The sequence below is a fragment of the Methylobacterium sp. 142-1Y genome (assembly GCF_057747795.1).
Map to the genome: position 1 here is coordinate 2,719,232 of NZ_CM173224.1, position 56,322 is coordinate 2,775,553.

Here is a 56,322-nt window from a genome sequence, read left to right on the forward strand (position 1 = left end):
GATCTTCTTGATCCGCGGCAGCGGCTTCACCTCGGTCGGGCCGAACTTCGAGAAGTCGACCGCCGGGATCTCCGGGATGCCCATGCTGCCGGTGGCCACCGCGCCGGCGGGAGCCGCGGCGGGGGCGGCGGAGCGGACCAGCGAGCCCTTCACGTCCTCCTTGGTGATCCGTCCCTTCTCGCCGGAGCCCTTGATGCCATTGAGATCGACGCCGAGCTCACGGGCGAGCCGCCGCACGGCGGGGCTGGCATGGACGTTCGAGAAATCCGGGGCCGAGGAAGCCGGGGCGGCGACCGGGGGAGCGGCGGGCTTGGCCGGATCCGGCTCCTGCTTGGGCATCAGGGCGGCGGTGTCGGCGGACGGGGCCGCGCCGGCGCTCGGGGTCGCGGCAGCGGCGGCGGCCGGCGCCTTCTCCTCGGACTCGCCCTTCAGGAGCAGGACCGGGCTGCCCTCGCTCACCGTGTCGCCGACCTTGACCAGGATCTTCTCGATCACGCCGGCCGACGGGGAGGGCACCTCCATCGTCGCCTTGTCGGATTCGAGCGACACGATCGGGTCCTCGGCCCCGATGGTGTCGCCTTCCTTCACCAGGATCTCGATGATCGGGATGTTCTTGAAATCACCGATATCCGGGATCTTGACTTCGATCGACACTGCGCACTCTCCCGATTGATTTGCTTAATACGTCTTTACGAAGATGGAATTCCCGACGCGCGAGGCAGCCCTCGCCAGGGCATCCGCTATCGCATCTCCACAACTCGGTCTGATTGCTCTCTTCCCCTGGAAGGCGCGCACCTCTCCTCCCCCCTGTGGGGAGGAGTTGGAGGTGGGGGTGGTGCAGGAGGCACCGCATAGCTTTACGCGGAACCACCCCCACCCCTGACCCCTCCCCACAGGGGGGAGGGGAAGGCGCACGAATTTACAGGGGGTTAGCTCTCAGAGGAGACGTGTGAAACCGAACGGACATCCGGGAGAGGGGACCTCGCACGTCTTGACCAATCACACCGTCCAGGGGGCCGGCTTCTCCGGGTTCAGCCCGTACTTGGCGATCGCCTCGGCGACCTTGGCCGCCGGCACGGCGCCCTCCTCGGCCAGGCTCTTGAGCGCCGCGACGACGACCCAGTAGCGGTTGACCTCGAAGAACTCGCGCAGGCGCACCCGGTAATCCGAGCGGCCGAAGCCGTCGGTGCCGAGCACCTTGTAGCGGCCCGGCACGTAGGGGCGGATCTGGTCGGCGAAGAGGCGCATGTAGTCGGTCGCCGCGATGACCGGGCCCTGACGGCTCGACAGGCAGGTCTCGACGTAGCTCGTCTTCTGCGGCTCGGTCGGGTGGAGCATGTTCCAGCGCTCCACCGCCATCGCCTCGCGGCGCAGCTCGGTGAAGCTCGGGCAGGACCAGATGTCGGCGGCGATGCCGAAATCCTGCTCCAGGAGCTCGGCCCCGGCGATGACCTCGCGCAGGATCGTGCCCGAGCCCATCAGCTGCACCCGGTTCGCAGCACCCGCCTTGCCTTCGCGGAACAGGTACATCCCCTTGAGGATCCCGGCCTCGGCCCCTTCGGGCATGCCGGGATGCTCGTAGTTCTCGTTCATCACCGTGATGTAGTAGAACAGGTCCTCCTGCTCGGCATACATCCGGCGCAGGCCGTCCTGCACGATCACCGCCACCTCGTAGGAGAAGGTCGGGTCGTAGGAGACGCAGTTCGGGATGGTGGCCGAGATCAGGTGGCTGTGGCCGTCCTCGTGCTGGAGGCCCTCGCCGTTCAGCGTCGTGCGGCCGGCGGTGCCGCCGATCATGAAGCCGCGGGCGCGCATGTCGCCGGCGGCCCAGGCGAGGTCGCCGATGCGCTGGAACCCGAACATCGAGTAGTAGATGTAGAACGGGATCGTCGGCGCGTCGGAATGCGAGTACGAGGTCGCGGCCGCGATCCAGGACGACATCGCGCCGGCCTCATTGATGCCCTCCTGGAGCATCTGGCCCTTCTCGTCCTCGCGGTAGTACATCAGCTGGTTGGCGTCTTCCGGCCGGTAGAGCTGGCCGACCTGGCTGAAGATGCCGAACTGCCGGAACATGCCCTCCATGCCGAAGGTCCGGCTCTCGTCGGGCACGATCGGCACGATGCGGTTGCCGATGTTCTTGTCGCGAAGCAGGGTGTTGAGCACCCGCACGAACGCCATGGTGGTGGAGATCTCGCGGCCCGCGGTCTCCTTCAGCTGGGCCGAGAAGGCCTCCAGCGGCGGGATCTGCAGGGCCTGAGACTTGCCGCGGCGGGCCGGCAGCGGGCCGCCGAGCGCCTTGCGGCGCTCCATCAGGTAGGTGTGCTCCGGCGACCCCTCGGGGAAGCGGATGAACGGGATCTCGGCGATCTGGTCGTCGTTGAGGTCGATGCCGAAACGGTCGCGGAACTGCTTGAGCACCGCCTCGCCCATCTTCTTCTGCTGATGGGTGATGTTCTGCGCCTCACCGGCCTCGCCCATGCCGTAGCCCTTGACGGTCTTGGCGAGGATGAGGGTCGGCTGGCCCTTGTGCTTCACGGCCGCGGAATAGGCCGCGAACACCTTGCTCGGATCGTGGCCGCCGCGGGTGAGCCGCCAGATGTCCTCGTCGCTCCAGTCCTTCACCAGGGCGGCGGTCTCCGGGTACTTGCCGAAGAAGTGCTCGCGGATATAGGCGCCGTTCTTCGACTTGAAGTCCTGGTACTCGCCGTCGACGCATTCCTCCATCAGGCGCGCCAGCATGCCGGTGGTGTCGCGGGCGAGCAGCTGGTCCCAGCCCGAGCCCCACAGCACCTTGATGACGTTCCAGCCGGCACCGCGGAAGTTGGCCTCCAGCTCCTGGACGATCTTGCCGTTGCCGCGCACCGGGCCGTCGAGGCGCTGCAGGTTGCAGTTGATGACGAAGACCAGGTTGTCGAGCTTCTCGCGCGAGGCGAGCGAGATCGCGCCGAGCGACTCCGGCTCGTCCATCTCGCCGTCGCCCATGAACGCCCAGACCTTGCGGCCGTCGGTATTGGCGAGCCCGCGATGGTGCAGGTAGCGCAGGTAGCGGGCCTGGTAGATCGCCATCAGGGGCCCGAGGCCCATCGAGACGGTCGGGAACTGCCAGAAATCCGGCATCAGCCAGGGATGCGGATAGGACGAGAGACCCTTGCCGCCGACTTCCTGGCGGAAGCTCAGCAGTTGCTCCTCGGTCAGGCGGCCTTCCAGGTAGGCGCGGGCATAGATGCCCGGCGAGGAATGGCCCTGGACGTAAATCAGGTCGCCACCACGGTCGCCCTCGGCGCCGTGCCAGAAATGCATGAAGCCGGTGTCGTACAGGGTCGCGGCGGACTGGAAGCTGGCGATGTGGCCGCCCAGCTCCGACGAGTCCTTGTTGTTGCGCAGGATGATCGCGATCGCATTCCAGCGGATCGCCGAGCGGATCCGGTGTTCGATCGCGCGGTCACCCGGATGGGGGGGCTGCTTGTCGGCCGGGATCGTGTTCACATAGGCGGTGTTCGCCGAGTAGGGGACCGGCGCGCCCTTCTTGCGGGCCCCCTCGATGACCTGCTCGATGAGGAAGTGTGCCCGGTCCGGGCCCTCGACCTCCAGCACGCCGTCGAGCGAATCGAGCCACTCCTGGGTCTCGACCGGGTCGAGATCGCGACTGCGTTCCACGTTGTCCTCCCTTAGGTCATACTCGATCGGCGAGTCGAGCTGCCACAGGCGTCAGCATTGTTCGTGCCACCGCTATGCTTTCGCAACCCGACTGATATTGCAAGGGTTTAGCTCATCCGGCGGCGATCGGCGTTCTGAGCATCCGCACACTTCGTCTTGCTGCAGTGCGGAAGCCCGGAACCGGCTCCGAGCCGGTGAGGAGTGGACGTTCCGACTTGGATCAGGGCTTGGCAAGGCTCGGATCTTGGCACGGCCCGGATCAAGACTCGGACTTGGCCGGCGGCGGCGGGGACGCACCGAAGCCCTGCTGGAACATCTTGAGGAACATATTCTGCATCTGGTCCGCTCCCTGGGGAAAAACGGTGAACCAGCTGCGCATGATCGCGTCGGGCGAGAAGCGGTCCATCTCGGCCATCATGCGCCGCTCGACCTCGGCCATCACCGCCGCTTGCAGCGGCTCGACGTTGGGAAGACCCACGAACTGGCGTGCCTCGACCGGGGTGCAATCGACCTCGACGCGGAACTTCATCGCATTCTTTCCTCTCGGCCCCCGCACCGAGCTTAGAGCACCTTTTGGCCCGTGGGGGAACCCAAGCGGGATGCAAAAAATGCGGTGATTTCAACGACCTAGTCTAACAGACCGGAGAGCGGGCGCGCGTCGTGCGCCCGCTCTCCGGTCTACGACGAAGGTCGTATGCGCCCCCTCGGCCATTCCGGCGCCGTTGTAAAGCCGCATTGTTACGTCGCGTCGATTTTATTGCCTGCGGGGACGGCCCGAGGCTCCGATCCCCAGGATTCCAGTCTCCCATTCGCCGTCGCCCAAGGCGCCGCCGCGAGCCGGCGCTCCAGGAACGCCACCAGGGCGGTGACCCGGGCCGGCCGGGCGGCGCCCGGCGGCATCAGGAGGTTGAGCCCGACCGGCGGCGGCGACCAGTCCGGCATCACCCGCTCCAGCCGCCCGGCGCGCAGGTCGTCCCAGACCAGGAAATCCGGCTGCACCGCGAGGCCGAGACCCGCCTTGAGCGCCGGCGTCAAGGCGTCGGCGTTGTTCGCCCTGAGGCGCCCGGTGGGCGTCACGGCGACTTCGGCGCCGGTCGCATCGTGAAAATGCCAGCGCTCCGGGTTCGGCAGGTAGGCGTAGCCGAGGCAGGCGTGGCTGCCGAGGTCGCGCGGGTGCTCCGGCCGCCCGGCGCGGTCGAGATAGGCGGGAGCCGCCACCAGCGAGCGGCCGACGGCGCAGAGGCGGCGCAGGCGCAGGCTCGAATCGGCGAGCGCCGCGATGCGCAGGCCCAGGTCGAAGCCGTCGCCGACGAGGTCGACCTGCGCGTCGCTCAAGTGCAGGTCGACGGCGACCTCCGGATGCGCGGCGAGGAAGTCGGGCAGGAGCGGCGCCACGTGGGCGAGGCCGAACGACATCGGGGCGGCGAAGCGAACCAGCCCCCGCGGCGTCGCCGATTGCGCCAGGGCCTCGGCCTCCGCCGCCTCGCCGGCCGCCAGGATGCGGGCGGCACCGTCGAGGGCGAGGCGCCCGGCTTCCGTCAGCGCGAGGCGCCGCGACGTGCGGTGCAGGAGGGAGGCACCCAGGCGCCGTTCGAGCCGGCTCACCGCCTTCGACACGGTGGCCTTCGACAGGCCGAGCTCGGTCGCGGCGCGGGAGAACGAGGCGGTCTGCGCCACCCGGGCGAAGATCGCCCAGGCCTCGAAATCGGGCAGCGGCATGGTCCGTGTCCGGAAACGATGGGTTTCGATTGTTTCTATTTCTGGCCGCCGGGGCAAGTCCTAGATTGTCTCCATCGCGGCGACCCCGGCGGCTTTCCCCGCCGGCCCGCCCACCGGGAGTTCCCGACCATGACCATGACCATGACCACCGCCTCCGCCGGAATCGTCTCTGCCGGCTTGCACCACGTCACCGCCATCTCGGGGCCGGCCCGCCGGAACGTCGATTTCTATACCCGCGTCCTCGGGCTGCGGCTCGTCAAGAAGACCGTGAACTTCGACGATCCCGGCACCTACCACCTGTATTACGGTGACGCGGACGGCGCGCCCGGCACGATCCTGACCTTCTTCCCCTGGGAGCACGTCGCCCCCGGCCGGGTCGGGATCGGGCAGACCGAGGAGACGGCGTTCCGGGTTCCCGCCGGCTCGATCGGCTACTGGACGCATCGGCTGGTTGCGGCCGGCATCGCCTTCGAGGCGCCGGCCAAGGTCTTCGGCGAGACGGTGCTGCCGTTCCGCGATCCCGACGGGATGCGGCTCGCGCTCGTCGGCGTCGCCGGCGCGGAGGCCGAGCCGGCCTGGGCCGGGTCCGAGGTGCCGGCCGAGCACGCGGTGCGGGGCTTCCACGGCGTGACCCTGATGCTGCGCCAGGCTGCGCCCACCGCCCGGGTGCTGACCGAGGTGTTCGGCTGGGCCGAGACGGGACGGGAGGGATCGCTCACCCGCTACGCCGGTACGGCCGGGCTCGGCGGTCACGTTACCCTTCGGGAGGTCGGCGACTTCCTGCCCGGGCGCTCCGGCGGCGGCTCGGTCCACCACATCGCCTTCCGGGCCGCCGACGACGCAGGCCAAGCGGAGATGGCGGAGCGGGCGGAGGCGCTGGGCCTGCAGGTGACGGAGCAGCGCGACCGCAACTACTTCCGCTCGGTCTATTTCCGCGAGCCGGGCGGCGTGCTGTTCGAGATCGCCACCGACGCGCCCGGCTTTTCCGCCGACGAGCCGGCGGAGGCCTTGGGCGAGGCCTTGAAGCTCCCGGCCTTCCTCGAGCCGCACCGGGCCGAAATCGAGCGGGTGCTGCCGGTGCTGGCGTAAGCGGTAGAGGCGGCCCGGGCCAGCGCGGCCCGGGCCGCCCCACGTGCCGCCCGAGCGCGGTAACCAATGGTTAAGCAAACATGGTTACCCAATCCTTCCTGGATTTCTGGGAAGCTCGGGTCATGGTGGATCAGGACGACGTTGCCGGCGCGCCGGCTCCGGCCGGTGCGGCGGCTGCCCCGGACGACGTGGCACCCAACTCGGCCAAGGTCGAGACGGCGAAGATCGCAACGGGCAAGATCGCGACGGGCAAGAGCCGTTTCGCGGGCTTGTCCGGGTGGCCGAAGCTGACGACGACGACGCTTGCGGGGTTTCTCTGCGCCGGATGCGTCGGTGCGCTGGCGGGCGGCGCCACGGTGGCACTGATGGGGGCTGTCCAGGGTGGCGGGGCCGGCATCCCGCAGGCCGCGTGGACGCGGCTCGGCAGCCAGATCGAGGCCGGCACCGCCGAATCCGCGCGGCTCGCCACCGACCTGTCGCTCCTGCGCGACCGCACGATCCAGGCCCACGATTCCGCCGACAAGGGCCGCGCCGAGGCCGGTGCCCGTCTCGGCCAGATCTCCGAGCGCCTGGAGCGGCTGCAGCGCCAGGACGGCGACCTCGCCGGCAAGGTCGCGGCCCTGGCCGAGCGCCTGACCGCCATGGCCGAGCGCCAGGACCATGCCGACCGCGAGCAGGCCGGCCGCCTCGCGGCGCTCGTCGAGAAGCTGGAGAAGCGCCAGGGCTCCGTCGTACCAGGTCCCACCGCGCAAGCTCCCGTCTCGGCCGCGCCGGTTGCCGCCGCTCCCGTGCCCGCCCCGACGAAGCACGTCGCCGCGGCGGAACCGGTCCTGACCGGCAGCCTGCCCGACAAGCCGGCCAGCGCCGCCAAGCCCGCCGCCATCGAGGGCTGGGTGCTGCGTGACGTCTATGACGGGATGGCGATGATCGAGAACCGCAACCGCCGGCTCGTGGAGGTCGGCCCGGGCGACACGCTGCCGGGTGCCGGTCGGGTCGAGGCGATCGAGCGCCGCGGCCGATCCTGGGTCGTCGTGACCAGCAAGGGCGTGATCACCCCGCAGGCTTGGTAGACGGCAAGCTCGGGCGGTCGTGAATCAGGCGTCCTGCAGCACCGAGACCGGTTGCCCGCTCTGGGCGGGGCCCTGCTCGGGCAGGAAGCCGGCCGCGGCGCGACGGCGCCCGCGGGCCTTGGCCTCGGCCCGGGCGATCTTGGTGGGATGAAGAAGCTCGGCGAGGCGGGCGAGGCTCTCGGCGTCGTCGAGGTTTCGTGACTCGAAATCGGGCATGGTGGTCCCCCGGGCGCGCGGCCCGTGGTTGGCGGGGGGTACGCATACTCACGCTAGAGAACCAGTAACGGTGAAGAACTTGTACAGTTCCGTACCGCGCGTCACCGTGCAAGAAAAAGTTTCGGCCTACCACCCAAAGACGGTGGCACCACACGGCGACAGTGCCCAGTGTTCTAGCAGCACGCGCATGGGGTCAGGGTGCGCCAACGCACCCCGGGTATGATGCGGCGCATGACAATCTTGCGTGCATTGCAGCGAAGACGCGCGGCGGCGGATTCCGGGAGCCGGTCAAAACCGAAACGCCCGTGAGACGCCAGGCACGAAACCTTGTTCGAGTGCTTACCTCCGGGCCGGGTTCGGTGCGGTCGTCAATGACCGCCGACGCGAACCGGGGCGGCTCTCGAATACAGTCCTGCCGGATCGTTCCGCTCCCCAACCCGCATCGATGCGTGCCGGTTCCGCCGGTCCATGCCGCGCCGCTCAGGACACGATGGAGGAAGCGACGGGGAGCGGGAGCCCCTACCCACACGGGAGGAGGTGATCCTCGCCCCGCCTCGGTCATCCGACACGGAGCTGCAAACCACCGTTCGGCATTCGCAGGACCGAGGCCGCGCCGGCGTCAGCCCCGCGGTTCGGTCGCAGCACGGGCGGACTGGGCCATGCGGATCAGGTCCCGCACGGTGAGCTCGTGGTACTCGGGCGGTTCGGACTCAGCCTGTCGAATCGTGGCCTCGCGGGCCAGGATCGTGCGCTGCGTGCGCCGGGTGAATCCGGCCCGCCATGCCTGCGCCAACGCTATCATGGGTGCCCTCCCGTGATCGTCCAATAAAGGCTAACAAACCTTCACCGTACGATAAAGTCTTGACAGGAGGATTGTCGGCTCATCCGGGTCCGCGAGGGGCGCCGCCCGGACCGTCAAGCGCTTGCTGCTGCCGCGTTATTGGCGCTGAGGCGGCACGGCGCGAATCGGAAGAATTTTGTCCTGGCCTATGCTGATCCGCGCGCGACGGCCGAATCGGCGGCCGAATCAGCGTGTGTCCTCGCGCAGCAACTCGGTGTTGATGGCAAACGCCGCCATTGCCCCCTCGGCGGCCGCCACGATGGCGAGCTGGACCCGCCGTGACGCATCGCCCGCCACGTAGAGACCCGGCACGTTCGTCTCCTCGTAGTCGCCGGTCGGCACCGTGCCCTTGCGCGACAGGTCGCAGCCGAGCCGCGCGACGAGCGGGGAGGGGATGCACGGGCCGGTGGTGAAGAACAGGGCGGCGCATTCGAGCGCCGTGCCGTCGCGCAGGCGCACCGTCGAGAACCGCCCGTCCTCGCCCTCGAGCCGGGCGACCGCGCGCTCCTCGATCCGGATACCGTTCCGGGCGAGGCGGTCCCGCTCCGGTTCGTCGAGGCCGCAGGGGCCGTCGGTGAGCAGCGTCAGATCGCGGCTCCAGGCGGTGAGTTCGAGGGCGAGACCCATGCCCGCTCCCTTGGCCGTCTCGCCCGGGCCGTAGACCGCGAGCGGCCGGTCGCGGTTCTCGTAGCCGTCGCAATAGGGGCAGTGGTGGACGCCGTGGCCCCAGAACTCCGAAAACCCCTCGATGGCCGGCAGGTCGGTGCGCAGGCCGGTGGCGAGGATGATCCGGCGGGCATCGGCCCGGCGCTGGTCCTCCATCACCACCCGGAAGCCGTTCGGCGCCCGCACCGCGTCGACGGCGCGCCCGTCCCAGATCTCGACCGTGTCGTAGCCGGCGAGTTCGCGCCGTCCCTCGTCACGGAGGTCACCCGGCGCGCGGCCGTCGCGGCCGAGGAAGCCGTGCATGCGCGGCGTCACCGCGTTGCGCGGATGGCCCGCATCGATCAGCAGCACCCGGCGCCGGCAGCGCCCGAGGATGAGCGCCGCCGACAGCCCCGCCGGACCGCCGCCCACGATGATCACGTCCCGCATGTCGCCGTCCCGAAAGCCGTCACCTGCGAGGTAGACGCATCGGCGGCTCGCCGGGTTCGCCGCAGGCCCAACGAAAAAGGGCGCTTGCGCGCCCTTCCTCGTCCGTCCGTGGGCCTTGAGATCAGGCCGCGGCGGTGCTGGTGGCGATGCCCTTCTCGGTGAGCAGCTGCTGCAGCTCGCCGGACTGGAACATCTCGCGGGTGATGTCGCAGCCGCCGACGAACTCGCCCTTGACGTAGACCTGCGGGATGGTCGGCCACTGCGAGAAGGCCTTGATGCCCTCGCGGATCTCCATGTCCTCGAGCACGTTCACGCCCTTGAACGGCACGCCGAGGTAATTGAGGATCTGGGCCACCTGGCCCGAGAAGCCGCACATCGGGAATTGCGGCGTGCCCTTCATGAACACGACCACGTCCTGGGACTTGATCTCGGTCTCGATGCGGCTGGTGACGTCGGTCATGGTTCTACCCCTGTGTGGGCTCTAGCTAGTGATGGTCGTTCGGGTTTTGCAAGATGGAGGCGAGGCGCAGGAGCGCCCAATCGAGGGTGAAGTCCTCGGCCACGAGTTCCTCGGGCGTGAACGGGCTGCGGTCGGGCAGGCCGACCGCCAGTTTGTCGCCCCACACCGCCAGATCGCCGGCGGCCACCGTCTTCGCGTCGCGCCAGAGGCCGTCCCAGTCGATCCGCTGCCGCATCGATCGCGTGTAGCGGCGCCTCGCCGTCGCGTGGGATGCGACGATCTCGGCCCGCCACGGGCGCGTCGACTGCGCACTCGGAGCCGACAGGTACTTGAGGACGTGAACCAGCATCACCCGCAGGGTGCCCTCGAAAGCCCTGATCTCCGACAGCCCCACCGACTCGACCTCCTCGATGATGTTGTCCCAGTCGAGGGTGTTCGAGAGGTCCGGGCGCGCCCCGAGGGCGCGCAGAGCCGCCGCCTGCTGCTCCGCCCAGGCGACGACGTCCTCGTCGTAGAGGCTCGGCCGATCCGTGCGGATCTCGTCCATGCGGCGGCTCTCCGAGGGCATCGATCCTTGAGGTATCAATCCTGCGGCACGCCCGTGGTCAGGGCAAGGGCGTGCAGCACGCCGCCCATGCGCCCCTGCAGCGCGCCATAGACCATCTGGTGCTGCTGCACCCGCGACTTGCCCTTGAACGCCGCCGACACGACGGTGGCGGCGTAGTGGTCGCCGTCGCCGGCGAGGTCGCGGATCTCGACCGTCGCGTCGGGCAGGGCCTCCTTGATCATCGTCTCGATCTCGCGGGCATCCATCGGCATCGGGGTCGTCTCCTACTCGGAATCGGGTTGCTTCGAAGATATCAGGAGCGTGTGAACCCGTTCATTCCTGCCCGCAACCTCATCCTGAGGTGTGGGCGATCGAAGATCGCTGAGCCTCGAAGGAGGGCTCCAGTTAGCTCGGAGACTTCTGGAGCCCTCCTTCGAGGTCAGTCCATCTTCGATGGACTGACACCTCAGGATGAGGTCGTGGGTGGGACAGGTTGGACGAAGCGCTCGAACGAACCCTCAGGCCGCATCGGCCGCGGGACCCGCCATGAAGCCCGGCAGCCAGCCCTCATGCGCCTTGCGCAAGGTCTCGAGGTCGACGATCTCGTCGCCCGGCAGGGTCAGCGAATCGGCGCCGGTGACGCCGATCACCGCCGCGTCGATGCCTTGAGCGCTGGCGCTGTAGAGCAGGTCGGCGACCGCGTCGGGCTCCACCGCCAGGAGGTAGCGGCCCTGGTCCTCGCCGAACAGGTAGGCGTGGCAGGCCACCGGCAGCGGGCATTCGGGGAGCACCGCGCCGATGTTGCCGGCGAGCGCCATCTCGGCCACCGCCACCGCGAGGCCGCCGTCGGAGAGGTCGTGGACGGTGTCGACGATCCCCGAGGTGATGAGCCCGCGCACGAAATCGCCGTTGCGCTTCTCGGCGGCGAGGTCGACCGGGGGCGGCGCGCCTTCCTCGCGGCCGCAGATCGTGGCGAGATACGCCGACTGGCCGAGCCAGCCCTTGGTGGCGCCGATCAGCACCAGGGCGTCGCCGTCGCGCTTGAACGCCACCGTGGCGATCTTCTCGACATTGTCGACCACCCCGACGCCGCCGATCGACGGGGTCGGCAGGATGCCCACGCCCTCGGTCTCGTTGTAGAGCGAGACGTTGCCGGACACGACCGGGAAGTCGAGGGCGCGGCAGGCCTCGCCGATGCCCTGGATGCAGCCGACGAACTGGCCCATCACCTCCGGCTTCTCCGGGTTGCCGAAGTTGAGGTTGTCGGTGATGGCGAGCGGGCGGCCGCCGACCGCGGTGATGTTGCGCCAGGCCTCCGCCACCGCCTGCTTGCCGCCCTCGACGGGGTCGGCCTCGCAGTAGCGCGGGGTTACGTCGGTGGTGAGCGCCAGGCCCTTCGGCCCGTCCTCGACCCGCACCACCGCGGCGTCGCCGCCGGGCTTCTCGACGGTGTTGCCGAGGATGAAGTGGTCGTACTGCTCGTAGACCCAGCGCTTCGAGCACAGGTCCGGCGAGCCGACGAGCCTCGTGAGCGCATCGACGTTGCGCATCGGCGCCGCCACGTCCTCCGCCTTGATCTCCGGCTGGTGGGCGTTCTGGCGGTGCGGCCGGTCGTAGAGCGGCGCCTCGTCGCCGAGCTCCTTGATCGGCAGGTCGGCGACGGTCTCGCCGCCGTGCTTGATGACGAAGCGGAGCGTGTCGGTGGTGTGGCCGATGATCGCGAAGTCGAGGCCCCACTTCACGAAGATGGCCTGCGCCTCCGCCTCCATGCCGGGCTTGAGCACCATGAGCATGCGCTCCTGGCTCTCCGACAGCATCATCTCGTAGGCGGTCATGCCCGGCTCGCGGGTCGGCACCGCGTCGAGGTTCAGCTCCACCCCGAGATTGCCCTTGGCGCCCATCTCGACCGCCGAGCAGGTCAGGCCCGCCGCACCCATGTCCTGGATCGCGATCACGGCGCCGGATGCCATCAGCTCGAGACAGGCCTCGAGCAGGAGCTTCTCCGCGAAGGGGTCGCCGACCTGCACGGTCGGGCGCTTCTCCTCCGAGGAGGCGTCGAAGGCCGCCGACGCCATGGTGGCGCCGTGGATGCCGTCGCGGCCGGTCTTCGAGCCGAGATAGACGATCGGGTTACCGACGCCCGTGGCGGCGGCGTAGAAGATCGCGTCGGTCCTGGCGAGGCCGACCGCCATGGCGTTGACCAGGATGTTGCCGTCGTAGCGGGTGTGGAAGCCCACCGCCCCGCCGACCGTCGGCACGCCGAAGGAATTGCCGTAGCCGCCGATGCCCGCGACCACGCCCGAGACGAGGTGGGGCGTGCGCGGATGGTCCGGCGAGCCGAAGCGCAGCGCGTTCAACGCTGCGATCGGCCGGGCGCCCATGGTGAAGACGTCGCGCAGGATGCCGCCGACCCCGGTGCCCGCGCCCTGATAGGGCTCGATGAAGCTCGGGTGGTTGTGGCTCTCCATCTTGAACACGCAGGCGAGCCCGTCGCCGATGTCGATGACGCCGGCATTCTCGCCCGGGCCCTGGATCACCCACGGCGCCTTGGTCGGCAGCGTCTTCAGGTGGAGGCGCGAGGACTTGTACGAGCAATGCTCGTTCCACATCGCCGAGACGATGCCGAGTTCGGTGATGGTCGGCTCGCGCCCGATCAGCCCGACGAAGCGCTGGTACTCGTCCTCGGTCAGGCCGTGCTGGCGCACGAGCTCGGGCGTGATGGAGACGTCGTTGCGGATCATGCGGCATCCTCTCGCCGGTCGGGCGGCCCTGCTGCCCGTGCGCTTACTGCCTGACGGGGCCGAAAGGCAACTCGCGCCAGCGAGACTCAGGCCGTCTGGACCGCCGCGGCCGCATGGCGTCGCCGGCTGCGTCGCCGGCCGAGATAGAGCAGGAGCCCCGTCACCCCGAAGAGCGGCATCGCGAGCGCCGCCAGCATGAAGGCGATCCAGCCGACCGGGCCGAAGAATTTTCCCTCGTGCAGGGCGAGCATGCTGCCGGTGAGCCGCGCGCCCAAGGCCCGCTCGGCGTAGAGGTCGCGGGAGACGAGGCTGCCGTCGGTGTGGAAGCGCCACTCGTCGCGGGCCTGGAAATGGGAGGCGTCGGCTGCCACCGCCCGGATGCGGATCGTCTCGCCTTCGCGGGCCGGGGCGAGGGAGGCGGTGGCGTAGGGGCCGGCCGCCGCCGCGAAGGCCGTGAAGGCGGGATCGAGGGGGACCGGCGCGCCGTCCTTCTTCGTCATGCCCCGAGCCTGCGCCGTCGCGGGCGGGCGGCCGGTGAGCAAGTAGGTCGCCCCGTCGCGGTACCAGCCATATGACCACCACAGGCCGGTCAGCGCCATCATCAGGTAGAGCACCAGCATCCAGGTGCCGACGACCGCGTGTAGCGACCAGTACAAAGCCCGGCCGCGGCGGTTGAGCGCCGGCTTCAGCCAGATCCGCCAGTCGCGTCGGCCCTTCGGCCAGCGCAAGTAGAGGCCCGACAGCGCGAGATAGACCAACGCCAGTGCCGAGGCGCCGGTGAGGGTGCGGCCCCAGCCGTCGCCGTTGCCGGGAAGCAGCAGCCAGCGATGCAGCCGCCGCACGGTGTCGAAGAACTCCTCGCCCCGCGCCGGCCCGAGGACCCGCCCGTCGTAAGGATCGACATAGGTCTCGGTGCCGCGCCCGGGACCGTCGGCAAGGCGCACCCGCGCCGCCCGGTCGGGCGCGCCGTTCAGGACCATCAGCGTGACGCGCCGCCCCGGCGCCTCGTCCTTGAGGCGGGCGATCAGCGCGTCCGGTGTCAGCCGCGGGGCTTCCCGGGCCGAAACGGTGACGATGCCGGGGCTCATGAGGCCCGTGACCTCGTCCTCGACGCTGAGGATGCCCCCGGTCACCCCGACCAGCATCAGCACGAGGCCGGCGGTCAGGCCGAGGAACCAGTGGAGCTGGAACAGGGCGTTTCTCACCGGCACGGCCCCGCCTCAGGCAGCAGGGGAACGTGTACGAGCGCGGCGCCGGGTCGACTCATGATTCGTATTCCCGTGCCGCGCACCGGGCCGACCGATCGCTGCCGCAAGATCGCCGGCCGATATTCCTCGTCATGCCGACGCTTATGGCCCGAACGACGAGGGTGTCAACGATTCCGCCGCAGGTCGCAGGCGAAACATCATTATAACGATTCCAGCTTGGGCGTGAGCCCAAGATCATCGGGGCTCGTTTACTTCGATCGTGAGTGCTGCTCACATGTGAAACGCGGACAGGGGCGAGCCGCCGCAGTTTCTCCTTGACGAGTCTCTCGCCTCCGCCGGACTCTCCCATCCGGCAACGCGACGCCGGCCTCCAGCCAGAGACGATCGCGGCCGAGAGGAGAGGAAGCATGACGTCCATCCGCGAGGCGCTGCGTGGCGCCGTCATCGCCGTGTCCCTGTGCGGCCCGTCCGCGATCCTGATGCTCTCCGGCCCGGCCGCCGCACAAGAGGCGGCCAAGCAGGAGGTCGTGAAGATCGCCTTCATCGATCCGCTCTCGGGCGGCGGCGCGCCGACCGGCGAGGCGGGTCTGCGCCACTTCCAGTACATGGCGGAGGTGCTGAACGCGCGCCAGAAGCAGTTCCGCTTCGAGGTGCTGGCCTACGACAACAAGGTCAACCCGCAGGAGACTCTGATCGCCGCCCAGAAGGGCATCGACGCCGGCGCCCGGGTGCTGGTGCAGGGCAACGGTTCCTCGGCGGCCGCCGCGCTCACCGATTTCGTCGCCAAGCACAACGAGCGCAACCCGAGCCGCCAGGTCATCTACATCAACTACTCGGCCGTCGATCCATCGCTGACCAACGAGAAATGCAACTACTGGCACTTCCGCTTCGATGCCAATTCGGACATCAAGATGGAGGCGCTAACGAACTTTATGAAGGCGCGGCCCGAGATCAAGAAGGTGTATCTGATCAACCAGGATTACTCGTTCGGACAGTCGGTGCGCCAGCAGGCCCGCGCCATGCTGAAGGCCAAGCGGCCCGATATCGAGATCGTCGGCGACGAGGTGACGCCGTTGCAGAAGGTCAACGACTTCGCGCCCTACATCACCAAGATCCGCGCCTCGGGGGCGGATGCGGTCATCACCGGCAACTGGGCCCAGGACATCAACCTGCTGCTGAAGGCCGCGGCGGAAGCCGGGCTCCAGGCGGGCTTCTACACCTACTATGCCGGGGGCACCGGCGGCCCGACGGTGGTGCGCCAGACCGGGCTCGCACACCGGGTGTTCGAAGTCTCGCAGGGCGCCGCCAATGAGGGCGATGCCGCCGCGCAGGAGTTCGAGGCGGCGTTCCGGGCCCGCACCGGCATCGGCTCGACCTACCCGCGCGCCTTCAACGCGATGAACGCGCTCCTGACCGCGATGCAGGAGGCCGGCTCGTCCGAGGCGCGCAAGGTGGCGCCGAGGCTCGAACAGGCCCACCTCAAGCCGCATGTCGGCAGCGACGGCTTCGTGCGCCCCGACGACCACCAGTATTTCCAGACGATGTTCGTCCACTCCTTCGGCCCGATGGAGCCCGGGATGCGCTTCGACGAGGAGGGGACCGGCTGGGGCTGGAAGATGGTCGGCCGGGTCGAGACCAAGGACACGCTGCTGCCGACCACCTGCAAGATGGACCGGCCGAGCTGACACGGGGAGCGCGGGACCCTTACGGGGCCCGGTCCGCCTCCGTCAGGGCATCCAAGAAGGCGTCGAGCATGGCGGCCGCGAAAGCCTCCATGTTGGCGGCGCGGTCGCTGGCGCCGGTCTCCAGGGTGTGGCGGCGGGCGACCGGGCCGGCGACGGCGAGGCAGGTATGGCCGGCGGCATCGCCGTAGCGGTTGCCGCCCGGCCCCGCGGCACCGGTCTCGCACAGGCCCCAGACTGCGCCGTGGCGCTCGCTCACGAGGGCGGCCACGCGCTCGGCATAAGGTTCGCTGGCGCTGCGCAGGCCCGCCATCCCGGCCGCGTCGAGACCGATCAGGGCCTCGCGCGCCTGGGCGGTGTAGACCACCGCGCCGCCGAGAAAATAGGCCGAGGCGCCCGGCACCGCGAGCAGAGCCGCGGAGACGAGGCCGCCGGCGGAGGATTCGGCCACCGCGACGGTCTCCCGCCGGGCCGTCAGCCGGGCGGCGATGCGGCCGGCCCTGTCCATCAGCGCTTGCAAGCGGCGTCCTCCTGCCTCGAAGGGCGGAAGCGTAGCCGGTCGGGCCCTACTCCGCCAGCGCGCCGTCGTCGTCGGCGCCGTTCGGTGCCAGCCGCACCCAGGCGTCGAGAGCCTTGCCGATCCCGAGGCCGACGAGGCCCACGAAGCTCAGCGACAGCGCGATATGGAGGAAAAGGGACGCATCAGACATCATACTCACCCGACATGAAAGGTTTCGAGGAGAACCGCGGAGGCTACGCGCCCCCCGGTCCCGGTTCATGGGCTCCCTGTGGCTGGGAATGCGGCCGGAGGGCTCCGACCTAAGAGGGTCGGCGGCGCCGGCTTTCGGGACGACGTCATCCCGGTTGGACGGGGTGTCGCACCGCCTTTGGGCGGAACGATGGTCCCGGTGTGGCGGGACGCTACTCTTGGTGGAGACTGCCCCGGTCGCGCCGGCCGGGCGGTGCGCTCCCGCACCTCGGCCGGGGTTCGGGCCTGGATTCGGGCTGGAGCCTGGGAGGCCGTCCGGGTCGTCATGCCGCCTCCGCGAGCACGCGCTCGGCCAGCGCCAGGCCGCTCAGATAGGCGAATTCCACCCGGGGCCCGAGGCAGCCGTCGCCGGCAAAGCCGAGGCCGGTCCCCGGCGCGAACAGGCAGGGTTCGCCGACCGCCCGCTCGACCGCGGCGTAGCGCCAGCGATGGGCGGCGCAGTGGCGGATCCCGCCGAGCGGGACGATATCCCGGAGGGCCCCGACCAGCCGCTCGGCGACATCGTCCGCCGCGCATTCGAGATGGACCCGCGACCAAGCCGGTGAGGCATGCGCGACGATCGTCCCGTCGCCGGCGCGCCCCGGCTTGCCGCCGTTCTCGGCGATCCAGGCGATCGTGGCACTGGAATCCCGGTCCTCCCGGACCGGCCCGCCGGGCAGGGGAGGGCCGTCATGGGCCAGCATCAGGGTCCAGCACGGCGCGTAGGCCACCTCCGCCACGCCAGGGAGAGCTCGGCCCGCGCTTTCGAGAAGTGCGAGGGTCTGGGGCGACGGGCAGGTCAGGAGCACGGCCGAGAACGCCGCGCCGTCCGCGAGCGCGGTGCCGTCGGCCTCCGCCAGGCGCCAGGCGCGCACGTCCCGCGCCAGGCGGCCGACGGCGCGGCCGCATTGCACGTCGAGGCCGTCGAGGAGGTCGCGTACCGGCGCGGCCATGCCGGGGGTGCCGACATGCCGGTCCGGTCCGCCCCAGGGGGCCGCGACGCCTCGCGTCGTCCAGTCCTCCACCCGGGCGATGAAGCGCGGGTCGCGGGCGGTGAAATACTGTGCGCCGTGATCGAAGCGCAGACCGTCCGGGCCGCGTCGCGTCGCCATCCGGCCGCCGGGCGCACGGCCCTTGTCGAGCACGACGACCCGTCGGCCCGCCCCGTGCAACCGGCGCGCCGCCGCGGCACCGGCAATGCCCGCCCCGATGATCGCGATGGTCCCGTCCGGGCTCAATCCTGCCGCTCCCGCATTCCGGCCGCGTCCTTGGCGGTCGCAGCGTCAACGCGCGACAATTCGCGGTGGTGCCAATCAATCGCGCGAAATCTCTCACGTCAGGCGCGGAACTTTTCGTCGCCGGCTTGAGGCCTCGAACTTGCAGGCTTAAGGCCGCGCTTCGTCTTCAAGTCCGGGATTGCCGATCCGTGCCGAACCTCGAAACCGTCGTCAGCGAGATCGTCGACGAGATGCGCCAGCGGACCGATCGCGGCGAGGTGGCGCGCTACATCCCGGAACTCGCCCGGGTCGATCCCGGCCATTTCGGCCTCGCGGTGATCGGCGCCGACGGAACGGTCGCGGCGGCGGGCGATTGCGACGTGCCGTTCTCGATCCAGAGCATCTCGAAGGTCTTCACCCTGACGCTGGCGCTCGGCATGGTCGGCGACAAGCTGTGGCGGCGGGTCGGGCGCGAGCCGTCGGGCAGCCCGTTCAACTCGGTCGTGCAGCTCGAATACGAGCGCGGCATCCCCCGCAACCCGTTCATCAATGCCGGCGCCATCGCCGTCACCGACCTGATCCTGTCGGGCCACCAGCCGCGCGAGGCCTTGGGCGAGATCCTGCGCTTCATGCAGTACCTCGCGCAGGATGCGAGCATCACCATCGACGAGGCGGTGGCGGCCTCCGAGCAGCGCACGGGATTCCGCAACGTGGCGCTCGCCAACTACATGAAGTCGTTCGGGGTGATCGACAATCCGGTCGAGTACACGCTCGGCGTCTATTTCCACCACTGCGCCATCAGCATGACCTGCCGGCAGCTCGCGGTGGCGGGCCGGTTCCTCGCCCATTCCGGGCGCGATCCCAGCACCGGCCTGTCGGTGGTGCAGGCCGAGCGGGCCAAGCGCATCAACGCCGTCATGCTGACCTGCGGCCATTACGACGGCTCGGGCGAGTTCGCCTACCGGGTCGGCCTGCCGGGCAAGAGCGGCGTCGGCGGCGGCATCCTGGCGGTGGCGCCGGGGCGTGCCTCGATCGCCGTCTGGGCGCCGGGGCTGGATGCTGCCGGCAATTCCCATCTCGGGCGCATCGCCCTGGAGCGGCTGACGAAGCGCCTCGGCTGGTCGATCTTCGGGGAGTAGGGGCTCAGCCCCGGTCAGGGCTTGCGCGCGCGCTCCTCGCGGATCGCCTCGTCGTGGTAGCCGCCGCTCGCCGGCATGATCTCCGGCCCGCGCTCCCGCGCCGCCGCCCCGGGGGCCGTCCAGTCGTTGCGGCCGCCGCGGCTGCGGCCGCCGGCCGGGAAGGCGTAGATCTTGGCGGTGATGCGCGGTCCGGTGTTGCTCATCGAGGGGTCTCCCGTGAGGGCCGTCGCGTCGCCGCCGCGGCCTCTGAGATCGTAACGAAGTGTGCCCGGGGAATGCGCGGTTTGACCACGGAAAAATCAGTGGTTGGCTACAATTCGTGCATGCCTGCGCTTGCGCCGTCGCTCGACTTGGCGGGTGTGGCGCGTGCTTGGGCGTCCTGGCGCCGTGGCGCGCAACCGGGCAGTGCGGCGCGTGATCGACGACGGCGGGTGTCGTAAGGGCGCCCTCTCCGGCCCGAGCCGTCGAAAACGCCTCGTCCCGACGATCGTTCCGCCCCCGCAGGAGGGTTGGCACGGGACCTGCTAGCACGGGGATGCCGCTGGCGGGTGATGGGCGCCACGAGAAATCACGGGCTCCATCGGAACCTGATAGAGAGACGCGAGATGACCAAATACAAGCTCGAGTATATTTGGCTCGATGGTTACACCCCGACCCCGAACCTTCGCGGCAAGACCCAGATCAAGGCCTTCGACAGCTTCCCGACCCTCGAGCAGCTCCCGCTCTGGGGCTTCGACGGCAGCTCGACCCAGCAGGCCGAGGGCAGCTCCTCCGACTGCGTGCTGAAGCCCGTCCGCCACTTCCCCGACCCGGCCCGCACCAACGGCGTTCTGGTCCTGTGCGAGGTCATGATGCCGGACGGCGTCACCCCGCACCCGTCGAACAAGCGCGCCACCATCTTGGACGACGAAGGCGCCTGGTTCGGCTTCGAGCAGGAATACTTCTTCTACAAGAACGGCCGCCCGCTCGGCTTCCCCGAGACCGGCTACCCGGCGCCGCAGGGCCCGTACTATACCGGTGTCGGCTATTCCAACGTCGGCTCGGTCGCCCGTCAGATCGTCGAGGAGCATCTCGACCTCTGCCTGTCCGCCGGCATCAACCACGAGGGCATCAACGCCGAGGTGGCGAAGGGCCAGTGGGAGTTCCAGATCTTCGGCAAGGGCTCCAAGCGGGCCGCCGACGAGATGTGGATGGCGCGCTACCTGATGCAGCGCCTTTGCGAGAAGTACGAGATCGACATCGAGTACCATTGCAAGCCGCTCGGCGACACCGACTGGAACGGCTCGGGCATGCACGCCAACTTCTCGACCGCCTACATGCGGGAAGTCGGCGGCAAGGCGTATTTCGAGAAGCTGATGGCGGCCTTCGGCGATGCCCGTGAGGACCACATCGCCGTCTACGGCCCGGACAACCACATGCGGCTGACCGGCAAGCACGAGACCGCCTCGATCCACACCTTCAGCTGGGGCGTGGCCGATCGCGGCGCCTCGATCCGCGTGCCCCACAGCTTCGTCAACAACGGCTACAAGGGCTACCTCGAGGATCGCCGCCCGAACTCGATGGGCGACCCCTACCAGATCGCCTCGCAGATCCTGAAGACCATCTCGACCGTCCCGACCGAGGTCTCGGCCGCGGCCTGAGCCTTTTCGAGACTGGTTTGAGTGAACGAGCGGCGCGGGCCTTGAGGCCCGCGCCGTTTTTCTTGGAGTCTGCTTGAGCGGCTGTGCGCATGAACCCTCCCCCCTCTGCGGAGCAGGCCGGGAGAGGGGACGCCGCTTCCGGAAATGGCTGAACCGTTCTGAAGGGCGCATCCTGGAGTAGCGTCGCGCTGCCCCTCTCCCGGCCCCTGCTGACGCAGGGTCCACCCTCCCCCGCAGAGGGGGGAGGGTTCATGCGCATAGCCGTCTCCGACCCAATCAGGCAGGCGCCTCACGCCGCCTCCATGGCGGGCTCCTGCGCCACCGTCCCGTGCCCGCCATGCTGCCTGAGCGGCCGGTTGCCGCTCAAGCGCCGCAGCAGCACGTAGAAGACCGGGGTCAGGAACAGGCCGAAGGCCGTCACCCCGATCATGCCGGAGAACACCGCGACACCCATGGCGCGGCGCATCTCCGAGCCGGCGCCGGTCGCGGTGACCAGCGGCAGCACGCCCATGATGAAGGCCATCGAGGTCATCAGGATCGGCCGCAGGCGCAGCCGGCTCGCCTCGATCGCCGCCTGCACGGGAGTCCGGCCGGAAAATTCGAGTTCCCGGGCGAATTCGACGATCAGGATCGCGTTCTTGGCCGACAGGCCGACCAGCACGATGAGGCCGATCTGGGTGAAGACGTTGTTGTCGCCCGAAGACAGCCAGACGCCGGTCATCGCCGCGAGCAGCCCCATCGGCACGATGAGCAGGATCGCGAGCGGCAGGGCCAGGCTCTCGTACTGCGCGGCGAGCACCAGGAAGACCAGGAGCAGGGCGAGCGGGAAGACCCAGACGCCCGAATTGCCGGCGATGAATTCCTGATAGGTGAGGTCGGTCCACTCGAAGGCAAAGCCCCGCGGCAGGGTCTCGGCGGCGATCCGCGCGGCGGCCGCCTGCGCCTGGCCCGACGAGAAGCCGGGAGCGGCGCCGGCATTGATGTCGGCGGACAGGAAGCCGTTGTAGCGCATCGCCCGCTCGGGCCCCGCGGTCTGGCGAACGCGCAGCAGCGTCGAGAGCGGCACCATCTCGCCCGAGCCGGCCCGCACTTTGAGCAGGCCGACATCGTCGGAGCGGGCGCGGAACGGCGCATCGGCCTGGACCCGGACCGAGTAGGTGCGGCCGAACCGGTTGAAGTCGTTGACGTAGAGCGATCCGAGATAGATCTGCAGCGTGTCGAACACGTCGGTGACCGGCACTTTCAGCTGGCGCGCCTTGGTCCGGTCGATGTCGGCGAAGAGCTGCGGCACGTTCATCTGGAAGCTGGAGAACAGGCCGGCGAGTTCCGGCGCCTGCGCGGCCTTGGCGAGGAAGGCCTTCGTCGCCTCGTTCAGCGCCTCGTAGCCGAGGCCGGCCCGGTCCTCGATCTGCAGCTTGAAGCCGCCGATGGTGCCGAGCCCGTTGACCGGCGGCGGCGGGAACATGGCGATGAAGGCTTCCGGGATCGCGGCGTATTTCTTGTTCAACGATTGCGCGATGGCGGCGCCGCTCAAGCCGGGACCCTTCCGCTCCTCGAAGGCTTGCAGGGTCGAGAAGACGATTCCCGAATTCGACGAGTTGGTGAAGCCGTTGATCGACAGCCCCGGGAAGGCGACCGCGCTCTCGACGCCGGGTTCCTTGAGGGCGATCTCGCTCATCTTGCGGATCACCTCCTCGGTCCGGTCGAGGGTGGCGCCGTCGGGCAGTTGCGCGAAGCCGACGAGGTACTGCTTGTCCTGGCCCGGCACGAAGCCGCCGGGGATCTGGCGAAACAGCAGCGCCGTCACCCCGACGAGGACGAGGTAGATCGCCATCATCGCGCTCTTGCGCGAGATGACGCCGCCGACCCCGCGCCCGTAGCCGTCCGAGGCCCGGCCGAAGGCGCGGTTGAACCGGCGGAAGAACCAGCCGAGCAGGGTGTCGAGGATGCGGGTCGGCCGGTCCTTCGGCGCGTGGTGATCCTTGAGCAGCAGGGCCGAGAGGGCGGGAGACAGGGTCAGCGAGTTGATCGCCGAGATCACGGTCGAGATCGCGATGGTCAGCGCGAATTGCTTGTAGAACTGGCCCGTCAGCCCGCTGATGAAGGCGAGCGGCACGAACACCGCCACCAATACCAGCGCGATGGCGATGATCGGGCCCGACACCTCCCGCATCGCCTGGTAGGAGGCGTCGCGGGGCGACAAACCGGCCTCGATGTTGCGCTCGACGTTCTCCACCACGACGATCGCATCGTCGACGACGATGCCGATGGCGAGCACGAGGCCGAACAGGCTGAGCGCGTTGATCGAGAAGCCGAAGGCGTGCATCACCGCGAAGGTGCCGACGATCGAGACCGGCACGGCGAGAAGCGGGATGATCGAGGCCCGCCAGGTCTGCAGGAACAGGATCACCACCAGCACGACGAGGGCCACCGCCTCGAGCAGGGTGTGGATCACCGCCTCGATCGAGGCGCGCACGAACTGCGTCGGGTCGTAGACGATCTGGTAGTCGACCCCCTCCGGCATGGTCTGCTTGATCTCCGCCATGGTGCGGCGGACCGCGTCGGAGATCTGGATCGCGTTCGAGCCGGGCGATTGCGAGATCGGAAGCGCCACCGCGGACTTGTTGTCGAGGAGCGAGCGGAGCGCATAATCCGCCGCGCCGAGCTCGATCCGGGCGATGTCGCGCAGGCGCGTGATCTCGCCGTTCTCGCCGGTCTTGACCACGATGTCGCCGAACTGCTCCTCGCTGGTCAGCCGCCCCTCGGCATTGAGCGAGAGCTGCAGGTCGAGGCTTGGGATCGCCGGCGAGGCGCCGATGGTGCCGGCCGCCGCCTCGACGTTCTGGGCCTGGATCTCGCGCACCACATCGCCGGCCGACAGGCCGTGCTCGGCCACTTTTTGCGGGTCGAGCCAGATCCGCATCGCGTAGTCGCCCGAGCCGAACAGCTGAACCTGGCCGACGCCGTCGAGGCGGGCGAGGCGATCCTTGATGTTCAAGACCGCGTAGTTGCGCAGATACGTCATGTCGTATCGGCCGTTCGGCGAGACGAGGTGGACCACCATTGTCAGGTCGGGCGAGGACTTCACCGTGACGATGCCGAGCTGGCGCACGATCGCCGGCAGGCGCGGCTCGGCCTGCGAGACCCGGTTCTGGACCAGCTGCTGCGCCTTGTCGGGGTCGGTGCCGAGGCGGAACGTGACGGTCAGCGTCATGATGCCGTCCGTCGTCGCCTGGCTCGCCATGTAGAGCATGCCCTCGACGCCGTTGATCTGCTCCTCGATCGGCGTCGCCACGGTCTCGGCGATGACCTTGGGGTTGGCGCCCGGGAAGGTCGCGCGCACCACGACGGAGGGCGGCACCACGTCCGGGTATTCGGAGATCGGCATCGCGAACAGCGACAGCAGCCCGCCGATGACGATGAGCACCGAGAGCACGCCCGCGAAGATCGGGCGGTCGATGAAGAACTTGGAGAGATTCATGCCGCCCTCCGGGGGCGAGAGGGATCGCGGCAGCCGCGGTGCGGAAGCCGTTTCACGGACGAGAGAGTATGAGGTCGCGGGATCCCCTCGCCCGGCGATGCCGGGCTTGCCCGGCATCGCCGGGAGAGGAGAACTGGGATCTGTTTCGTGATGCTTGAGGGCTTCAGATCAGACTGACAGCCTGTTTGATTGCTTGGCGTATTCCATCCGACCCGCGACCTCATCCTGAGGTGTCGGTGATCGTAGATCGCACACGATCAAAGATCGACCGACCTCGAAGGAGGGCTCGAGACGTCTCTGAGAGCCTGTTTGACTTGCGACGACACAATCGCGAGGGGATTTTCCATCCTACCCTCCACCTCATCATGAGGTGCGGGCGATCGAAGATCGCTGAGCCTCGAAGGAGGGCTCCAGGGATTTCGGCGGCTTCTGGAGCCCTCCTTCGAGGTCAGTCCATCTGCGATGAACTGACACCTCAGGATGAGGTCGAGGGTGGGATAGCAAACACCTGCGATGCTGCTCTCGCAATTCAAACAGGCTCTGAGATAACCCTCACCGTTGCGCCAGCTTCCCCGTCCCCGGCTCCTGCATCGGCCGCGCGCCCATCGCCACCGGCGACGGGCTGACGAGGCTGCCCGGGCGTATCCGCTGCAAGCCGTTGACGACGATTCGCTCGCCCCCCGACAGGCCGGAGGTGACGACCCGCAGGCCCTCGACCGTCCGGCCGAGGGTGACGGCGCGGAACTCGGCCCGGCTGTCGGCCCCGACCACCAGCACGAAGCGCTTGTCCTGGTCGGTGCCGACCGCCCGCTCGTCGACGAGGAGCAGCCGCTCGGGGGCCGCCTGGCCGAGGCGCAGGCGGGCGAACTGGCCGGGAATGAGGTGCCCGTCGGCATTGGCGATCGTTGCGCGCACCCGCACCGTGCCGCTGCGGCCATCGACCTTGTTGTCGATGAACTGGAGGTGCCCGGTCGCGCGCTCGCCGTCGGCGGTCGCCATCTCGACCGGGATACGGTCGAGCCGGCCTCGCCGGCCGGAGGGCTCGGCGATCGAGCCGAGCGCCTTCAGCACCACCGCCTCGTCGGCGTCGAAACTCGCATAGATCGGATCGACCGAGACGAGGGTCGTCAGCACCGCCGCTCCCGCCCCCGTCGCCACGAGGTTGCCGGGGGTGATCTCCCGGCGCCCGACCCGGCCGCCGACCGCGGCCCGCACCTGCGTGTAGTCGAGGTTGAGGCGCGCCGCCGCCAGGGTCGCCCTGGCGGCGTCGAGATTGGCCTTGGCTTCCTTGAAGGCGTTCGCCCGCACGTCGAGGTCGCGCGCGGTGACGATGCGCTGGTCGGAGAGGCGCTGCCCGCGCTCGTAGTCGCTCGCCGTCAGGGCCAGGCGCGCCTCGGCGCCGGCCACCTGCGCCTCCAGGCGCTGCACCTCCGCGGCATAGGGCGCGGGGTCGATCGTCACCAGGAGGTCGCCGGCCTTCACGAGCTCTCCCTCCGAGAAATGCGTCGCCTGCACGGCGCCGCCGACCCGGGCCCGCACGTCGATCCGCTCGACCGCTTCGAGCCGGCCCGAGAATTCGTCGAACAAAACCACGTCGCGGGGCTCGACCGTGGCGACCGGCACCGGCACCGCCGGCTCGGCCGGCGGCGTCGCGGCGGCGGCCTGCCCTGAGGACAAGCGCGGCAGCGGCAGGTAAGGAGTGGAGGCCCCGGCGAGCAGCGCGAGGGCGAGGCCGGCCGCGACGAGGAGCGGGGGACGGGAGGGGACGACAGCAGGCTCGGGATTCACGACCGGCTCCGACATCTGTAAGGTGCGTTACACATGTCGGCATGGACGCCGGCCGTCAAGCGACTTATCTATCAATCGATACAAAAAGTGGAGCCGGCGGACGATGACGATGGGGCGGCCCCGGGCCTTCTGCACGGAGAAGGCCCTCGACGAGGCGATGGAGGTGTTCTGGCGCCACGGCTATGACGGGGCGACGCTGGCGATGCTGACCAAGGCGATGGGCATCAAGCCGCCGAGCCTCTACGCCGCCTTCGGCAGCAAGGAGGGCCTCCTGAAGGCCGCCCTCGACCGCTACGCCGAGCGCCGCTCCGCGCACATGCGCTACGTGCTGGCCGGCGCGACCGCCCGCGACGTGGCCGAGCGCTTCCTGTCGAGCATCGCCGAGAGCCACACCGATCCGGCGAACCCGCCCGGCTGCCTGCTGGTCCAGGGGGGGCTGGCCTGCGGCGCCGGTTCCGAGAACATCCCGTTCGAGCTCGCCGCCCGCCGCGCCCAGACCGAGGCCGAACTGCGTGAGCGCTTCGTGCGGGCGAAGGCCGAGGGCGACCTGACCACGGGCGACCTAACCACGGGCGACCTGGCGGACGACGCCGACCCGGCGGCGCTCGCCCGCTTCCTGTCGACGGTCGCCTCGGGGATGGGGGTGCTGGCCTCCTCGGGCGCCGACCGCGAGGCGTTGCGCGAGGTGGCCCGCGTGTCGCTCGGGGCGTTCCCGCGGGGCGATGCGACGACCGGTCCGGATTGACCGGAATCCGACGTGGCCGCACGGGCCGCCGAGTCCGGAGCCTGCCCATGGAACGAATCCCCGTTCGTCACGGGAAAATGCTTCTAAATCAAAGACCTGGAGCAGCACCCACTGACATCGTGATCGCACGCCGTTCTCGTCGTCGCGACCGATTCCGTTCGATCAGCCGTGACCGGCCCCTGCCCGAGGTGATTGCGCTGACGGCTCAGCGTCTTCGGTCGGTAGCGGGGTTAAGTATTCGGCATAACTGCCGTGGGGTCAGCTTTTTACAAAAAATTATTTCGCCTCTGGTTTCGTGTCTGCCCGGGGGCATCCGCCCCACCCCCTACAGGCCCAGTGCCAAGCCCTCAAGGCAAGCAGTGCGTCGCGAGCTGGATCACCGCATGTTCTCCCTGTCCAAGCTGGCCGTCAGGCTGCCCTCGACCATCGTCGGCCTCGCGCTCGTCAGCGCGACGGTGATGGGCGGCCTGAGTTGGTATTCGGCCAAGAACAGCCTCGTCTCGGCCGTCCAGGACCGGCTCGCGCTGTCCGCGACGGCGACCGGCCACGGCATCGCCCTGGTCGCCGATCAGGCCAGGACCGATTTCACCGCCGCCGCCGGTCACCCGCAGGTGGCCTCGAACTTCACCGACCTGATCGAGAACCTCGATCCGGGCAAGCCGGACTATGCCGGGATCCTGGCGGCCTTCCGGGCCCCGCCGAGCCCCGAGGCGCGGCTCGCCTTCGACGGCACCACGACCAACACCATGTATGGCCGCCGGCACGTCAAGGTGCAGGAGGTGGCCCGCAAGCTCCTGAGCCAGCCCGGTCACGCCGACCTGCTGTTCCTCGATCCGAACGGACGCATCGTCTACACGGCGACGAAGGGCGACGACTTCGCCGCCTCGGTCACCGACCCGGCCCTGCGCGACACCGGCCTCGCCCGGCTGTTCGAGCAGATGAAGGGGGCCGGGCCCGACGCGGTGTCGTTTGCCGACTTCTCCGCCTATCCGGTCGGCGGCACGCCCGCGGCCTTCATCGGCAAGGCGATGAGCCGGCGTGCCAACGTCGCCATGGGCACCGCGCAGGCGGTGGAGCGGGCCGGCTACATCGTGATGCGGATGTCGCCCGCCCTGTTCGACGCGACCCTGGCGCAGCGCGCCGGCCTCGGCGAGACCGGCCAGGCCCTGGTGGTCGGTGCCGACGGGCTCCTGCGCGGCAAGCCGCCGCTCTCGGCCGGCATCGCGGCCGGCGCGCCGGCGAGCGCCCTCGGCATCGCCCCGGACAACCTCGTCGCGAAGGCGCCGTTCTCCTACGCGGCGGCCGACGGCCGCCACATGGCGGTCGGCGCCACCGTGCCGGTCCTCGGCGCGCAATGGACCATGCTGGCGGAGCAGTCCGAGGCCGAGGCGCTCCGGGCGGTGGACGAGCTGTCCCGCCTCCTCGTGATGATCGGGCTTGCCGTGCTCGCCGGCACGGCGGTGCTCGGCCTCCTGATGTCGCGGGCGATCGTGCGTCCCCTCGCGGCGCTCACCTCGGCCATCAAGGCGCTCGCCGCCCGCCAGGCCCTCCACGAGGTGCCCGGACACCGGCGCCGCGACGAGATCGGCGACATCGCCCGGGCGGTGGTGATGATCCGCGACGTGTCGCTGGAAGAGGCGGCCCAGCAGCTCCAGACCACCGAGGCGGCCCGCCTGCGCGAGGAGCAGGCCCGCCGCAGCTTGCTGCGCGACCTCGCCGACCGGTTCGAGGTCTCGGTCGGCGGCATCGTGGCGCGGGTCTCGGGCGCGGCCGAGGGTCTGAGCGGGGCCTCCGGTGCCGTGACGCAGGCGGTCGACGGAACCGCGTCCCGCTCGGTCAGCGTCGCGTCCACCGCCCGGCAGACCAGCGGCAATGTCGGCGCCGTCGCGGCGGCAGCGGAGGAGTTGGGCGCGACCGTGGCGGAGATCGGCCGGCAGGTCGTGCAGGCCGCCGGCATGTCGGCCGAGGCGGTGGCCCAGGCCCAGGCCGCCGGCGGGACGATGGCGGACCTGTCCGCGGCGGCCGCCCGCATCGGCGACGTCGTCGGCCTCGTCTCTCAGATCGCCAGTCAGACCAACCTGCTCGCGCTCAACGCGACCATCGAGGCGGCCCGCGCGGGCGCGGCCGGACGCGGCTTCGCGGTGGTCGCGGCGGAGGTGAAGGAACTCGCCGGCCAGACGGCACGAGCCACCGACGAGATCGGCCGCCACGTCGCGGCGATCCAGTCCACCAGCCAGGGCGCCGGGGAGGCGATCGCCGGCGTCACCGTGCAGATCGAGGCGATGAGCCAGGTCACCACCGGCATCGCCTCGGCGATCGAGGAGCAGGGCGCGATGACCCACGAGATCGTGCGCCAGATGGCCGAGGCGACCGACGGCACCTCCGCGATGACCCGCGACATCGCCGAGGTCGCCGACGCCGCCGGCACGGCGGGCCGCGCGGCCTGCGAGGTGGCGCAGGTCTCCGACGACCTGTCGGACCAGTGCGCCCGCCTGCGCCAGGAGGTCGACGGCTTCCTGGCCAGCGTGCGGGCGGCCTGACCGGGGCCGGCGGGCCGAGGATCATGGGACCGGTGGAGCGACGCCCGGGCACGACGCCCGAGGCGCCGCTTCATCGTGTCGGACCAGGCATTGGGCCGAGGCGATCATCTATGGTCCCTGCGGCAAGACCGTGAACCGGGCCGCTTTTGACCGCTCCGAAGCCCGGAAATCCAAAAATCTGGATCGCTGATCATACGAAATCCGGAAGATCACTTCCGGATTTCGTATGATCAGCCCGCGCGGCGCCTGAGTAAAGCCGCTTTCCGCATCGCAAAGCGATCAATCGGAAAGCGTATGAGAGTGTGTTTGACGCGCGAGAAGCGGGGCGCGAAGAGGTTTTCTGTCTCGCCCGCGACTCAGATCGCTGAGCCTCGAAGGAGGGCTCCAGATGGCGCTGCGATTGCTGGAGCCCTCCTTCGAGGTCAGTCGATTTCCAATCGACCAACACCTCAGGATGAGGTTGCGGGTGGGATGGAGTGCATCGATCAGCCGGGCAGACTCTGAAAGCAGGAGAGCGCTCTCGGCAGGACTGCTTGCCCTTGGCCGTCCCCTTGGCCGTCCGCGCGCCCTCCGGTCACCGCCTCACCCCTGCTCCAGCACCCGCATCACCGCGTAGAGCGCGGATTTCGCCTCGAAGCCGATGCCGGGCAGGTCCGGCATCGCGACGCGGCTGTCCGCCACCGGCACCGCATCGGCAAAGCCCCCGAACGGGGCGAAGACGTCCGGGTAGCTCTCGTTGCCGCCGAGCCCGAGGCCCACCGCGATGTTGAGGGCGAATTGATGCCCCCCGTGGGGCACGCAGCGGCGCGGCGACCAGCCATGGGCGCGCAGCACGTCGAGGGTGCGCAGGTACTCGACCAGCCCGTAGGACAGGGCGGGATCGAATTGCAGGATGTCCCGGTCGGGCCTCAAGCCGCCGTGGCGGATCAGGTTGCGGGCATCCTGGTGCGAGAACAGATTCTCGCCGGTGGCGAGCGCCCCGTCATAGGTCGTGGCGAGCGCGGCATGGGCCAGGTAGTCGAGGGGATCGACCGGCTCCTCGTACCAGCGCAGGCCGTAGGGCGCGACCGCCCGGCCGAAGCGGATCGCCTCCTCCAGGGTGAAGCGGCCGTTGACATCGACGCAGAGGCGCGAGCCGTCGCCGCCGAGCACGTCCAGCACCGCCTCGATCCGGGCGACATCCTCGTCGAGCGGCACCAGCCCGACCTTCATCTTCACGGTGCTGTAGCCGCGGTCGAGATAGGAGCGCATCTCGTCCTGAAGGGCGTCGAGGCCCTTGCCCGGGTAGTAGTAGCCGCCCGCCGCGTAGACCCAGGCCGTCGGATCGGCGTCGCCGCCGCGGTAGCGGTCGGCCAGCAGCCGCCAGAGCGGCACGCCCTTCGCCTTGGCCAGCGCGTCCCACAGGGCCATGTCGAGGACGCCGACCGCCACCGAGCGCTCGCCGTGGCCGCCGGGCTTCTCGTTCCTCATCATCGCGCCCCAAGCCCGGTGCGGGTCGATCAGACCGTCCTCGCCCAGGAGATCGTCCGGGCCGGCGGCCAGGAGGCGCGGGATGAAGCGCTCGCGCAACAGCCCCTGCGGCGCGTAGCGACCGTTGGAGTTGAAGCCGAAGCCGACGACCGGGCGACCGTCGACCACCCGGTCGGTCACCACCGCGACCACGCTCGCCGTCATGGTCGAGAAGTCGATCCAGGCGTTGGCGATGTCCGACTTGATCGGCGCGACGATGTCGCGGATGGCGGTGATGCGCATGGCGGATCCCTCACGAGCCGGGTCTACGAGGCTGGTCGTCGTCTGGTAGGGGCGCCCGCCCGCGCTGGCAAATGCGCGGGATGCACTCCGCGTCAGCGCACCGTGCCGTTCTTCTGCGCGCCGGGGCCGGTGCCGGGGGCGCCGCTGCCGGTCGGGCCGTCGCGCCGCACGCTCGGACCGGGGCCCATGTTGCCGCCGCTCGACCCCTGCGAGCCCGTCGAGCCCATGCTGCCCGGGTTGTTGCCGCCGATGCCGGTGCCCGGCGGCTGGCTCGCCATGCCCGAGCCGGTATTGCCGCTGGAGGGCGGGGCGACGCCGGTGCCGTTGTTGATGCCCTGCGCCGCGGCGGTGCCGGCCGCGAGCGCAAGAGCGAGGGCGAGGAGGGAGGTGCGAATCGGCATGAGGTGGTGTCCGCTTTTCGGGATGCGATCGGCAGGATGCGATCGGGCCCGGGCAACGGCAGGACCGTGCCGGCGTTCCCGCCCGGGCGGCCCCGTCGTCGACGCAGGGTCGGGCCGACGGGCGACACCCCCGATCGGCGGACGGCCCGGCAGGACGGCCCGCCGCCCCGTCCCGGCATTCCGTCTTGGCATTCGGACCGGTCTGCATGCAAACTGCGCACGCTGTCGTCCCGTCGTCACGGAACGGCGGTTATCGCCACCCGGCAGAAGGTGGCGCGGATCTTGAAAGGGAGCGCGCGGGGTCCGGTCGCGATCCGTCCCGCGCGAAGGAGTTGAGATGCAGGTGTTCCTGATCGCCCTGGGGCTCGTTGCCGTCCTGGTTGTCGTCGGTGTGTTCGGTCATCATCCCGATACGCGTGAGGAGCCGGTCTCCCGGCGGCGCTCCTGATTCGGCGCTCCTGAGTCGAGAAGGGCGGCGCAACGCCCGCGTCCCTGCCGCGTTGGAATGGGCGGGCGGCCGCGCGGCGGCCCCATGGAGTCAGGTTCTCCTGCGACAGGAGCCCATCATGCCCGCATCGCCGATCCTCACCCGCGCGCTCCTCGTCGGCGCGCTCGTCTCCGCCGGCTCCCTGTCGCAAGCGAAAGACCTCCCCGACCAGACCGGAACTGGGGGCGGGCCGCGCTCCACGATCACGGCGCCGCATACCAGTTCGGTCGGCCAGACCGTGCCGGATCCCGGCTCGGTCGACACGCGCCTGGAGCGCCGGATCGACGACCGCACCCGCGAGGAGCGCGTCGACGACCGGATCGACAGCGGCATCTGCGTCGGCTGCAACCGCTAAGGGCTGATCAAATCCCCGCGAGGGGAGGGCGGCAAAGAGAGAGCGACCGGTCCGTCAGCCCAAAAGCTCGGCGAGCCGCGCCCGGGCGCGGTTGATCCGGCTCTTCACGGTCCCGACCCGGCATTCCATCGCCGTCGCGATGTCCTCGTAGGAGAGGTCGTGCACGGCGGAGAGCAGCAGGGCCTCGCGCTGGTCCGGCACCAGACGGTCGAGGGCGGCCTGCACGTCGCGCAGCTCGAGGGTACCGTGCTGCGCCGGCAGGGCGACCAGGCTCGCGGCGAACAGCCCGTCGGGATCGCCGACCTCGCGTACGCGCTTCTGGTGCTCGGAATAGAAGCTGTTGCGCAGGATGGTGTAGAGCCAGGCCGAGAGGTAGGTGCCCGGCACGAACCGGTCCTGCGCCGCCCAGGCCTTGAGCAGGGTCTCCTGCACCAGGTCGTCGGCGCGGGCGTGGTTGTTGCACAGGGTCAGGGCCCGGCGACGCAGCCGCGGCACCTCCCCCAGCAGGTCGCGGCGAAAGGCCTCCGCCGGTGCGGCGTCGAGGCCGGCGAGCGCTGCGACGAGGCGCGCGACCAGTGCCTCCATCTGCGCGGAAGGAGGGAGCGCGGCATCGGCGTAGGCGGCGCGCAGGCTCGCGCCGAGATGGGCCTGGATGCCGGCCGCCAGGGCGGGGGCCTCGTCGCGCCCGGGGGTCGTCCGGTCCGGATCGGTCTCGTCCGGACGTGCCTTGGTCGACGGCGTCATCGTGCGGTCTCCGGTGACCGGCGCTTAAGGCACGTCTCCCCATACCATTACAATGGTACCGGCATACTGGTGCGGCCGGCTTGACCGGCGCTCAGGCCGCCGATGCCGATGCCAGGACATCCGTGAGATCGGGCGGTGTCGTGCCTGGCAGCCAGCGCCCGCGCAGGTGGCGTGCCGTCGCCTGGCGCAGCTTGCCGGCGTAACCGGGGAGCGCGGGGCCGATCAGCGGCAGGGCGAGGGCGGCGATGGTGGCGCGGATGCCCGCATCGTCGAGGCTGAGCCCGGCCGCCGCGGCGTGGCGGGCGATCTCGAGTTCCTGGCCCCAGAAATAGAGGCTCTTTGCCTGCACGTTGTCCTGCATGCGGCGCACCTCCTCCACCCGGCCGTCGGAGATCAGCGGCAGCCAGATATCCGGCATCAGCAGGTCCACGGGCCGGTCCGGCCGCCAGGTATAGGCGTCGCCCTCGACGATGCGGATCTTCTCCCGCGCCGCCGGAGGCAGCTGGGCGGCGAGGTCCAGTTCCCGGTGCAGCGCCAGCACCTCGGGGTCGATCTCCACCACCGTCACCGCGGTCACCTCCGGCTTGAGGGCGCTCGCCACCGCCGACCAGCCCATCCCCAGGCCGAAGACGACGACGTGCCCGGACGCCAGGCGGACGCCGATCTCCTGGCTCTCCAGCTCGATCGGCGTCGTCGACATCCAGGTGTCGTCGCCGCGCACCAGTGCCGCGACGTGCGGCACCAGCCGCGGCGGGCTCCAGTAGCCCTGGCAGAGCAGGTTCCCCCCGTGATGCACGGCCCAGCGGCCGGAGCGCAGCGGCGGGTAGGTCGGCACGAACAGGTCGAAGGTGAACGGGATCAGGCCCGGTGGAATCATCATGCCGTCGTCCTCAGGGAAGCCGCCGGCGCAGTGGGGGCCGATTCCCGCTCTCGGCGCAAGGCGGCGCGGCGCTACCGCGGGGCCTCCCGTTCCCCGGCGGACCGGTCCGCCGAGTCCTCGACCGCCAAGTTCACCATCGGCGAGTTCCCCGCCGGCAAGTCTTTTGTCGGCAAGTCTTCTGTCGCCAAGCCTCGCACCAGCGGCACGGCCGCCGCGCAGGCTCCCGCCATGACCCAGAACGCCCCCGCCCCGAGGCCGCCGTAGAGCGGGCCGGCGGCCAGCGTCGCCAGGGTGGTGGCAAGGCCGAGGCCGAGGGTGCCGTAGAGGGTCTGGGCCGTCGCCGCGAGGGCCGGCGGCACGGTCCGGCCGAGGATCTGCATCGCCGCGAGGTGCAGGAGCGCGAAGGTCAGCCCGTGCAGGGCCTGGATGCCGACGAGGGCCGGCACCGCGACGGTGAGCGCCGCCACCGACCAGCGTAAGGCCCCGGCGCAAGCCGCCAGCGCCAGGGCGCCGGCGGGGCCGAGGCGGGCGAGGAGCGGCGGGCCGACGACGAGGAAGACCAGCACCTCCGCCGCCACCGCCTCGGCCCAGAGCAGGCTCGCGGTCGCCGGGCTCAAGCCCGCCGCGCGCCAGCGGATCACCGCGAAGGCGTCGTGCACCGCGTGGCTGCCGATCACCAGGGCCGCCACCGCGACGAGGCGCAGAAAACCGGGCGAGCGCAGGAGCAGCCCGGCCCCGGCCGTGACCGGCACCCCGGCGGCGGTCGCGGCGGCCGGCAGGCGCAGCGTCGCGCAGCTCAGGCCCGCGAAGGCGGCGGCGCCCGCCACCGGCAGAGCCGCGAGGCCGATCAGCGCCGTGACCTGCCCGGCCGCCAGGGTGCCGGCGATGAAGGCGGCCGAGCCCGCGCCCCGCACGGTTCCGTAGGCGAAGCGGGACGCCCTCGACGCCGGCAGGGCCAGGGCGTCCGCGAGCGGGGCGAGCGGCGCCGTCGTGGCCGCGTGGGCGAGGCCGGCGAGCAGCAGCCCGGCCAATCCGTGGCCGGCGAGGTAGAGGAGGGCGCTCGCGCCCGAGAGCGCGGCGCAGGCCGCGAGCACGCCGCGTCCGGCGGCGAGCCGGTCGGCGATGCGGCCCGCCAGGGGACCGGCCACGAGGCGGATGCCGGTGCCGGCGGCGAGCACCAGCCCGACCTCGGTGGGGGTGAGTCCGCGCTCGGCAAGGAGTGCGGGCAGGAACGGCGTCGTGAGGCCGTAACCGGCATAGAGCGCGGCGTAGACGAGGAGGAAGCGCGGCAGCGCGCCTGGAACGGCCTGCATCGCGCGAAGCCTATCCGGTCCTGCGGGCCGCCGCACGGCCGGATTTCGAGAGCATTTTCCGACGAAGCGGATACCGGCCCACCGCAGAAAATGTTCCGAAATCAATTACTTGGAGAGCTTCGCGATTGCAGCGCGATCGTGAAGCGCTCTAGAGCAGGCCGGCGCCGTGCGGGTGGTCCCGCGGCGGCTCGACCGTGACGATGGCCCCGAGGCCGAGAACGAGGGCGCCGGCGGCGCAGAGGGCGAGGGAGAGAGCGGCGATGATCATGGGCACGATCTTCGCGATTCCGTGCTTAACGCGACCTTGCCGAACGGGGTGAAGAGAGGGAAAACCCCAGCATCCACACCATCGAGGCGGACGGGTGCGGCGAGGCCGCCACGGCCACGCAAACGCCATTTTCCACCGTCTCGCCAAGCGGGCTTGCGTTGGCAAGCCGAGGCGTCGCCCGCTTGGGTTTTTGCTTGTCGCAGATTTTGATCGCAAAACCGGCGGCCACTTCTGCGAAATCTGCCGAGGGGAGAAACGCCCGTGGACTATCGCACGCTCGGCCGGTCCGGCCTGAAGGTCTCGCCCCTCTGCCTCGGCACGATGATGTTCGGCGGGCCGACCCCCGACGACGAGGCCGAGCGCATCGTCGCGCAGGCCCGCGAGCAGGGGATCAACTTCATCGACACGGCGAACGCCTATACCGAAGGGCGCTCCGAGGAGGTGGTCGGCCGGGCCATCGCGCGCGACCGCGACGCCTGGGTGCTCGCCACCAAGGTGGCCAACGCGACGGGCAAGGGGCCGAACGAGCGCGGCCTGTCCCGCGCCCACATCTTGCAGGCCTGCGAGGCCAGCCTCAAGCGCCTGAACACCGACCGGATCGACCTCTACTACCTCCACAAGGAGGACCACGAGACGCCGCTCGCAGAGACCGTGCGGGCGATGGCCGACCTGATCCGGGCCGGCAAGGTGCGCTATTTCGGGGTCTCCAACCACCGCGCCTGGCGGGTGGCCGAGATCTGCCGCCTGTGCGACGAGCACGGCATCGACCGGCCGGCGGCGAGCCAGCCGTACTACAACGCCCTCAACCGGATGCCGGAGGTCGAGCACCTGCCGGCCTGCGCCCATTACGGCCTCGGCGTCGTGCCCTATTCGCCGCTCGCCCGCGGCGTGCTGACGGCGAAGTACCGCCCCGGCGAAGCGCCGCCCGAGGGCACCCGCGCCGGGCGCGGCGACACGAGGATGATGCAGACCGAGTGGCGGCCCGAGAGCCTGCGCATCGCCGAGGAGCTGAAAGCGCACGCGGCGGCCAAGGGCGCTTCGGTGATCGACTTCGCGGTGGCCTGGGTGCTCAACAACCGCGCCGTCACGGCGGTGATCGCGGGCCCGCGCACCCTCGACCAGTGGCGTGCTTACGCGGGCGCGCTCGCCTACCGCTTCACCCCGGAGGACGAGGCCCTGGTCGACGGCCTGGTGCCGGCGGGCCACCCCTCGACCCCGGGCTACACCGATCCGGCCTATCCGCTCGAGGGCCGGACCACCTGGACGGCGGCGGCAGGGTGAGCCACGCTCGCCTTCGTCAGGCTAAACGCGCATCCGATGTGGATGACGCCGGCCCGACGGCGATTTCCTCTTGGAACGCGCCGCCCACGGCTTAGTTGTTGACGCTATGTGCCCAGGCATGTCCACTGTTCGACCCTGGGAGACGGGTTGCAGACCGGAGGAGACCGATGGCGATCAAGACCACCAAGAAGGCCGAGACGAAAGCCGAGCCCGAGGCCGCCGCCCCGAAGGCCGCCAAGGCCGCCCCCAAGGCCGCCGCCGCCAAGGACGACGCCAAGGCTGAGGGCAAGGACGCTCCCAAGGACGCCGCCAAGGGCAAGAAGGTCGCCGCCCCGAAATCCGGCGACAAGCCGAACGCCCTGCAGAAGCCGCTGCAGCCGACCCCTGAGCTCGCGGCCATCGTCGGCGACAGCCCGATCCCGCGTGGCGAGGTGGTGAGCAAGGTGTGGGACTACATCCGCACGCACTCGCTCCAGAACCCCGAGAACAAGCGCGAGATCCTCGCCGACGACAAGCTGAAGAAGGTCTTCGGCAAGGACAAGGCGACGATGTTCGAGATGAACAAGTACCTCGCCCAGCACCTGAAGTAAGGCGCTCTTTTCGAACCCGGGCGACCCGCCTCCTCCCGTCCGGATGGTCGCGCAATGCGGCCATCCGCTGCCGGGGCGGGGAATGGGCAGGCCCGTCGATCGACGTCCCTGCGGACCGGACGGGTGCGCCGCGGGCGTTTCCCGGCTCGCCGGACGATCCGATGCCCCAGATGCGCGACCCGGGCCAATCCGGTCGACGGCGTGCGCTCGCCGCCATCCTGTTCCTGATCGTCCTGGTGGCCGGCGGCGTCTGGCTCGCCGACACGCTGCGCCGGGAGGCGGCGCGCGAGGATTGCCTGGCGAGCGGCCGGCGCGATTGCGCGCCGCTTCCCTCCCTCGACCCGTGACCTCGGCGCCCGTTTGCTGGCTGACCGGATCGAAGCCCTCGATGTCATCCCGGGGCCGCCCAGCGGAGCCCGAATCCATGGCCGCTGGCTTCGGACGATGTCGGACTGCGTTCCGCCTGATCCTCCACCGTCAGCAGTTATGGATCCCGGGTTCTCGACGTCGTCGAGCCCGAGGATGACGCGGAGGGTTTGAATTCGATCGGCGCGACGCGGCTCTTACGGCACGTCCGGTCCCACCTCCTGCCGCGGCCCCGCGCGACAGCACCAGCGCGCCGGCCGGCGTCGAGAGCACCGAACCCACGATCACTCCGAGCGTCATCCCGGTGTCGAATTCGGGCGTGGTCGCGAGGGCGAGGCCGCCGATGAACAGGCTCATGATGAAGCCGACACCGCAGAGAAACGCCTCGCCGTAGACGTGGCGCCAGGTGGCGCCCGCGGGCTTTTGCGCCAGCCCGGTCCGCACCGCGAGCCGGACGCCGCCGAACACCCCGACCTGCTTGCCGAGCGACATAAGCCTGGAGCGCGTGTTTCAGCCGGTGCAGGAGGATTCGGTGTCGTCGGGCCTACCGGGGTCTCGCCGTCGCGCGATCCATCACCCCCGCCCGAGCGCCGCCCGCACCAGCCTCATCGCGTCCTCGCTCGCCCATTCCGCCGGGCCCTTCATCACGCCGATCTCGCAGCCGGACGGGTCGATCAGGAAGGTGGTCGGCAGGCCGACCACGTCGCCGCCCTGCTGGAGCGCCGGCAGCGCCCGCCCGGCCGGGTCGGAGTAATAGGCCAGCCGCGCGATTCCGTTCTCCTGCATCCAGCGCGGCGGCCGGTCGGGGTTGCGGGTGTCGAGATTGAGCGCCACCACCTCGAAATCCTTGTCCCCCAGCGCGCCCTGGAGCCGGTCGAGGGCCGGCATCTCCGCCTTGCACGGCGCGCACCAGGTCGCCCACAGGTTCAGCAGGACCGTGCGGCCCTTGAGGTCGGCAAGCGTCCGCGGCTGCCCGTCCGGTCCGGTGAAGGTGATGGCGGGCGCGGGCTTCGGCGTGGCATCGACCTGGAGCGCCGCCACCTCGCCGCGGGCGAAGGGCGCCACCCGGGCGGCGGTGGCTTTCGCCAGGGGGCAGGCCCCGCCGTTGCTCCGGTCGCCAAGCCCGTATAGGGCAGCCCCGAGGCCGAGGATGGCGGCGAGCCCCCCCGCGACGAGGGCGAGGCGGGTTTTTCGCGGTGATGCGAGACGAGGTGAGGACATGAGCAACCGGATGTGGGGCGGGCGCTTCGCGAGCGGCCCCGCCGAGATCATGGAGGAGATCAACGCCTCCATCGGCTTCGACAAGCGCCTCGCCCCCCAGGACATCCGGGGCTCGCTGGCCCATGTCGCGATGCTGGGCAAGGCGGGGATCCTGCCGGCCGAGGATGTGGCGAAGATCGAGGCCGGGCTCAAGACCGTCCAGTCCGAGATCGAGGCCGGATCGTTCGAGTTCCGCCGCGAGCTCGAGGACATCCACATGAGCGTGGAGAGCCGGTTGCGCGAGATCGTCGGCCCCTCGGCCGGCCGGCTCCACACCGCGCGCTCGCGCAACGACCAGGTCGCCACCGACATGCGCTTGTGGGTGCGCGACACCCTCGACGCCCTCGACGGCCAGGCCGCCGACCTGCAGCAGGCGATGGCCGAGCTGGCGCTCACGCATGCCGGCACGGTGATGCCGGGCTTCACCCACCTGCAATCGGCCCAGCCGGTCACCTTCGGGCACCATCTCCTGGCTTACGTCGAGATGCTGAACCGCGACCGCGGCCGGTTCCGCGACGCCCGCGCCCGCCTCAACGAATGTCCGCTCGGCGCCGCGGCGCTGGCCGGCACCTCGTTCCCGATCGACCGCCACGCCACGGCGAAAAACCTCGGCTTCGACCGGCCGACGGCGAACTCGCTCGATTCGGTGGCCGACCGCGACTTCGCCCTGGAGGCGCTGTCGGCGGCGGCGATCGCGGCGGTGCACCTGTCGCGGTTCGCGGAAGAGATCGTGGTCTGGACCTCGGCCCAGTTCGGCTTCGTCAAGCTGTCGGACCGGTTCACCACCGGTTCCTCGATCATGCCGCAGAAGCGCAACCCCGACGCCGCCGAGCTGGTCCGGGCCAAGTCCGGCCGGATCATCGGCGCCCTGTCGGGTCTGCTCATCGTCATGAAGGGCCTGCCGCTCGCCTATTCGAAGGACATGCAGGAGGACAAGGAAGGCACCTTCGACGCGCTCCAGACCCTCTCGCTGTGCTTGGCCGCCATGGCCGGCATGGTGCGCGACCTGGAGCCGGTGCCGGAGGTCCTGAAGGCGGCCGCCGGCTCCGGCTACGCCACTGCCACCGACCTCGCCGACTGGCTGGTGCGCGAGCTCGGCCTTCCCTTCCGCGATGCCCACCACGTGACGGGCCGCCTCGTCGGCGAGGCCTCGTCCCGCGGCATCGGCCTGGAGGCGCTGCCGCTCGCCGTGATGCAGGCGGCGGAGCCGCGCATCACGGATGCCGTCTTCGCGGTGCTCGGCGTCGAGAACTCGGTGGCGAGCCGCACCAGCTATGGCGGCACCGCACCGGACAACGTGCGGGCGCAAGCGGAAGGCTGGCTCAAGCGTCTCGCCGGCGAGACGGTCTGACGGCATAGACCTGTCTATCCCACCCATGACCTCATCCTGAGGTGTCTGTCGATCGAAGATCGACCGACCTCGAAGGAGGGCTCCAGGGATCGCAGAGATTTCTGGAGCCCTCCTTCGAGGCTCAGCGATCGTCGATCGCCTCGCACCTCAGGATGAGGGTGTGGGTGGGAGTAAACAAGCGCTCGTGTTAGTTCCTGGCGCCATCGGTCAAGCTCGACCATCACCGGAGGAATCACCATGGATCTCGGTCTCAAGGGCAAGCGCGCCCTCGTCCTGTCGTCCAGCCGCGGCCTCGGCCTCGGCATCGCCGAGGCCCTGGCGGCCGAGGGCGCGGACGTGCTGCTCACCGCCCGCACCGCCGAGCGCCTGGACGCGGCGGTGGCAGCGATCAACGCCCGCGGCCAGGGCCGCGCCCACGCCTTCGTCGGCAGCCTGAAGGAGAACGTCGAGGCGATCTACGCCGCCGCGCAGGAGCATCTCGGCGGGGTCGACATCCTGGTCGCCAATACCGGCGGTCCGCCGGCCGGCACCGCGCTCACCGTGCAGCCCGAGGCCTGGACGCCGCAATTCGAGGCGATGGTGACCCCGGTCTTCCGCCTCGCCGGCCTCGTCCTCCCGGGCATGCGTCAGGCCGGGTTCGGCCGCATCCTGGTCGTCGCGTCGAGCGGCGTCGAGCAGCCGATCCCGAACCTGGTGATGTCGAATGCGCTGCGCGCCTCGATCGCCGGCTGGGCCAAGACGCTCGCCTCCGAGGTCGCGGCGGACGGCGTCACCGTCAACATGATCCTGCCCGGCCGGATCGAGACCGATCGTACCGGTGAGCTCGACGCCGCCAACGCCAAGGCGCAGGGCAAGTCGCGCGACGAGATCGCCGAGGCCTCCCGCGTGGCGATTCCCGCCAAGCGCTACGGCCGTGTGCAGGAATTCGCCGACGTGGCCTGCTTCCTCGCCTCCGAGCGGGCGTCCTACGTCACCGGCAGCATGATCCGGGTCGATGGCGGGGCCGTGCGGTCGATCTGAGGACGTATGGAGGCGGGGCTCCTCGTCCCGCCTCCTCCACCGACCGGGCTCGGAACGGTTGCGAATGTCACGAGAAAGGGCGGTCCTGCGGGACCGCCCTTTTTCCATATCCGGACCTGTGCAGCCCTTACTGCCGCTTGCCCCAGCGCACCCCCGGCGCCGGCCCCGCGCCCGCCGCGAGCTGGCCGACCGCCGGGCCGCTGGCGTTGCCCGGATGGTGCTGCGAGCCGGGACCCATCGGGTCGGCGGCGATCAGGTCTGGGGTCGCGGCCATGTCGGGGGTGCCGCGGCCGGTGGCGAACTGGCCGGCCTTGCGGAAGCGCCAGAGATAGCCCGGCACCACCGCCTCGATCGCGGTGGGGGCGATGCCGATGCCCTCGATCGTGCGGCCTTCCGCCTTCGCGGCCTCCGACACGACGTTGTCGTTCTGGAGCAGGGTGACCTGGTCGCGGGTGAGCTTCAGGGTGTCGGGCAGCAGGCCCAGCGTCAGGGTATCGACGAGTTCCATCGCCCGCGCCTGGAGCCGGGCGGCGGGAGCCGGAAGCGGCATCACCACGCGGTGGCGCATCGTCACCTTCAGCGTGTACTCGACGAGCTGCTGCAGGGTCAGGATCTCCGGCCCGCCGAGCTCGTAGACCCGGCCGCCCTGGATCTGGCCCTCGACCGCCCGGGCGATCGCCTCGGCGACGTCGCCGGCGAAGACCGGCTGCATCCGCGCGCCGGCCCCGGCGAGCGGCAGCACCGGCAGCATGCGGGCGAGCGCGGCGAAGCGGTTGAAGAAGCTGTCGCCCGGCCCGAACACGATCGACGGGCGGAAGACGATCGCGTCCGGCCGCGCCTCGAACACGCCGGCCTCGCCGATCGCCTTCGAGCGGGCGTAAGCCGAGGCCGAGTTCGCGTCGGCGCCGAGCGCCGAGACGTGGACCAGCGGGGCGCCCACCGCGGCGGCGGCCCGGGCGACCTCGGCGGCGCCGTCGGCCTGGAGGCGCTGGAAGCTCTGGCTGCCGCTCTCCTGGAGGATGCCGACGAGGTTGACCACGATGTCGGCATGCTCCACCGCCCGGGCGATCGAGGCCGGGTTGCGGAGATTGGCCTGCACGCCGACGATCTGGCCGACGCGGCCGAGGGGCTGGAGGAACTGGGCGAGATCGGGCCGGCGCACCGCCACCCGGATCCGGTAGCCGCGCTTGGCCAGCGCCCGCACCACGTGGCGGCCGAGGAAGCCCGACCCCCCGAACACGGTCACGAGCTGCGAGGCGGGTCGGGTCAGGCCGACATGGTCGAAGCCGGTCATGGTCGTGGGGTCCTTCCGCGGGTCTTCATCGGGGCGAGTGTGCGGGGGCTCGTGCCGGCTCCATAGTCGAGGGGCGGGGTCCTGTGAAGCACCGACGCCGCCGCGGGCCCCGGAACGGGTGCAGTTCGGCTCCGTTCGTCCCGCATGGCGGCGCTCGCCCGCACCCGGAGGGGTCACGCCACCTTGCGCGGCACCATCCGCTCGCTGCCCAGGGCCTCCTGGGCCCCCGACAGCCCGGCCTCGGCGTATTCGGCATCCTCGTTGACGTTCCACACGTCGTAGCGCCGCTCGCCCAGCAGGATGTTCCGCGCCGTCAGCATCGCGGTCATCATGGCGTGGTCCTGGTTGTTGTACTTGTGCATGCCGTTGCGGCCGACGAGGTGGAGGGTCGGGTAGCTGCCTTCCAGATCCCGGCGGATCGTCGCGACATGGGCGCGGTAGGCGTCGTCGTAGACCGGATAGGCCTTGGGCTGGCGCACCACGCAGGCATCGACCACGCTGGCCGGATCGACGAGGCCGATCAGGCCGATCTCGCGGCGGGCCAGCGCGATCAGCTCGGAATCGGGCGCGTTCCACAGCCCGTCGCCCTCGAAGCAGAAATATTCGAGGCCGAGGCAGGCATAGGCCTCGTCCGGCACCATCTCGGGCGACCAGGAGCGGAAGTTCTGCACCCGACCGACCTTCACCGCCGGATCATGGACGTAGATCCAGTTATCGGGAAAGCTGTCCTTGGCCCGCGCGATCAGCGCCACGGTGACGAAGTCGCGGTAGCGCAAGGAGCGGGCCTGGAAGGTGCTGAGCGGCGCCGGGCGGATGGCGCCGACGAGCTCGCGGATCGGCGCCGAGGAGACGACGTTGCGGGCCGTGAAGGTCTCGCGGCTGCCATCCCCGCGCCGGGCGCTCACCGTCCAGAGCTTCGTGGCAGAGTCGTAGGACAGGCCGTCGACCCGCCGGTCGAGCAGGACCCGGCCGCCGTTGCGCTGTATCGCGGTGGCGGCCGCGTCCCACATCATGCCGGGGCCGCGGCGGGGATAGCGGAACGATTCGATCAGGGTCTTGATCACCGGGCCGTCGCCGGCGGCCGGCCGGTGCAGGCCGAGGGAGCGCTTGAGCCCGTCGCGGATCGCGGCGCCGAGGTCGAGCCCCTTGATGCGCTGCGCCGCCCAGTCGGCCGAGATGTCGTCGCAGGACATCCCCCACACCTTCTCGGTGTAGGTCTTGAAGAAGATCGAGAACAGCCGCTCGCCGAACTGGTTGCGGACCCACTCGTGGAAGCTCTTCGGGTCCTTGATCGGCCGGGCCCGGGCCCAGAGATAGGAGGCGACGCAAAGGCCGCTCTCGACGATCCCGAGGTTGCGCAGAGCCTCGAAGGCCTTGAGCGGGTAGGCGTAGGTCTTGCCCTTGTAGTAGATCCGCGACAGCCGCGGCCGCTCGATGAAGTCGTCGGGCAGGATCTCGTTCCAGAGATCGACCACCTCCTTCGCCTTCGAGAAGAAGCGGTGGCCGCCGATGTCGAACAGGAAGCCCTTGTATTCCACCGTGCGGCTGATGCCGCCGACCTGGGTCGCGTCGCGCTCCAGCACCACGACGTCGCGGCCGGCCTTGGCCAGCATGTAGCCGGTGGTCAGGCCCGCCGGTCCCCCGCCGATCACCAGCGTCTCGGTGTGAAGGCTCATCGCTCGGGCTACTCCGGGGCGGTCACGGCCGTGTCCGCTTGAAGGACGGGGCTCCAAGGACGTGACTCTCTTGCCCGAGCTTTACCGTCCGGATGGTAAAGAACCGCTCAACCGCCCGCGCTAACCGGGGGGTAAGGGCGATCGTGCGAAGCGGTCGGTGCCCCGCCTTTCGGCCCGCAGGATCCCGCCATGGTCGCCGCTCCGCTCCCGCAGGCCCGGTCCGGATCGGAGGCGGTGCAGCGTTCACCCTTCGAGCGCCCGTGGGTCGTCTGGCTCATCGTGCTGGCCGGGTTCGTCGGCGTGGCCTCCTGGTCCGACCTCGTCGCCGCCTTGCGCGACCTGCGCCTGCCGGACACCGACGACGCGATGCGGCTCGTGGAGGTGCGCGATTTCCTCGCCGGCCAGTCCTGGTTCGACCTCGTCCAGCACCGCCATGCCGGCGCGCCACCGATGCACTGGTCGCGCTTCGTCGATGCGCCGATCGCCGGCCTGGTCCTCCTGGCCCGCGCCGTCGCCGGTCCGGTCCGGGCGGAGGGGATCGCCGCGGCGTCGTGGCCGCTGCTGCTGCTGCTCCTCTACGCCACGATCCTCTACCGGGGCGTGCGGGCCGCCTTCGGCTGGCGCGCGGCGGCCTTCGCGATCTTTGCCGGGACGCAGGCCGTCTTCGTCACCAGCCTGTTCGCCCCGGGGCGGATCGACCACCACAACGTCCAGATCTGCGCGATCCTGCCCCTCGTCCTGCTGCTTGCCCGGCAGGCCCCGACGATGCGGGACGGGGCGTTCGCCGGCGCGCTCGCGGCATTCTCGCTCGCGGTCGGGCTCGAGGCGCTGCCCTTCATCGCCGGTGCCGGCCTCGTCCTCGCCGGCGCGTGGCTGCGCGACGGGCGCGCCGCCCTGCCGCCCTTCCGCGGCTTCGGCCTCGCCCTCGGCCTTCTCGCCCCTGTCCTCTTCCTCGCCCAGACCGCCCCGTCCCTCTGGACCGCGACCGCCTGCGACGCGCTCTCGCCACCCTGGCTCTGGCTCGGGGCGGCGGCGGCCGTCACCGCGGCGGCGGCGACTCTCGTGCCGGACGGGCCGGGACCCGGCGGCCGGGGCGTGCGGCTCGGGCTGCTCGCTGCCGGCGGCGCCGTCGCGGTCGGGGGTTTCCTCGTCCTGTTCCCGGCCTGTGCCGCCGGGCCGTTCACCGGCATGCCCGATCTCGTGCGTCAGGACTGGCTGGTGAAGGTGCGCGAGATGCTCCCGGTCTGGCAGCTCGCCCGGATCGCGCCCGACGCGGCCCTCGCCGGCCACCTACCGGTGCTGATCGGCGCCGTGACGGCGAGCCTGTGGGCCTGGCATGGGCGGGACCCCGCCCGACGCCGCCTGATGGCCGGGACTGCCGGAATGCTCTGGCTCGGCGCGGCCCTGGGCGCCGCGCAGTTCCGCGGACTCTACGTCGCCGGTGCCTTCGTGCCCCTGGTGGCCGGGCCGGTCCTCGACCGCGCCGTCGCGCTCCTGCGCGCCCCCGAGGCGACGACGCGCCGCCGCATCGCCGCCCTGGCGCTCAGCCTGTCCCTGTGCGGCAAGGTCTGGCTCCTCCTCGCCACGGCGCCGCAGGTGCTGGCGGGCAACGGCAAGGCCTTCGAGACCGAGCACGCCGCCTGGCGCAGCTGCAGCGACCGCCGGGCGATTGCCGCCCTCGACGCCCTGCCGCCGGGCCTGGTCCTCGCCGAGATCGATCTCGGGCCGAGCCTGCTCCTGCACAGCCACCATTCCGTGGTGGCGGCCCCCTACCACCGGGCGCTGCCGGGGCTGGCCGCCTCGATCGAGGCGTTCCGGGACGAGTACGCCCTGGCCACGGTCGCCGCGCGGATGGGGGCGGACTACATCGTGGCCTGCTCACTCCCCGCGAAGCCGGGCGAGGGCCTGAGCGTGGCGGATCGTCTCGGGCGCGGCGAGATCGCCCCGCCCGGGCTGGAGCCGGTCCCGGTGCCGGACACGCCCTACCGGGTCTGGCGCCTCGCGTCCGGGCCTGCGAGAGGCTGAACCGTGACCGGGCGTATCGCCGCGCTCTTCCTGCTCGCCCTCATCGCCGCGGCCCTGGCCGCGGTGGCGGTGGCGGTCGCCCGCGGCGAGGAGCCCGGCGGCATCGAGGAGGTCTGGATCGCCCTGTTCGGCCCGCCCGATCTCGGCCCGGTCGATTTCGCGTCTTTGCGCCGCGTGCCGTCCCGGAGCGATGCGCTGGCCTGCGCGGCCGATATCTGCCCGCTCGCCAGGGCCGACGCGGTGCCGCCGGACTTTTTCGTGGCGGGCGCGCGCCTGCGCGAGATCGTCCGGGCGGTGGCCGAGCGCCAGCCGCGCACCGCGCTCGTCTTCACCGACCGGTGGGGCGAGCAGGACCGCTACGTCGCCCGCACCGCTCTATTGCGCTGCCCCGATACGATCACGGTCGAGATCGTCGGCCGCGGGGAGGGCCGTTCCAGCCTCGCGCTCTACATCCGCAGCCAGGCCGGCTGCCCCGTCCCGGCGACGAGCCTCGGGCGGCTGACCCGCTGGCTCGACGGGATCGCGGCGGCGGCCGGAATCGAAGCGAACAAGGGGTGACGACCCGCATGCCGCGCGCAGCCCACGAGCATCTGAGCCCCACTTCCGTCCCGCCCCTGGCGGCCCTGCCCGCCGAGCCGGACGTCGCGGTGATCGGCGCCGGGGCCGCCGGGATCGGCGCGGCGCGCCGGCTCCTCGCCCGCGGCCTGACGGTCGCCGTGCTGGAGGCCCGCCCGCGGCTCGGCGGCCGCACCGTCACCACGCCGTTGCGCGGTCATCCGGTCGATCTCGGCGCCCACTGGCTCCATGCCGGGCCGATCAACCCCCTGGTGGCCCTCGGTTTCGAACGGGGCGAGCCGCTGCGGCGGGCCGCACAGGAGAGCCATCTCTGGATCGGGCGTCGTCCGGGCCGTCCGGCGGAGGAACTCGCCTTCGGTCGCGCCTGGTCCGTCGCCGACCGGGCGATGACCGACGGCGCGCGCTTGGGGCCCGAGGACCGGCCCGCCGCCGAGGCCCTGCCGCCGGGCCTCGGGCCCTGGGGCAAGCGGGTGTCTCTGGTGCACGGCCTCGTCTCGGGCCGGCCGCTGACCGAGATCAGCCTGCACGACTTCCCGAGCATGGAATACGGCGACAACTTCTTCATCGCCGGCGGCTACGGCGCCTATCTCGCCCGCCTCGCAGCCGGGTTGCCGGTGGCGCTCTCGACCCCGGTCACGGCCCTCGACTGGGCCGGGGAGGGGGTGCGGCTCGATCTCGGGGCGCGCGGGACCCTGCGGGCGCGGGCGGCGCTGATCACCGCCCCGATGATGGTGTTGCAGGAGCCGGCCCCGGCCTTGCGCTTCGCCCCCGACCTGCCGGGCCCGGTGCGCGCGGCGATCGACGGATTCCGCACCGGCATCTACGAGCACGTGGTGCTGCACTGGCCGTCCTCGCCGTTCCGCGGCCGCGACCGGCTGGCGAGCCTGATCGGCGGCCGGCTCCAGCCGCCGGGCCTGCTGACGCGGGTCGACGGGACGCCGTTCCATTATTTCGAGCTCGACGTGGCGCTGGCCGCCCGCCTCGACGCGGCCCGCGCCGGGGCCGACGGCGCGCGCCGGCTGGTGCGCGAGACCCTGGCCGAGCAGGTCGGGCGTGGCTTTTTGCGCGACCTTGCCGTGCCGGCGGTGACCGAGTGGCGCCACGATCCCTGGTCGCGCGGTTCCTGGGCGGTCGTGCCGCCGGGCCATACGGGCGCCCGCGACCTCCTGAAGGACGCGGTGGCCGAGCGGATCTGGTTTGCCGGCGAGGCCCTGTCGCGGGAGCAATGGGGCACCGCGGGCGGCGCCTTCGCGGAGGGCGAGCGGGCGGCCGACGCGATCGCGGCCGCTCTCCACTAAAATCCATGGTGGGATTGCGGCCGGGGCTTCCTACATTCCCGACATGCTCACACGCCTTCTCACCATCCTCGTGCTCCTCGGCCTGTCCTGCACCGCCGAGGTCCACGCGCAGCCCATGACCCGCAACGTGCTCAAGGGCGCCTGCGAGAAGCTGGTCATTGCCGGCAAGGACGTCAGCCCGACCTGCGGCGAGAGCATCGTCAACATGGTCCAGGGCCGGCGCACCTCGTTCGACTTCACCTCGAGCGACGGCACGACGGTCAGCTTCAGCGGCACCGGCATGCCGCAGGACCGCCAGGAGGAGGTCGGCGTCGACGCGCTCCAGCCGGTGAGCGCCGTGATCCTCACGGTGAAGGGCCAGGATGGCGGCATCACCCGCGACACCCTGATGACCGTCGGCTCCTGCCGCTTCCCGCAGGCGGGTCCTGGCCGCTCCACCGTCGCCTGCGCGGCCGATACCCAGCGCGGCCGCTTCGAGGGGACCTTCACCACGGCGAGCGAGGCGGCGGGGAAGTAAGCCGCCGGGATCATGATCCGGCGCGGCGAGGCCGAACGGCGCCTCGCCGGGTGGTCAGGGTGCGATCATCTGGCGGATGCGCGCCGCCAGGGCATCGACCGCGAAGGGCTTGGTCAGGACGGCCATGCCGGATTCGAGCCGGCCGTCGCCGAACAGGGCGGCCTCCGCGAAGCCGGTGATGAACAGGACCTTCAGGTCAGGCCGGTCGACCCGGGCGGCATCGGCCATCTGGCGCCCGTTCATGCCGCCGGGCAGGCCGACATCCGTCACCAGCAGGTCCACCCGCGCGTCCGACTGGAGCACCCTTAAGCCCCCCGCACCGTCCGCGGCCTCGATCGCGGTATAGCCGAGGTCGTTCAGCACGTCGGCCACGAGCATGCGCACGGTCGGCTCGTCATCGACGATCAGCACGGTCTCGCCCGCCTCGGCTTGGGGCAGGGGGCGCTTCCCGGGATCGGGCCCGTCCCGGTCGGCCTCGCCCCGGTGCCGCGGCAGGTAGAGGCACACGGTCGTGCCGGCGCCGACCTCGGAGGTGATCCGCACCTGCCCGCCGGACTGCTTGGCGAAGCCGTAGATCATCGACAGGCCTAAGCCCGTGCCCGCACCCATCGGCTTCGTCGTGAAGAACGGGTCGAAGGCCCTGGCGACGATCTCCGGCGGCATGCCGGTGCCGGTATCGGTCACGCAGAGCGACAGGTACTGCCCCTCCGGCATGTCCTGCGCCTCGGCCTGCCGACGGTCGATCCAGCGGTTCTCCGTCTCGATGACGATCCGGCCGCCTTCCGGCATCGCATCCCTGGCGTTGATGCAGAGGTTCAGGAGCGAATTCTCGAGCTGCGAGGGATCGACGAGCGCGGGCCAGAGGTCGTCCGCCCCCCGGTGCCGCAGGTCGATGCCGGGGCCGACGGTGCGCTGGATCAGGTCGAGCATCCCGTCCACCAGCCGGTTCACGTCGACGGCCTTGGGCGCCAGGGTCTGGCGGCGCGAGAAGGCGAGGAGGCGGTGGGTCAGCGCCGCGGCCCGCTTCGAGGCGCCTTGCGCGGCGGCGATGTACTTCGCGACGTCCTTGGAGCGGCCCTGGCCGATGCGGGTCTCGATCAGCTCCAGCGCGCCGGAGATGCCGGCGAGCAGGTTGTTGAAGTCGTGGGCGAGCCCGCCGGTGAGCTGGCCCACCGCCTCCATCTTCTGCGACTGGCGCAAGACTTCTTCCATGCGCGCGCGGTCCTCGCCGGCCTGCCTCAGGCTCTCGGCCGCCTCGCGCAGGTCCCGCGTCCGATCCTCGACCCGGGCTTCCAGCGAGGCGTTGAGGCGGCGAATCTCGTCCTGCGTGCGGCGCTGCCGGAACGCGGCGAAGCCCAGCAGCGCTGTGGCGAGGAGGCCGCCGCCGCAGATGAGGGCGATCTCCGGCAGCGCCGAGGCGCGCCGCGGGGAGACGCGCTGCTCGAACACCACGGTCCAGGTGCGGCCACCCAATTCGATCGTCGCCTCGCGGGTCAGCCGGCCGGCCACCGTACCGGGATTCTGCCTGGAGCGGTGCAGCAGCGTCGCCGCGCCCGGTGGCCCGTCGTAGATGGCGAAGGCGGCATCCTCCTCGGCCTCGGCCGCCACGATGCTGTTGAACAGGTCGTCGGCTCGGAAGGCCCCGAAGACGAAGCCCAGGTAGCGCCGCCGCCGCTCGTCGAGCTCGGCGGGCACGGTGCCGCCGGCATAGACCGGCATGGCGACCAGGAAGCCGGCCTGCTTGTTCGCGTCGATCTCCTGCACGAGCTGGATCCGCGCCGAGGCCGCCGGCAGGCCGGTGTCGCGGGCGCGCTCGACCATGTCGCGCCGGACCGGATCGGACATCACGTCGTAGCCGATGGCGGCCTGGTTGCGCGGGTTCGGCGGCTCGGCGAACAGGATCGGGCTGAGCGTGGGATAGTCGCTCGGCGGGCGCACGCGAAAGCCCGGCACGCCCAGGGCCTCCGCCTTCGCGGCGAAACGCTCGCGCTCCGCGGCCGGAATGGCCGGCGTGAAGCCGATGCCGAGGAAGCCCGGATACAGGGTCTGGAACTCGATCCGCTGCACGTAGGCCCGGAACTGCGCCAGCGTGACGGTGTCGTCGTTGGCGGCGAACAGGCCGGCTCCGCCGCGCAGGAGCGCGGTGTAGGTCCGGAACTGGTCCTCGACCGTGCGCAATTCGATGTCGGTGGCGTGCAGGAAGGTCAGGTGGTCGCGGACCTCCGCCGCCCGCCAGATCAGGGCTGTGCTGAACGCCGTCGCGATCAGGCCCGCGGCCAGGATCGCGTGCGGGATCCAGCGCGCCGCCCGCGGCGCCGGAGGGAGCGGAGGGGCCGTCGTCTCGACGCGGACCTGCGATGAGGGAGTTGCGTGCAAGGGGGAAGCCGGTCGGATCGAGCGGCCCGTCGCGACGGACGGGCGGGTGGCAGGCGGGCTCATGATGACATCACCATGATGGCGTCACCCGGGCGGCTTGGCGAGCCGTCCGAGGGCGGTGGACGGTCGGTCGGGATGCATTCCGCAAGGATATGTGCACCGGCCGGCATTCAGGGCGCGCGGCACTCCATCGCCCCGGTGGCCTCGATCACGCTGAGGGCCCTGCGACGCACCTCCAGCGAGGCGCTCCCGCTGTCCGCGACCACCGACGCCTCGCGCTTCAGCGCCGCATCGCAGGCGCACGAGCTGTACCCCGCCGCATCGTAGCAGGCGTCGTGGCGCATGCAGGCGGCGTCGAGGTCGTCGATCGGGGCCAGGCCCTCGCCGCGTTGCCCCTTGCCGCAGTAATTGCCGTGGAACAGCGCCTTGCCGGCGACGACCCCGCCGAGGTCGCCCTTGGGAGGGGCCGGCTCCTCGGGGCGGCCGCCGGGATTGAGGTCGTTGGCAGGCCCGCCGGCCCTCGACCCGGAGGCGCGCAGGGTCTTGGGGATGGCGGATCGCTCGCCGGGCCCGGTCGGGGCCTCGCTCCCCTCGACGACGGACGCCGCGGGGTCGTCCTGGACGTCCTGCGCCAGGATCGGGTGCGGGCAGGCCGCGAGCAGCAGCCCGAGCAGGGCGAGGACGGGTCGTCTCAAGGAGGGCTCCCGGATCAGCGGCCCCCAACTCGAAGCTCTGCTGTTCCGTTCCAGCCATTGCCTCGATACGGTTACGGGAAGCCTTCCTGCATCCGGGCGCCCGCCGGCCTCCCGGCGGTCAGCGCCGCGACCCGCGATCGAGCCCCGCCTTGCGCAACGCATCCGCCAGCGCCCCGCCCCCCGCCGGCTCCTCGCGGCGGGGTTGCGGACGCGGGGCGTCGCGGCGGGGCGCGTCGCGGTGCTGGCCGCCCGGCTCCCGGGCCGGGCGGGCGCCGACCTCGTCGTCGAGGCGCAAGGTCAGCGAGATGCGCTTGCGCGGCACATCCACCTCCAGCACCTTGGCCCGCACCACGTCGCCGGGCTTCACCACCGCGCGGGGGTCCTTCACGAAGGTCTTGGACAGGGCCGAGATGTGGACGAGCCCGTCCTGGTGGACGCCGATATCCACGAAGGCGCCGAAGGCCGCGACGTTGGTCACCACACCCTCCAGCACCATGCCGGGCTTGAGGTCGCCGATCTTTTCGACGCCCTCCTGGAAGGTCGCGGTCCTGAAGGTCGGGCGTGGGTCGCGGCCGGGCTTTTCCAGCTCGGCGATGATGTCGGTGACGGTCGGCAGCCCGAAGGTCTCGTCGGTGAAAGTCCTTGGATTCAGGCCCTTGAGCACCGCGCCGTTGCCGATCACCGCCTTGATGTCGCTCTTCGTCGCCTGGAGGATGCGGCGTACCACCGGATAGGCCTCCGGATGCACGCCGGAGGCGTCGAGCGGGTCGTCGCCGTTCTGGATCCGCAGGAAGCCCGCCGACAATTCGAACGCCTTGGGGCCCAGCCCCGCGACCTTCTTCAGCCCCGAGCGGCTGCGGAACGGCCCGTTGCTGTCGCGGTGGCTGACGATGTTCTGCGCCACCCGCTCGCTGAGACCCGAGACCCGGGCGAGCAGCGGGCCCGACGCGGTGTTCACGTCGACCCCGACGCCGTTCACGCAATCCTCCACCACCGCGTCCAGCGAGCGCGACAGCTTTCCTTCCGCCAGATCGTGCTGGTACTGGCCGACGCCGATCGCCTTCGGCTCGATCTTCACCAGTTCCGCCAGCGGATCCTGGAGACGCCGGGCGATCGAGACCGCGCCGCGCAAGGACACGTCGAGCCCCGGCAGTTCCGCGCTGGCATAGGCGGAGGCCGAGTAGACCGAGGCGCCGGCCTCCGACACCATCACCTTGGTGAGCTTCAAGTCCGGCTGCTTGGCGATCAGCTCGGCGGCGAGCTTGTCGGTCTCCCGCGAGGCGGTGCCGTTGCCGATGGCGACGAGTTCCACTCCATGGGCTCGGCAGAGCCTGGCCAGCGTCATCAGCGAGCCGGTCCAGTCGCGGCGAGGCTCGTGCGGGTAGATCGTGTCGGTCGCCACCACCTTGCCGGTGGCATCCACCACCGCGACCTTCACGCCGGTGCGGTAGCCGGGATCGAGGCCCAGCGTCGGGCGCGCGCCGGCGGGCGCGGCGAGCAGCAGGTCGCGCAGGTTGCCGGCAAAGACCCGGACGCCTTCCGTTTCCGCCGCGTCCCAGAGGCGCGCGCGCAGGTCGAGCTCGATCGAGAGCCTGAGCTTGGTGCGCCAGGCCCAGCGCACCGCCTCCATCAGCCAGCGGTCGCCGGGCCGGCCGCGATCCTGGATGCCGGCGGAGAGGGCGATGCGGCCATCGTAGAGGCTCTGCGCGTCGACGCCCTCGGGTGCCTCGTCGAGGCGCAGGTCCAGCACCTCTTCCTTCTCAGCCCGGAACAGCGCCAGCACCCGGTGGGAGGGGAGGCGGGTCAGGGGCTCGGAGAAGTCGAAATAGTCGGAGAACTTGGCGCCTTCCTGCGCCTTGCCCTCGCGGACCTTGGACACGAGCTTGCCGCGGGTCCAGAACGCCTCGCGCAGGTGCCCGAGCAACTCGGCATTCTCGGAGAACCGCTCGACCAGGATGGCGCGGGCGCCCTCCAGCGCCGCCTCCGGGGTCGCCACGCCCTTGGCTTCGTCGACGAAGGCGGAGGCTGCCTGAAGCGGCACCTGATCGGGGCGCGAGAGCAAAGCCTCGGCGAGCGGTGCGAGGCCCGCCTCGCGGGCGATCTGCGCCTTGGTCCGGCGCTTCGGCTTGAACGGCAGGTAGAGGTCCTCGAGCCGGGCCTTGGTGTCGGCGGCGAGGAACTGCCCCCGCAAGGCATCGTCGAGCTTGCCTTGCGACCCCACGCTCTCGAGGATCGCGGCGCGGCGGGCCTCCAGCTCGCGCAGGTAGCGCAGGCGCTCCTCCAGATTGCGCAGCTGCGCATCGTCGAGGGTGCCCGTCACTTCCTTGCGGTAGCGGGCGATGAACGGCACCGTCGAGCCGCCGTCGAGCAGGTCCACCGCCGCCTTGACCTGCCATTCCTGCGCGCCGAGTTCGGTGGCGATGCGCTGGGTGATGCTGGACATGACGACTCCGCGATTCCGGGGCGACGGGGAGGCGTGTCCTTACGGGGGTTGGGGGCGCGTTGGAAGGGTGGGGTGGATCAGGCAGGCGGATCGTCCGACGCTGCCGAGGCCTGTCGGCGTGCTCGCTTCCTCCAGGCGTCGCGCTCCGCACGGGTGAACAGGGCAGCAGAGGTGATGGTGGTCAGCGCCATGACGGGAATGGCCAGGACGGCGGCGAGGATGAACGGGTGATATCCGCCCGGCAGGCGCCAGAGCCGCGCACCGTCGAGAAGGGCCAGGACCAAGCTGATCTGGGCGCTGATTTTCCAGTCCAGCCGCGTACCGACCGAAAGACGCCGCTCCGCGAGGGGCAGCGTGATCGCGACGATGATGGATGACCACGCCACCAATCCGGCAACGAGCGGAACGACGACTGGATCCAAGGTGCCTTCGAGCACGGCCCGGGCGACGTTGTAGAGAATGGCGGCACTGAGCCCTGTCGCGAGCAACACGACAAACCTGGGCATGGCGTCCTCCCTTCAAAGATACAGCGATCGTCTCCGAGTCTCTTCGACTTCCTCGACAGTCTTGACACCCTCCGCGTCATTCCGGGGCCGCGAAGCGGAGCCCGGAATCCAGAAACACGAATGATTCAGAATCGAGCGGAGATCGTTCTGTCTTCTCCTGAAGCACCTGAGTGTCTGGATTCCGGGCTCCGCTGCGCGGCCCCGGAATGACGAGGAGGGTGTCGATGCCGTCGAGGCAAGCAAAACGGGCTCTTGAGGACATGATCCTGCCGTTTTGCCCCTGGGTCAAGGCAGGACCATGTCGCCCCTGCCCGAGACTTATTCCAAAACGAAAACGGACGGTCGACTTGCGTCGGCCGCCCGCTGTCACGATGAAGGGTCCGAGCGCACGATGGGAGCAGACCCCTCAGCGCACCCCGCCCGCCGGCAGCACCCCGGTCGGGGCCGGGACGCGGCGCATGCGCTCGCGATGGGCGGTGTAGAGGCCGCTGCCGCAGATCACCAGGACGCCGAGCCCCATCACGGCGTCCGGCACGGTGCCGAAGAACAGGAAGCCGAGGAGGCCGGCCCAGATGATCTGGCTGTAGGAGAACGGCACCAGGGTCGAGGCCGGGGCGTGCCGGTAGGCGATGGTGACGATCCAGTGCCCGGCGGTCGAGATGAAGCCGATGGCGGCGCCGATCGCGACCTGGTTGAGGTTCGGGGTCTCCCAGACGAAGGGCACGAGGACCGACAGGATCAGGAAGCCGACGATGGCCGACCAGGTCATGGTGGTCTGGGGCGCGTCGTAGCCGTTGATCTTGCGGGTGACGACGAGCGCGCCGGCCCAGAACAGGGCCGAGACGATCGGGAGCAGGGCCGCGGTCTGGAACGCGCCGGTGCCCGGCCGCACGATGATGAGGACGCCCAGCAGGCCGACGAAGGCGGCGGCCCAGCGCCGGGCGCCGACCTTCTCGCCGAGCACCGGGATCGACAGGGCGGTGACGAAGATCGGCGACACGAAGGCGATCGCCGTGGTCTCGGCCACCGGCAGGACGCGCAGGCCCGCGAGGAACAGCAGCGACGAGGCGACGAGGGCGATGCCGCGCACCACCTGCAGGCCCGGCCGGGCGCTGCGGAACGGCGAGGCGCCGCGCTTCATCTGCGCCCGCACCAGGGCGGCGGCCAGCATCACCGCCAGGAACCCGACATAGCGCAGCCACGCCACCTCGATCCCGGAGAGCTG

Annotated in this window: 49 protein-coding genes (2 of these 49 only partly in view); 17 read left to right on the forward strand and 32 right to left on the reverse strand. The window is 70.6% G+C overall.

The features are described 5' to 3' along the window. The 4 genes from aceF to AC3AOF_RS12335 form a co-directional block, all read right to left on the reverse strand. Window positions 1–654: the start of a dihydrolipoyllysine-residue acetyltransferase gene (gene aceF / locus AC3AOF_RS12320; protein ID WP_236990668.1), read on the reverse strand. The gene continues 654 nt to the left of window position 1, outside the view; only the first 654 of its 1,308 coding nucleotides appear in the window; it begins with the start codon at window positions 652–654; the stop codon falls past the left edge of the window. 345 nt (window positions 655–999) lie between these two features. After that, on the reverse strand, window positions 1,000–3,657 hold the full coding sequence (gene aceE / locus AC3AOF_RS12325; RefSeq protein WP_488348683.1) for a pyruvate dehydrogenase (acetyl-transferring), homodimeric type: 2,658 nt from the start codon (window positions 3,655–3,657) through the stop codon (window positions 1,000–1,002). 259 nt (window positions 3,658–3,916) lie between these two features. Continuing rightward, window positions 3,917–4,186: a DUF6489 family protein gene (locus AC3AOF_RS12330; protein ID WP_488348684.1), complete on the reverse strand. Its 270-nt coding sequence runs from the start codon at window positions 4,184–4,186 to the stop codon at window positions 3,917–3,919. 209 nt (window positions 4,187–4,395) lie between these two features. Then, complete coding sequence (locus tag AC3AOF_RS12335) at window positions 4,396–5,376, reverse strand: LysR family transcriptional regulator (protein ID WP_488348685.1); 981 nt, start codon at window positions 5,374–5,376, stop codon at window positions 4,396–4,398. A gap of 129 nt (window positions 5,377–5,505) precedes the next feature. On the opposite strand from AC3AOF_RS12335, the gene AC3AOF_RS12340 reads away from it, so the two are divergent. Continuing rightward, window positions 5,506–6,465, forward strand: coding sequence for a ring-cleaving dioxygenase (locus AC3AOF_RS12340; protein ID WP_442919291.1), 960 nt, complete (start codon window positions 5,506–5,508; stop codon window positions 6,463–6,465). Window positions 6,466–6,587: 122 nt separating this feature from the next. Then, a complete protein-coding gene (locus AC3AOF_RS12345; protein WP_236990672.1) occupies window positions 6,588–7,535 on the forward strand; it encodes a hypothetical protein in 948 nt (315 codons plus the stop codon). 24 nt (window positions 7,536–7,559) lie between these two features. On the opposite strand, the gene AC3AOF_RS12350 is transcribed toward AC3AOF_RS12345, so the two are convergent. The 8 genes from AC3AOF_RS12350 to AC3AOF_RS12385 all read right to left on the reverse strand — a co-directional run bounded on the left by AC3AOF_RS12350 (window position 7,560) and on the right by AC3AOF_RS12385 (window position 14,646). Continuing rightward, window positions 7,560–7,751 carry a hypothetical protein gene (locus AC3AOF_RS12350; protein ID WP_236990673.1) on the reverse strand — a complete coding sequence of 64 codons (192 nt, stop codon included), beginning with the start codon at window positions 7,749–7,751 and terminating at the stop codon, window positions 7,560–7,562. Between the two features lie 619 nt (window positions 7,752–8,370). Then, window positions 8,371–8,553 carry a hypothetical protein gene (locus AC3AOF_RS12355; RefSeq protein ID WP_236990674.1) on the reverse strand — a complete coding sequence of 61 codons (183 nt, stop codon included), beginning with the start codon at window positions 8,551–8,553 and terminating at the stop codon, window positions 8,371–8,373. 225 nt (window positions 8,554–8,778) lie between these two features. Beyond that, window positions 8,779–9,687: an NAD(P)/FAD-dependent oxidoreductase gene (locus AC3AOF_RS12360; protein WP_488348686.1), complete on the reverse strand. Its 909-nt coding sequence runs from the start codon at window positions 9,685–9,687 to the stop codon at window positions 8,779–8,781. Between the two features lie 121 nt (window positions 9,688–9,808). After that, window positions 9,809–10,147, reverse strand: coding sequence for a Grx4 family monothiol glutaredoxin (gene grxD, locus AC3AOF_RS12365; protein ID WP_236990676.1), 339 nt, complete (start codon window positions 10,145–10,147; stop codon window positions 9,809–9,811). A 25-nt stretch (window positions 10,148–10,172) separates the two neighbouring features. Beyond that, entirely contained in the window at window positions 10,173–10,694 is a 522-nt protein-coding gene (locus AC3AOF_RS12370; RefSeq protein WP_236990677.1) for a DUF29 domain-containing protein, read from the reverse strand. 35 nt (window positions 10,695–10,729) lie between these two features. Further along, window positions 10,730–10,966 carry a BolA family protein gene (locus AC3AOF_RS12375; protein ID WP_236990678.1) on the reverse strand — a complete coding sequence of 79 codons (237 nt, stop codon included), beginning with the start codon at window positions 10,964–10,966 and terminating at the stop codon, window positions 10,730–10,732. A 246-nt stretch (window positions 10,967–11,212) separates the two neighbouring features. Further along, a complete protein-coding gene (purL, locus tag AC3AOF_RS12380; protein ID WP_488348687.1) occupies window positions 11,213–13,435 on the reverse strand; it encodes a phosphoribosylformylglycinamidine synthase subunit PurL in 2,223 nt (740 codons plus the stop codon). An 86-nt stretch (window positions 13,436–13,521) separates the two neighbouring features. Then, window positions 13,522–14,646 (reverse strand): PepSY-associated TM helix domain-containing protein, encoded by a 1,125-nt coding sequence (locus tag AC3AOF_RS12385; RefSeq protein WP_488348688.1) that lies wholly within the window; start codon window positions 14,644–14,646, stop codon window positions 13,522–13,524. Window positions 14,647–15,122: 476 nt separating this feature from the next. On the opposite strand from AC3AOF_RS12385, the gene AC3AOF_RS12390 reads away from it, so the two are divergent. Further along, window positions 15,123–16,328: a branched-chain amino acid ABC transporter substrate-binding protein gene (locus tag AC3AOF_RS12390; protein WP_488348982.1), complete on the forward strand. Its 1,206-nt coding sequence runs from the start codon at window positions 15,123–15,125 to the stop codon at window positions 16,326–16,328. Between the two features lie 19 nt (window positions 16,329–16,347). Here the strand turns inward: AC3AOF_RS12390 and AC3AOF_RS12395 are convergent, their stop codons facing one another. From AC3AOF_RS12395 to AC3AOF_RS12405, 3 genes are all read right to left on the reverse strand, one after another. Further along, window positions 16,348–16,845, reverse strand: a complete 498-nt coding sequence (locus tag AC3AOF_RS12395) for a CinA family protein (protein WP_488348689.1) — start codon at window positions 16,843–16,845, stop codon at window positions 16,348–16,350. Window positions 16,846–16,891: 46 nt separating this feature from the next. Further along, the gene (locus AC3AOF_RS12400) at window positions 16,892–17,035 is read right to left on the reverse strand and encodes a hypothetical protein (protein ID WP_203156991.1); all 144 of its coding nucleotides are present in this window, start codon (window positions 17,033–17,035) and stop codon (window positions 16,892–16,894) included. 322 nt (window positions 17,036–17,357) lie between these two features. After that, window positions 17,358–18,311: an NAD(P)/FAD-dependent oxidoreductase gene (locus tag AC3AOF_RS12405; RefSeq protein WP_488348690.1), complete on the reverse strand. Its 954-nt coding sequence runs from the start codon at window positions 18,309–18,311 to the stop codon at window positions 17,358–17,360. Window positions 18,312–18,541: 230 nt separating this feature from the next. On the opposite strand from AC3AOF_RS12405, the gene AC3AOF_RS12410 reads away from it, so the two are divergent. Beyond that, window positions 18,542–19,429 (forward strand): glutaminase, encoded by an 888-nt coding sequence (locus tag AC3AOF_RS12410; RefSeq protein WP_488348983.1) that lies wholly within the window; start codon window positions 18,542–18,544, stop codon window positions 19,427–19,429. Window positions 19,430–19,443: 14 nt separating this feature from the next. On the opposite strand, the gene AC3AOF_RS12415 is transcribed toward AC3AOF_RS12410, so the two are convergent. After that, window positions 19,444–19,632 carry a DUF2735 domain-containing protein gene (locus AC3AOF_RS12415; protein ID WP_236990684.1) on the reverse strand — a complete coding sequence of 63 codons (189 nt, stop codon included), beginning with the start codon at window positions 19,630–19,632 and terminating at the stop codon, window positions 19,444–19,446. Window positions 19,633–20,034: 402 nt separating this feature from the next. Here AC3AOF_RS12415 and AC3AOF_RS12420 point away from each other — a divergent pair, with 402 nt between their 5' ends. Then, a complete protein-coding gene (locus tag AC3AOF_RS12420) occupies window positions 20,035–21,069 on the forward strand; it encodes a glutamine synthetase beta-grasp domain-containing protein (RefSeq protein WP_236990685.1) in 1,035 nt (344 codons plus the stop codon). A gap of 289 nt (window positions 21,070–21,358) precedes the next feature. Here the strand turns inward: AC3AOF_RS12420 and AC3AOF_RS12425 are convergent, their stop codons facing one another. Further along, window positions 21,359–24,550 carry an efflux RND transporter permease subunit gene (locus AC3AOF_RS12425; protein ID WP_488348691.1) on the reverse strand — a complete coding sequence of 1,064 codons (3,192 nt, stop codon included), beginning with the start codon at window positions 24,548–24,550 and terminating at the stop codon, window positions 21,359–21,361. Window positions 24,551–25,102: 552 nt separating this feature from the next. Next, window positions 25,103–26,353 (reverse strand): efflux RND transporter periplasmic adaptor subunit, encoded by a 1,251-nt coding sequence (locus AC3AOF_RS12430; protein ID WP_488348692.1) that lies wholly within the window; start codon window positions 26,351–26,353, stop codon window positions 25,103–25,105. A gap of 88 nt (window positions 26,354–26,441) precedes the next feature. On the opposite strand from AC3AOF_RS12430, the gene AC3AOF_RS12435 reads away from it, so the two are divergent. After that, window positions 26,442–27,083 carry a TetR/AcrR family transcriptional regulator gene (locus AC3AOF_RS12435; protein ID WP_236990688.1) on the forward strand — a complete coding sequence of 214 codons (642 nt, stop codon included), beginning with the start codon at window positions 26,442–26,444 and terminating at the stop codon, window positions 27,081–27,083. A gap of 383 nt (window positions 27,084–27,466) precedes the next feature. Beyond that, window positions 27,467–29,623: a methyl-accepting chemotaxis protein gene (locus AC3AOF_RS12440; RefSeq protein WP_488348693.1), complete on the forward strand. Its 2,157-nt coding sequence runs from the start codon at window positions 27,467–27,469 to the stop codon at window positions 29,621–29,623. A gap of 582 nt (window positions 29,624–30,205) precedes the next feature. Here the strand turns inward: AC3AOF_RS12440 and AC3AOF_RS12445 are convergent. Together AC3AOF_RS12445 and AC3AOF_RS12450 are read right to left on the reverse strand one after the other, a co-directional pair. Continuing rightward, window positions 30,206–31,375 (reverse strand): mandelate racemase/muconate lactonizing enzyme family protein, encoded by a 1,170-nt coding sequence (locus AC3AOF_RS12445; protein ID WP_488348694.1) that lies wholly within the window; start codon window positions 31,373–31,375, stop codon window positions 30,206–30,208. Between the two features lie 92 nt (window positions 31,376–31,467). Then, window positions 31,468–31,776, reverse strand: coding sequence for a hypothetical protein (locus tag AC3AOF_RS12450; protein ID WP_236990499.1), 309 nt, complete (start codon window positions 31,774–31,776; stop codon window positions 31,468–31,470). A gap of 566 nt (window positions 31,777–32,342) precedes the next feature. Here AC3AOF_RS12450 and AC3AOF_RS12455 point away from each other — a divergent pair. After that, entirely contained in the window at window positions 32,343–32,618 is a 276-nt protein-coding gene (locus AC3AOF_RS12455) for a hypothetical protein (RefSeq protein WP_488348695.1), read from the forward strand. 54 nt (window positions 32,619–32,672) lie between these two features. On the opposite strand, the gene AC3AOF_RS12460 is transcribed toward AC3AOF_RS12455, so the two are convergent. The 3 genes from AC3AOF_RS12460 to AC3AOF_RS12470 form a co-directional block, all read right to left on the reverse strand. Continuing rightward, complete coding sequence (locus AC3AOF_RS12460) at window positions 32,673–33,362, reverse strand: sigma-70 family RNA polymerase sigma factor (RefSeq protein ID WP_236990497.1); 690 nt, start codon at window positions 33,360–33,362, stop codon at window positions 32,673–32,675. Between the two features lie 91 nt (window positions 33,363–33,453). After that, window positions 33,454–34,242: a polyamine aminopropyltransferase gene (locus tag AC3AOF_RS12465; protein WP_236990496.1), complete on the reverse strand. Its 789-nt coding sequence runs from the start codon at window positions 34,240–34,242 to the stop codon at window positions 33,454–33,456. Window positions 34,243–34,313: 71 nt separating this feature from the next. Then, window positions 34,314–35,555, reverse strand: a complete 1,242-nt coding sequence (locus AC3AOF_RS12470; RefSeq protein WP_488348696.1) for an MFS transporter — start codon at window positions 35,553–35,555, stop codon at window positions 34,314–34,316. 529 nt (window positions 35,556–36,084) lie between these two features. Between AC3AOF_RS12470 and AC3AOF_RS12475 the strand changes: the two genes are divergently transcribed. From AC3AOF_RS12475 to AC3AOF_RS12485, 3 genes are all read left to right on the forward strand, one after another. Then, window positions 36,085–37,104: an aldo/keto reductase gene (locus AC3AOF_RS12475; RefSeq protein WP_488348697.1), complete on the forward strand. Its 1,020-nt coding sequence runs from the start codon at window positions 36,085–36,087 to the stop codon at window positions 37,102–37,104. A gap of 167 nt (window positions 37,105–37,271) precedes the next feature. Continuing rightward, complete coding sequence (locus AC3AOF_RS12480; protein WP_236990493.1) at window positions 37,272–37,694, forward strand: SWIB/MDM2 domain-containing protein; 423 nt, start codon at window positions 37,272–37,274, stop codon at window positions 37,692–37,694. Between the two features lie 161 nt (window positions 37,695–37,855). Further along, complete coding sequence (locus AC3AOF_RS12485) at window positions 37,856–38,041, forward strand: hypothetical protein (RefSeq protein WP_488348698.1); 186 nt, start codon at window positions 37,856–37,858, stop codon at window positions 38,039–38,041. Window positions 38,042–38,171: 130 nt separating this feature from the next. Here AC3AOF_RS12485 and AC3AOF_RS12490 read toward each other — a convergent pair whose 3' ends face one another. Both AC3AOF_RS12490 and tlpA read right to left on the reverse strand, forming a co-directional pair. After that, the gene (locus AC3AOF_RS12490) at window positions 38,172–38,552 is read right to left on the reverse strand and encodes a Na+/H+ antiporter NhaA (protein ID WP_488348699.1); all 381 of its coding nucleotides are present in this window, start codon (window positions 38,550–38,552) and stop codon (window positions 38,172–38,174) included. 81 nt (window positions 38,553–38,633) lie between these two features. After that, window positions 38,634–39,281 carry a thiol:disulfide interchange protein TlpA gene (gene tlpA / locus AC3AOF_RS12495; protein ID WP_236990491.1) on the reverse strand — a complete coding sequence of 216 codons (648 nt, stop codon included), beginning with the start codon at window positions 39,279–39,281 and terminating at the stop codon, window positions 38,634–38,636. On the opposite strand from tlpA, the gene argH reads away from it, so the two are divergent. Together argH and AC3AOF_RS12505 are read left to right on the forward strand one after the other, a co-directional pair. Continuing rightward, complete coding sequence (gene argH / locus AC3AOF_RS12500; RefSeq protein ID WP_236990490.1) at window positions 39,280–40,671, forward strand: argininosuccinate lyase; 1,392 nt, start codon at window positions 39,280–39,282, stop codon at window positions 40,669–40,671. The two genes, tlpA and argH, sit on opposite strands and share 2 nt — an antisense overlap. Window positions 40,672–40,908: 237 nt before the next feature. Then, window positions 40,909–41,691 carry an SDR family oxidoreductase gene (locus tag AC3AOF_RS12505; protein WP_236990489.1) on the forward strand — a complete coding sequence of 261 codons (783 nt, stop codon included), beginning with the start codon at window positions 40,909–40,911 and terminating at the stop codon, window positions 41,689–41,691. 127 nt (window positions 41,692–41,818) lie between these two features. Here AC3AOF_RS12505 and AC3AOF_RS12510 read toward each other — a convergent pair whose 3' ends face one another. After that, window positions 41,819–42,985 (reverse strand): complex I NDUFA9 subunit family protein, encoded by a 1,167-nt coding sequence (locus tag AC3AOF_RS12510; protein ID WP_488348700.1) that lies wholly within the window; start codon window positions 42,983–42,985, stop codon window positions 41,819–41,821. A 173-nt stretch (window positions 42,986–43,158) separates the two neighbouring features. Continuing rightward, complete coding sequence (locus tag AC3AOF_RS12515) at window positions 43,159–44,661, reverse strand: NAD(P)/FAD-dependent oxidoreductase (protein ID WP_488348701.1); 1,503 nt, start codon at window positions 44,659–44,661, stop codon at window positions 43,159–43,161. A 189-nt stretch (window positions 44,662–44,850) separates the two neighbouring features. Here AC3AOF_RS12515 and AC3AOF_RS12520 point away from each other — a divergent pair, with 189 nt between their 5' ends. Genes AC3AOF_RS12520 through AC3AOF_RS12535 form a run of 4 tightly spaced genes read left to right on the forward strand, consistent with a single transcriptional unit; the run spans window position 44,851 to window position 49,077 of the window. Then, window positions 44,851–46,686 carry a hypothetical protein gene (locus AC3AOF_RS12520; RefSeq protein WP_488348702.1) on the forward strand — a complete coding sequence of 612 codons (1,836 nt, stop codon included), beginning with the start codon at window positions 44,851–44,853 and terminating at the stop codon, window positions 46,684–46,686. A gap of 3 nt (window positions 46,687–46,689) precedes the next feature. Further along, window positions 46,690–47,244, forward strand: a complete 555-nt coding sequence (locus tag AC3AOF_RS12525) for a hypothetical protein (RefSeq protein ID WP_236990485.1) — start codon at window positions 46,690–46,692, stop codon at window positions 47,242–47,244. Window positions 47,245–47,252: 8 nt separating this feature from the next. Then, window positions 47,253–48,560, forward strand: a complete 1,308-nt coding sequence (locus AC3AOF_RS12530) for a flavin monoamine oxidase family protein (RefSeq protein WP_488348703.1) — start codon at window positions 47,253–47,255, stop codon at window positions 48,558–48,560. 43 nt (window positions 48,561–48,603) lie between these two features. Then, on the forward strand, window positions 48,604–49,077 hold the full coding sequence (locus AC3AOF_RS12535) for a hypothetical protein (RefSeq protein ID WP_488348704.1): 474 nt from the start codon (window positions 48,604–48,606) through the stop codon (window positions 49,075–49,077). A gap of 54 nt (window positions 49,078–49,131) precedes the next feature. On the opposite strand, the gene AC3AOF_RS12540 is transcribed toward AC3AOF_RS12535, so the two are convergent. From AC3AOF_RS12540 to AC3AOF_RS12560, 5 genes are all read right to left on the reverse strand, one after another. Further along, window positions 49,132–51,516, reverse strand: a complete 2,385-nt coding sequence (locus AC3AOF_RS12540) for a CHASE domain-containing protein (RefSeq protein ID WP_488348705.1) — start codon at window positions 51,514–51,516, stop codon at window positions 49,132–49,134. 107 nt (window positions 51,517–51,623) lie between these two features. After that, window positions 51,624–52,091: a phospholipase A2 family protein gene (locus AC3AOF_RS12545; RefSeq protein ID WP_442919367.1), complete on the reverse strand. Its 468-nt coding sequence runs from the start codon at window positions 52,089–52,091 to the stop codon at window positions 51,624–51,626. Between the two features lie 175 nt (window positions 52,092–52,266). After that, on the reverse strand, window positions 52,267–54,591 hold the full coding sequence (locus AC3AOF_RS12550; RefSeq protein WP_488348706.1) for a Tex family protein: 2,325 nt from the start codon (window positions 54,589–54,591) through the stop codon (window positions 52,267–52,269). Between the two features lie 77 nt (window positions 54,592–54,668). Further along, window positions 54,669–55,097 carry a hypothetical protein gene (locus tag AC3AOF_RS12555; protein ID WP_236990479.1) on the reverse strand — a complete coding sequence of 143 codons (429 nt, stop codon included), beginning with the start codon at window positions 55,095–55,097 and terminating at the stop codon, window positions 54,669–54,671. Between the two features lie 406 nt (window positions 55,098–55,503). After that, window positions 55,504–56,322 carry the 3' portion of a DMT family transporter gene (locus AC3AOF_RS12560; protein ID WP_442919287.1) on the reverse strand. It continues 162 nt past the right edge of the window, so 819 of the gene's 981 nt are visible here — the last part of the coding sequence; its start codon lies off the right edge, out of view; the stop codon is at window positions 55,504–55,506.

Excerpts from the sequence above, each read along its gene's own strand:
- AC3AOF_RS12445 (WP_488348694.1), bottom strand. The coding sequence starts at position 31,375 with ATGCGCATCACCGCCATCCGCGACATCGTCGCGCCGATCAAGTCGGAC.
- AC3AOF_RS12460 (WP_236990497.1), bottom strand. The coding sequence starts at position 33,362 with ATGACGCCGTCGACCAAGGCACGTCCGGACGAGACCGATCCGGACCGG.
- AC3AOF_RS12455 (WP_488348695.1), top strand. The coding sequence starts at position 32,343 with ATGCCCGCATCGCCGATCCTCACCCGCGCGCTCCTCGTCGGCGCGCTC.
- AC3AOF_RS12540 (WP_488348705.1), bottom strand. The coding sequence starts at position 51,516 with ATGAGCCCGCCTGCCACCCGCCCGTCCGTCGCGACGGGCCGCTCGATC.
- AC3AOF_RS12520 (WP_488348702.1), top strand. The coding sequence starts at position 44,851 with ATGGTCGCCGCTCCGCTCCCGCAGGCCCGGTCCGGATCGGAGGCGGTG.
- AC3AOF_RS12485 (WP_488348698.1), top strand. The coding sequence starts at position 37,856 with ATGCCCCAGATGCGCGACCCGGGCCAATCCGGTCGACGGCGTGCGCTC.
- AC3AOF_RS12430 (WP_488348692.1), bottom strand. The coding sequence starts at position 26,353 with ATGTCGGAGCCGGTCGTGAATCCCGAGCCTGCTGTCGTCCCCTCCCGT.
- AC3AOF_RS12390 (WP_488348982.1), top strand. The coding sequence starts at position 15,123 with ATGCTCTCCGGCCCGGCCGCCGCACAAGAGGCGGCCAAGCAGGAGGTC.
- AC3AOF_RS12535 (WP_488348704.1), top strand. The coding sequence starts at position 48,604 with ATGCTCACACGCCTTCTCACCATCCTCGTGCTCCTCGGCCTGTCCTGC.
- AC3AOF_RS12330 (WP_488348684.1), bottom strand. The coding sequence starts at position 4,186 with ATGAAGTTCCGCGTCGAGGTCGATTGCACCCCGGTCGAGGCACGCCAG.
- AC3AOF_RS12400 (WP_203156991.1), bottom strand. The coding sequence starts at position 17,035 with ATGTCTGATGCGTCCCTTTTCCTCCATATCGCGCTGTCGCTGAGCTTC.
- AC3AOF_RS12480 (WP_236990493.1), top strand. The coding sequence starts at position 37,272 with ATGGCGATCAAGACCACCAAGAAGGCCGAGACGAAAGCCGAGCCCGAG.
- AC3AOF_RS12465 (WP_236990496.1), bottom strand. The coding sequence starts at position 34,242 with ATGATGATTCCACCGGGCCTGATCCCGTTCACCTTCGACCTGTTCGTG.
- AC3AOF_RS12515 (WP_488348701.1), bottom strand. The coding sequence starts at position 44,661 with ATGAGCCTTCACACCGAGACGCTGGTGATCGGCGGGGGACCGGCGGGC.
- argH (WP_236990490.1), top strand. The coding sequence starts at position 39,280 with ATGAGCAACCGGATGTGGGGCGGGCGCTTCGCGAGCGGCCCCGCCGAG.
- AC3AOF_RS12415 (WP_236990684.1), bottom strand. The coding sequence starts at position 19,632 with ATGAGCAACACCGGACCGCGCATCACCGCCAAGATCTACGCCTTCCCG.
- AC3AOF_RS12490 (WP_488348699.1), bottom strand. The coding sequence starts at position 38,552 with ATGTCGCTCGGCAAGCAGGTCGGGGTGTTCGGCGGCGTCCGGCTCGCG.
- AC3AOF_RS12530 (WP_488348703.1), top strand. The coding sequence starts at position 47,253 with ATGCCGCGCGCAGCCCACGAGCATCTGAGCCCCACTTCCGTCCCGCCC.
- grxD (WP_236990676.1), bottom strand. The coding sequence starts at position 10,147 with ATGACCGACGTCACCAGCCGCATCGAGACCGAGATCAAGTCCCAGGAC.
- AC3AOF_RS12345 (WP_236990672.1), top strand. The coding sequence starts at position 6,588 with ATGGTGGATCAGGACGACGTTGCCGGCGCGCCGGCTCCGGCCGGTGCG.
- AC3AOF_RS12435 (WP_236990688.1), top strand. The coding sequence starts at position 26,442 with ATGACGATGGGGCGGCCCCGGGCCTTCTGCACGGAGAAGGCCCTCGAC.
- AC3AOF_RS12340 (WP_442919291.1), top strand. The coding sequence starts at position 5,506 with ATGACCATGACCATGACCACCGCCTCCGCCGGAATCGTCTCTGCCGGC.
- tlpA (WP_236990491.1), bottom strand. The coding sequence starts at position 39,281 with ATGTCCTCACCTCGTCTCGCATCACCGCGAAAAACCCGCCTCGCCCTC.
- AC3AOF_RS12355 (WP_236990674.1), bottom strand. The coding sequence starts at position 8,553 with ATGATAGCGTTGGCGCAGGCATGGCGGGCCGGATTCACCCGGCGCACG.
- AC3AOF_RS12335 (WP_488348685.1), bottom strand. The coding sequence starts at position 5,376 with ATGCCGCTGCCCGATTTCGAGGCCTGGGCGATCTTCGCCCGGGTGGCG.
- AC3AOF_RS12370 (WP_236990677.1), bottom strand. The coding sequence starts at position 10,694 with ATGGACGAGATCCGCACGGATCGGCCGAGCCTCTACGACGAGGACGTC.
- AC3AOF_RS12470 (WP_488348696.1), bottom strand. The coding sequence starts at position 35,555 with ATGCAGGCCGTTCCAGGCGCGCTGCCGCGCTTCCTCCTCGTCTACGCC.
- AC3AOF_RS12375 (WP_236990678.1), bottom strand. The coding sequence starts at position 10,966 with ATGCCGATGGATGCCCGCGAGATCGAGACGATGATCAAGGAGGCCCTG.
- AC3AOF_RS12505 (WP_236990489.1), top strand. The coding sequence starts at position 40,909 with ATGGATCTCGGTCTCAAGGGCAAGCGCGCCCTCGTCCTGTCGTCCAGC.
- AC3AOF_RS12360 (WP_488348686.1), bottom strand. The coding sequence starts at position 9,687 with ATGCGGGACGTGATCATCGTGGGCGGCGGTCCGGCGGGGCTGTCGGCG.
- purL (WP_488348687.1), bottom strand. The coding sequence starts at position 13,435 with ATGATCCGCAACGACGTCTCCATCACGCCCGAGCTCGTGCGCCAGCAC.
- AC3AOF_RS12555 (WP_236990479.1), bottom strand. The coding sequence starts at position 55,097 with ATGCCCAGGTTTGTCGTGTTGCTCGCGACAGGGCTCAGTGCCGCCATT.
- AC3AOF_RS12410 (WP_488348983.1), top strand. The coding sequence starts at position 18,542 with ATGCGCCAGCGGACCGATCGCGGCGAGGTGGCGCGCTACATCCCGGAA.
- AC3AOF_RS12350 (WP_236990673.1), bottom strand. The coding sequence starts at position 7,751 with ATGCCCGATTTCGAGTCACGAAACCTCGACGACGCCGAGAGCCTCGCC.
- AC3AOF_RS12510 (WP_488348700.1), bottom strand. The coding sequence starts at position 42,985 with ATGACCGGCTTCGACCATGTCGGCCTGACCCGACCCGCCTCGCAGCTC.
- AC3AOF_RS12440 (WP_488348693.1), top strand. The coding sequence starts at position 27,467 with ATGTTCTCCCTGTCCAAGCTGGCCGTCAGGCTGCCCTCGACCATCGTC.
- AC3AOF_RS12425 (WP_488348691.1), bottom strand. The coding sequence starts at position 24,550 with ATGAATCTCTCCAAGTTCTTCATCGACCGCCCGATCTTCGCGGGCGTG.
- AC3AOF_RS12420 (WP_236990685.1), top strand. The coding sequence starts at position 20,035 with ATGACCAAATACAAGCTCGAGTATATTTGGCTCGATGGTTACACCCCG.
- AC3AOF_RS12550 (WP_488348706.1), bottom strand. The coding sequence starts at position 54,591 with ATGTCCAGCATCACCCAGCGCATCGCCACCGAACTCGGCGCGCAGGAA.
- AC3AOF_RS12450 (WP_236990499.1), bottom strand. The coding sequence starts at position 31,776 with ATGCCGATTCGCACCTCCCTCCTCGCCCTCGCTCTTGCGCTCGCGGCC.